This is a genomic window from Gemmobacter lutimaris (assembly GCF_003570715.1).
Taxonomy (GTDB): Bacteria; Pseudomonadota; Alphaproteobacteria; order Rhodobacterales; family Rhodobacteraceae; genus Gemmobacter; species Gemmobacter lutimaris.
Window position 1 is genome coordinate 1 of record NZ_QXXQ01000016.1, and the last position, 56,944, is coordinate 56,944.

At 61.5% G+C, this 56,944-nt stretch carries 52 protein-coding genes and 1 pseudogene (1 of these 53 cut by a window edge); 20 read left to right on the forward strand and 33 right to left on the reverse strand.

Annotated features, from left to right (window positions below; genetic code table 11):
- The 14 genes from D2N39_RS19080 to D2N39_RS19145 all read right to left on the reverse strand — a co-directional run.
- A partial coding sequence (locus D2N39_RS19080; protein ID WP_119136455.1) for a DUF6915 family protein occupies positions 1 to 302 on the reverse strand: 302 nt, incomplete at its 3' end.
- A gap of 10 nt (positions 303 to 312) precedes the next feature.
- A complete protein-coding gene (locus tag D2N39_RS19085; protein ID WP_119136391.1) occupies positions 313 to 804 on the reverse strand; it encodes a DUF6878 family protein in 492 nt (163 codons plus the stop codon).
- The gene (locus tag D2N39_RS19090; protein ID WP_199725308.1) at positions 791 to 1,420 is read right to left on the reverse strand and encodes a DNA repair protein RadC; all 630 of its coding nucleotides are present in this window, start codon (positions 1,418 to 1,420) and stop codon (positions 791 to 793) included. The genes D2N39_RS19085 and D2N39_RS19090 overlap by 14 nt, the downstream gene beginning before the upstream one ends.
- Positions 1,421 to 1,533: 113 nt before the next feature.
- Positions 1,534 to 1,974 carry a JAB domain-containing protein gene (locus tag D2N39_RS19095; protein ID WP_119136392.1) on the reverse strand — a complete coding sequence of 147 codons (441 nt, stop codon included), beginning with the start codon at positions 1,972 to 1,974 and terminating at the stop codon, positions 1,534 to 1,536.
- 122 nt (positions 1,975 to 2,096) lie between these two features.
- Complete coding sequence (locus tag D2N39_RS19100; RefSeq protein ID WP_119136393.1) at positions 2,097 to 3,296, reverse strand: DUF932 domain-containing protein; 1,200 nt, start codon at positions 3,294 to 3,296, stop codon at positions 2,097 to 2,099.
- A 239-nt stretch (positions 3,297 to 3,535) separates the two neighbouring features.
- Positions 3,536 to 4,366, reverse strand: a complete 831-nt coding sequence (locus D2N39_RS19105) for a PfkB family carbohydrate kinase (RefSeq protein WP_119136394.1) — start codon at positions 4,364 to 4,366, stop codon at positions 3,536 to 3,538.
- A gap of 50 nt (positions 4,367 to 4,416) precedes the next feature.
- On the reverse strand, positions 4,417 to 5,406 hold the full coding sequence (locus tag D2N39_RS19110; RefSeq protein ID WP_119136395.1) for an SIS domain-containing protein: 990 nt from the start codon (positions 5,404 to 5,406) through the stop codon (positions 4,417 to 4,419).
- 80 nt (positions 5,407 to 5,486) lie between these two features.
- Positions 5,487 to 6,293 (reverse strand): PfkB family carbohydrate kinase, encoded by an 807-nt coding sequence (locus D2N39_RS19115; RefSeq protein ID WP_119136396.1) that lies wholly within the window; start codon positions 6,291 to 6,293, stop codon positions 5,487 to 5,489.
- Entirely contained in the window at positions 6,290 to 7,537 is a 1,248-nt protein-coding gene (locus D2N39_RS19120) for an NAD(P)/FAD-dependent oxidoreductase (protein WP_158589887.1), read from the reverse strand. Before D2N39_RS19120 ends, D2N39_RS19115 begins: the two co-directional genes overlap by 4 nt.
- Before the next feature lie 49 nt (positions 7,538 to 7,586).
- Positions 7,587 to 8,600, reverse strand: coding sequence for an SIS domain-containing protein (locus D2N39_RS19125; protein WP_119136398.1), 1,014 nt, complete (start codon positions 8,598 to 8,600; stop codon positions 7,587 to 7,589).
- Between the two features lie 31 nt (positions 8,601 to 8,631).
- The gene (locus D2N39_RS19130) at positions 8,632 to 9,696 is read right to left on the reverse strand and encodes an ABC transporter ATP-binding protein (protein ID WP_119136399.1); all 1,065 of its coding nucleotides are present in this window, start codon (positions 9,694 to 9,696) and stop codon (positions 8,632 to 8,634) included.
- 8 nt (positions 9,697 to 9,704) lie between these two features.
- On the reverse strand, positions 9,705 to 10,544 hold the full coding sequence (locus D2N39_RS19135) for a carbohydrate ABC transporter permease (protein WP_119136400.1): 840 nt from the start codon (positions 10,542 to 10,544) through the stop codon (positions 9,705 to 9,707).
- A 1-nt stretch (position 10,545) separates the two neighbouring features.
- Positions 10,546 to 11,448, reverse strand: a complete 903-nt coding sequence (locus D2N39_RS19140; RefSeq protein ID WP_119136401.1) for a carbohydrate ABC transporter permease — start codon at positions 11,446 to 11,448, stop codon at positions 10,546 to 10,548.
- Between the two features lie 77 nt (positions 11,449 to 11,525).
- Complete coding sequence (locus D2N39_RS19145) at positions 11,526 to 12,800, reverse strand: ABC transporter substrate-binding protein (protein ID WP_119136402.1); 1,275 nt, start codon at positions 12,798 to 12,800, stop codon at positions 11,526 to 11,528.
- 271 nt (positions 12,801 to 13,071) lie between these two features.
- Here D2N39_RS19145 and D2N39_RS19150 point away from each other — a divergent pair, with 271 nt between their 5' ends.
- The gene (locus D2N39_RS19150) at positions 13,072 to 13,872 is read left to right on the forward strand and encodes a GntR family transcriptional regulator (RefSeq protein ID WP_119136403.1); all 801 of its coding nucleotides are present in this window, start codon (positions 13,072 to 13,074) and stop codon (positions 13,870 to 13,872) included.
- 90 nt (positions 13,873 to 13,962) lie between these two features.
- Here the strand turns inward: D2N39_RS19150 and D2N39_RS19155 are convergent, their stop codons facing one another.
- Positions 13,963 to 14,367, reverse strand: a complete 405-nt coding sequence (locus D2N39_RS19155) for a single-stranded DNA-binding protein (protein WP_119136404.1) — start codon at positions 14,365 to 14,367, stop codon at positions 13,963 to 13,965.
- 429 nt (positions 14,368 to 14,796) lie between these two features.
- On the opposite strand from D2N39_RS19155, the gene D2N39_RS19160 reads away from it, so the two are divergent.
- Complete coding sequence (locus D2N39_RS19160) at positions 14,797 to 15,117, forward strand: H-NS histone family protein (protein ID WP_119136405.1); 321 nt, start codon at positions 14,797 to 14,799, stop codon at positions 15,115 to 15,117.
- A gap of 273 nt (positions 15,118 to 15,390) precedes the next feature.
- Here the strand turns inward: D2N39_RS19160 and D2N39_RS23155 are convergent, their stop codons facing one another.
- The 9 genes from D2N39_RS23155 to D2N39_RS19200 all read right to left on the reverse strand — a co-directional run bounded on the left by D2N39_RS23155 (position 15,391) and on the right by D2N39_RS19200 (position 24,510).
- The gene (locus tag D2N39_RS23155; RefSeq protein WP_165375273.1) at positions 15,391 to 15,555 is read right to left on the reverse strand and encodes a hypothetical protein; all 165 of its coding nucleotides are present in this window, start codon (positions 15,553 to 15,555) and stop codon (positions 15,391 to 15,393) included.
- 450 nt (positions 15,556 to 16,005) lie between these two features.
- On the reverse strand, positions 16,006 to 16,344 hold the full coding sequence (locus tag D2N39_RS19165; protein WP_119136406.1) for a type II toxin-antitoxin system RelE/ParE family toxin: 339 nt from the start codon (positions 16,342 to 16,344) through the stop codon (positions 16,006 to 16,008).
- A complete protein-coding gene (locus D2N39_RS19170) occupies positions 16,344 to 16,604 on the reverse strand; it encodes a type II toxin-antitoxin system ParD family antitoxin (RefSeq protein WP_119136407.1) in 261 nt (86 codons plus the stop codon). The genes D2N39_RS19165 and D2N39_RS19170 overlap by 1 nt, the downstream gene beginning before the upstream one ends.
- A 106-nt stretch (positions 16,605 to 16,710) precedes the next feature.
- Positions 16,711 to 17,184, reverse strand: coding sequence for a hypothetical protein (locus tag D2N39_RS19175; protein WP_119136408.1), 474 nt, complete (start codon positions 17,182 to 17,184; stop codon positions 16,711 to 16,713).
- Positions 17,185 to 17,283: 99 nt separating this feature from the next.
- Complete coding sequence (locus tag D2N39_RS19180; protein WP_119136409.1) at positions 17,284 to 19,476, reverse strand: ParB/RepB/Spo0J family partition protein; 2,193 nt, start codon at positions 19,474 to 19,476, stop codon at positions 17,284 to 17,286.
- 142 nt (positions 19,477 to 19,618) lie between these two features.
- Complete coding sequence (locus tag D2N39_RS19185) at positions 19,619 to 20,797, reverse strand: helix-turn-helix domain-containing protein (protein ID WP_233557286.1); 1,179 nt, start codon at positions 20,795 to 20,797, stop codon at positions 19,619 to 19,621.
- Positions 20,798 to 21,027: 230 nt separating this feature from the next.
- Positions 21,028 to 21,984, reverse strand: coding sequence for a plasmid partitioning protein RepB (gene repB / locus D2N39_RS19190; RefSeq protein WP_119136410.1), 957 nt, complete (start codon positions 21,982 to 21,984; stop codon positions 21,028 to 21,030).
- On the reverse strand, positions 21,974 to 23,182 hold the full coding sequence (gene repA, locus D2N39_RS19195) for a plasmid partitioning protein RepA (RefSeq protein ID WP_008030564.1): 1,209 nt from the start codon (positions 23,180 to 23,182) through the stop codon (positions 21,974 to 21,976). Before repA ends, repB begins: the two co-directional genes overlap by 11 nt.
- A 443-nt stretch (positions 23,183 to 23,625) precedes the next feature.
- A complete protein-coding gene (locus D2N39_RS19200) occupies positions 23,626 to 24,510 on the reverse strand; it encodes a recombinase family protein (protein ID WP_119136411.1) in 885 nt (294 codons plus the stop codon).
- Between the two features lie 230 nt (positions 24,511 to 24,740).
- Here D2N39_RS19200 and D2N39_RS23430 point away from each other — a divergent pair, with 230 nt between their 5' ends.
- Positions 24,741 to 25,808, forward strand: a complete 1,068-nt coding sequence (locus tag D2N39_RS23430; RefSeq protein WP_407645603.1) for a hypothetical protein — start codon at positions 24,741 to 24,743, stop codon at positions 25,806 to 25,808.
- 78 nt (positions 25,809 to 25,886) lie between these two features.
- On the opposite strand, the gene D2N39_RS19210 is transcribed toward D2N39_RS23430, so the two are convergent.
- The gene (locus D2N39_RS19210) at positions 25,887 to 26,123 is read right to left on the reverse strand and encodes an ATP-binding protein (protein ID WP_233557288.1); all 237 of its coding nucleotides are present in this window, start codon (positions 26,121 to 26,123) and stop codon (positions 25,887 to 25,889) included.
- A gap of 236 nt (positions 26,124 to 26,359) precedes the next feature.
- Between D2N39_RS19210 and D2N39_RS19215 the strand changes: the two genes are divergently transcribed.
- Together D2N39_RS19215 and D2N39_RS19220 are read left to right on the forward strand one after the other, a co-directional pair.
- Positions 26,360 to 26,746: a DUF302 domain-containing protein gene (locus D2N39_RS19215; RefSeq protein ID WP_119136412.1), complete on the forward strand. Its 387-nt coding sequence runs from the start codon at positions 26,360 to 26,362 to the stop codon at positions 26,744 to 26,746.
- Between the two features lie 162 nt (positions 26,747 to 26,908).
- Positions 26,909 to 29,233: a heavy metal translocating P-type ATPase gene (locus tag D2N39_RS19220; protein WP_119136413.1), complete on the forward strand. Its 2,325-nt coding sequence runs from the start codon at positions 26,909 to 26,911 to the stop codon at positions 29,231 to 29,233.
- A 206-nt stretch (positions 29,234 to 29,439) separates the two neighbouring features.
- On the opposite strand, the gene D2N39_RS19225 is transcribed toward D2N39_RS19220, so the two are convergent.
- A complete protein-coding gene (locus D2N39_RS19225) occupies positions 29,440 to 30,483 on the reverse strand; it encodes an AI-2E family transporter (protein ID WP_119136414.1) in 1,044 nt (347 codons plus the stop codon).
- A 4-nt stretch (positions 30,484 to 30,487) separates the two neighbouring features.
- Positions 30,488 to 31,660, reverse strand: a complete 1,173-nt coding sequence (locus D2N39_RS19230) for an APC family permease (protein WP_267899589.1) — start codon at positions 31,658 to 31,660, stop codon at positions 30,488 to 30,490.
- A gap of 255 nt (positions 31,661 to 31,915) precedes the next feature.
- Here D2N39_RS19230 and D2N39_RS19235 point away from each other — a divergent pair, with 255 nt between their 5' ends.
- Positions 31,916 to 33,178 (forward strand): MgtC/SapB family protein, encoded by a 1,263-nt coding sequence (locus D2N39_RS19235; protein WP_119136416.1) that lies wholly within the window; start codon positions 31,916 to 31,918, stop codon positions 33,176 to 33,178.
- Between the two features lie 47 nt (positions 33,179 to 33,225).
- Here D2N39_RS19235 and D2N39_RS19240 read toward each other — a convergent pair whose 3' ends face one another.
- A complete protein-coding gene (locus tag D2N39_RS19240; RefSeq protein WP_199725311.1) occupies positions 33,226 to 33,738 on the reverse strand; it encodes a cytochrome b in 513 nt (170 codons plus the stop codon).
- 733 nt (positions 33,739 to 34,471) lie between these two features.
- Here D2N39_RS19240 and D2N39_RS19245 point away from each other — a divergent pair.
- The 3 genes from D2N39_RS19245 to D2N39_RS19255 all read left to right on the forward strand — a co-directional run bounded on the left by D2N39_RS19245 (position 34,472) and on the right by D2N39_RS19255 (position 36,953).
- The gene (locus D2N39_RS19245) at positions 34,472 to 35,620 is read left to right on the forward strand and encodes an alkene reductase (protein WP_119136417.1); all 1,149 of its coding nucleotides are present in this window, start codon (positions 34,472 to 34,474) and stop codon (positions 35,618 to 35,620) included.
- Positions 35,621 to 35,682: 62 nt separating this feature from the next.
- Positions 35,683 to 36,615 (forward strand): DnaJ C-terminal domain-containing protein, encoded by a 933-nt coding sequence (locus D2N39_RS19250; protein ID WP_233557290.1) that lies wholly within the window; start codon positions 35,683 to 35,685, stop codon positions 36,613 to 36,615.
- Positions 36,612 to 36,953 carry a chaperone modulator CbpM gene (locus tag D2N39_RS19255; RefSeq protein ID WP_119136418.1) on the forward strand — a complete coding sequence of 114 codons (342 nt, stop codon included), beginning with the start codon at positions 36,612 to 36,614 and terminating at the stop codon, positions 36,951 to 36,953. The genes D2N39_RS19250 and D2N39_RS19255 overlap by 4 nt, the downstream gene beginning before the upstream one ends.
- Before the next feature lie 215 nt (positions 36,954 to 37,168).
- Here D2N39_RS19255 and D2N39_RS19260 read toward each other — a convergent pair whose 3' ends face one another.
- The 3 genes and pseudogenes from D2N39_RS19260 to D2N39_RS19270 form a co-directional block, all read right to left on the reverse strand.
- A complete protein-coding gene (locus tag D2N39_RS19260; protein WP_082896229.1) occupies positions 37,169 to 38,530 on the reverse strand; it encodes an ISKra4 family transposase in 1,362 nt (453 codons plus the stop codon).
- A gap of 75 nt (positions 38,531 to 38,605) precedes the next feature.
- A pseudogene (locus D2N39_RS19265) lies at positions 38,606 to 38,950 on the reverse strand (IS110 family transposase); the annotation flags it as partial.
- 686 nt (positions 38,951 to 39,636) lie between these two features.
- Complete coding sequence (locus tag D2N39_RS19270; protein WP_119136419.1) at positions 39,637 to 40,263, reverse strand: TetR/AcrR family transcriptional regulator; 627 nt, start codon at positions 40,261 to 40,263, stop codon at positions 39,637 to 39,639.
- Positions 40,264 to 40,522: 259 nt separating this feature from the next.
- Here D2N39_RS19270 and D2N39_RS19275 point away from each other — a divergent pair, with 259 nt between their 5' ends.
- From D2N39_RS19275 to D2N39_RS19320, 10 genes are all read left to right on the forward strand, one after another.
- On the forward strand, positions 40,523 to 41,590 hold the full coding sequence (locus tag D2N39_RS19275) for an HlyD family secretion protein (protein WP_035745651.1): 1,068 nt from the start codon (positions 40,523 to 40,525) through the stop codon (positions 41,588 to 41,590).
- Positions 41,587 to 44,325, forward strand: coding sequence for a ribosome-associated ATPase/putative transporter RbbA (gene rbbA / locus D2N39_RS19280; protein ID WP_036707940.1), 2,739 nt, complete (start codon positions 41,587 to 41,589; stop codon positions 44,323 to 44,325). The genes D2N39_RS19275 and rbbA overlap by 4 nt, the downstream gene beginning before the upstream one ends.
- A 7-nt stretch (positions 44,326 to 44,332) precedes the next feature.
- A complete protein-coding gene (locus D2N39_RS19285) occupies positions 44,333 to 45,445 on the forward strand; it encodes an ABC transporter permease (protein WP_050527161.1) in 1,113 nt (370 codons plus the stop codon).
- Between the two features lie 5 nt (positions 45,446 to 45,450).
- Positions 45,451 to 46,530: an alpha/beta hydrolase gene (locus D2N39_RS19290; RefSeq protein ID WP_078542995.1), complete on the forward strand. Its 1,080-nt coding sequence runs from the start codon at positions 45,451 to 45,453 to the stop codon at positions 46,528 to 46,530.
- 318 nt (positions 46,531 to 46,848) lie between these two features.
- Positions 46,849 to 48,606, forward strand: a complete 1,758-nt coding sequence (locus D2N39_RS19295; protein ID WP_051693716.1) for a PHA/PHB synthase family protein — start codon at positions 46,849 to 46,851, stop codon at positions 48,604 to 48,606.
- A gap of 4 nt (positions 48,607 to 48,610) precedes the next feature.
- Positions 48,611 to 50,005, forward strand: coding sequence for a bifunctional enoyl-CoA hydratase/phosphate acetyltransferase (locus D2N39_RS19300; protein ID WP_089258481.1), 1,395 nt, complete (start codon positions 48,611 to 48,613; stop codon positions 50,003 to 50,005).
- A complete protein-coding gene (locus D2N39_RS19305) occupies positions 50,002 to 51,171 on the forward strand; it encodes an acetate/propionate family kinase (protein ID WP_119136420.1) in 1,170 nt (389 codons plus the stop codon). The genes D2N39_RS19300 and D2N39_RS19305 overlap by 4 nt, the downstream gene beginning before the upstream one ends.
- The gene (fabI, locus tag D2N39_RS19310) at positions 51,168 to 51,932 is read left to right on the forward strand and encodes an enoyl-ACP reductase FabI (RefSeq protein ID WP_035745640.1); all 765 of its coding nucleotides are present in this window, start codon (positions 51,168 to 51,170) and stop codon (positions 51,930 to 51,932) included. Before D2N39_RS19305 ends, fabI begins: the two co-directional genes overlap by 4 nt.
- A 370-nt stretch (positions 51,933 to 52,302) precedes the next feature.
- Positions 52,303 to 53,328, forward strand: a complete 1,026-nt coding sequence (locus D2N39_RS19315) for an IS110 family RNA-guided transposase (RefSeq protein ID WP_119136421.1) — start codon at positions 52,303 to 52,305, stop codon at positions 53,326 to 53,328.
- Positions 53,329 to 53,607: 279 nt separating this feature from the next.
- Positions 53,608 to 54,858 carry an IS256 family transposase gene (locus tag D2N39_RS19320; protein ID WP_017469024.1) on the forward strand — a complete coding sequence of 417 codons (1,251 nt, stop codon included), beginning with the start codon at positions 53,608 to 53,610 and terminating at the stop codon, positions 54,856 to 54,858.
- 335 nt (positions 54,859 to 55,193) lie between these two features.
- On the opposite strand, the gene lspA is transcribed toward D2N39_RS19320, so the two are convergent.
- On the reverse strand, positions 55,194 to 55,688 hold the full coding sequence (gene lspA / locus D2N39_RS19325; protein WP_108130633.1) for a signal peptidase II: 495 nt from the start codon (positions 55,686 to 55,688) through the stop codon (positions 55,194 to 55,196).
- Positions 55,685 to 56,554 (reverse strand): cation transporter, encoded by an 870-nt coding sequence (locus tag D2N39_RS19330; RefSeq protein ID WP_233557292.1) that lies wholly within the window; start codon positions 56,552 to 56,554, stop codon positions 55,685 to 55,687. The genes lspA and D2N39_RS19330 overlap by 4 nt, the downstream gene beginning before the upstream one ends.
- Before the next feature lie 69 nt (positions 56,555 to 56,623).
- On the opposite strand from D2N39_RS19330, the gene D2N39_RS19335 reads away from it, so the two are divergent.
- Positions 56,624 to 56,944, forward strand: the 5' portion of a protein-coding gene (locus D2N39_RS19335) for a MerR family transcriptional regulator (protein WP_119136422.1). Its footprint extends 66 nt past the window's final position; only the first 321 of its 387 coding nucleotides appear in the window; its start codon is at positions 56,624 to 56,626; its stop codon lies beyond the right edge, outside the window.

Below are 56,944 nucleotides of genomic sequence, written 5' to 3' on the forward strand. Positions count from 1 at the left end.
GGTTCTGGCCGGATCGCCTTGACCCAGTCGGTGAAGCTCGGAATGAACCCCAGATCCTCGCGGACGTGCTGCTCGCCCACCCAGCGGGTCGGAATGATCCTGCCGGTCGACAGCGTGATCGTCGGCCTGAAGACAGTCTCGGAAAGCCAGATTCCAGCCGCATGATGAAACATCGCGCGATGGCGGAAATCCGCAGAGTGGGCCTTCGAGCTATCGTACCAGGCGTGGATGGGCTGGTAATCGTCGACCGTGCCGCCCCATTTTTTCACCGAAGACAGGGCGTGGTGGTAAGGATGTGCCATCGCTGCCCCCTCAAAATTCATGGGTGAAGAGTTCGGACGACGTGAACCGTTCGTTGAACTCGAGGTGGATGCAGCGGGCGCTGGCGTCGAAGCAGAACTCGCCATAAGCGCCGTCGTTGTTTTCCCAACCGCCATGGGTGTCGCTGAGGAAATCATAGGCGAGCTGCTCGACAACATCTTCGAGCGAAAGCTGCCGCATCTCGACCTCGGGGCTGTCCCAGGTGATCGCGGCATAGGGAATTTCCACGGCAGGGAAAGCGACAGCTGTCTCCCCCGCCCATGCCGCGATGCTTTCAATCTGGCCGCTGTCGCCCTCGCCATCGAAGGTGACCGTGACATGAGAAATGCCGGCGGCGGTCAGGGCATCGAACAGGCGATCCTTGTTGGCCGGACGCAGTTCGGCCTCGCGGGCGGCTTGCTCGGCCTGCGCCGCGAACACTGCGGCGAAGTCGACCGTGGACGGCGGCATCGGCGCCGGGAGGGTGGGTTCAACGTGGGTCATGGGGGTCTCCGAAGAAGGTGAAAGGGTCGGAGCCGCCGGGAACTCTCTTGCCCCGGCGAAGCTCACAAAAGCCCCCTGCCCTCCTCTGCCTCTCTGGGGTCATGCCGCGATCTGCAGGGCGCGTGGCAAAGGCGCGCCAGAGTGGATCCACGAGGCGAGCCTCCAAGAGATCGGCACGCTGCCGCAGGCGGGTTGCGAGATCGCTCTCCAGCCAGTCCGCCGCACGGCTTGCCTGCGCCCGAAGCTGGCTTGCTTCCATAACCACGACCCGGGCCTCAGTCGCGGTCATGACCGGAGCGCACCAAGCGATAGCGCCATTCGCTGCGGCACCGGCAAGGACAAGACGCTCGTCGCGGTCAAGGATCGCCAGCATGCGCGGTGCAGCATCAGGCTCCATTTCGTCCACCATTTTGATCGCGCCCCGCATGGCTTCGGCCAGCGTCGAAAAATGGCCGATGATCCGGGGACGCTCCTCTCCCGACATCGCAGCCGCGGGATTGCGATCAGCCAGCGTCAGGGCAAAAGGCAGCGTGGGATCAAGAGTGCCGTGCAGCGTGTCCGGCACGAAGCCAGCCGGAAACGGCGCAGACAGTGCCGGAAAGGGAAGGTCGAACATGGGGAATATCTCCGACGGTGCGGGAAGCCTCTCTTCCCGCCTCAAGCGTCAAAGACCAAACCGCCGCCCTCTTCCTCGAAGGGGCGACGGAAGGTGTTGATCCGATGGACGGGTCACATCTTACCCAAACCCCGCAGCGAAAGTTCCTGGCCCCCACCCACGATGATGTGGTCATGCAAGGTCAGCCCAAGGTATTTGCAGCCCTTCTGGATTTCCTTCGTCATGGTGATATCCGCCTCCGATGGCGTTGGATCACCCGAGGGGTGGTTATGCACCACGATGAGGGCGCTTGCGTTCAACATCAGCGCCCGCTTGATGATCTCGCGGGGATAGACCGGGACATGGTCCACGGTTCCGACCGAAAGCTGCTCGTCCGAGATGACGCGATTGCGCCGGTCGAGGTAGAGGACGTGGAAACGCTCCACCTCACCGCGCACGGCCACCGCACAGTAATCGCGAACAGCCTGCCAATTGCCGAGGACCGGGTTCTGGTTCAGATAGCGCCCGAGGATTTCGCGGGCCTCGAGGATGACGGTTTCTTCTTGCGGGGTCACGGTGGGTCTCCGGAAAATGAAAACACCGACGCCCCTGCCCTGTCGAAGGGCGGGCCGTCGGCGCAATTATGAAAAGCTGACCGCCCAACGGACTTGGGCAGTCAAGCGGATGACGCGCTGCCTCAGCCGACCCGGTCGAGAAGCTTCTTGGCGCGCCCCTCCATGTCGAGGCGGGCATCCTGCTGGGTCTTGTCACGCGCAAGCCGCGTGATGCCCTGCACGAAGTCGAAGATGCTTTCAGGCGGGCGGCCCTCTTCCATCAGCACCTTCTCGATGATCTTGCCCGACTCCGCCTTCGAGAAACCACGCTTGCGCAGGAAGTCGTCCCGGTCCTCGTCCGTTCGCGCGACGATCTGCTGCCGCGCGGCCTTGATGCCGTTCACGAAGCCCTGCGGCGAGGAATTGGCAAACCGTGTCAGTGCAGGTGCCGCCTCTTGGGCGAAGCGGGAGGCGGCGTATTTCGAATGGCGGATGGTGATCTCCTGAAAATCCTCGACGCCCCAGAGGTTGCGGTTCTGGCACACCGCCCGCAGGTAGAAACTCGCCATGCCGAGGGTCTTGGCCCCCACCTCGGAATTCCAGCAGTAAAAGCCCCGGAAGTAGAGATCGGGGGAGCCATCAGGCAACCGGCCCGCCTCGATCGGGTTGTGATCGTCGACGAGGAACAGGAAGACATCGCGGTCCGAGGCATAAAGCGTGGTCGTATCGCGGCTGATTTCGACATCGGGGTTGTAGACCCCGGTCGACCAGTCGAGCACGCCCGGCACCTTCCAGCGCGTGTCACCGGTGCCGTTACCCGCGATACGTTGCACCGCTTCAACCAGTTCGTGGTCATGGATGCGGCCATAGTCGGGGCCGGTCACCGCGCGCAGTTCGGTGCGGCCATCCTCGGTCTCGAAGGTCTTCACCTGCTCGGCGCGGTGGTTGGTCAGGCCGTACTGCAGGTTGATGCCCGCCAGTGGTGCGGGCAACTGGCGCAGGTAAGAGGCAGGCGCGCCGACGATGCTGGCAAGCTGGCCAAAGGCCCAATGCGTGGGCGCCACCGGTTCATGCGCCTTCGGCAGGATCAGGTGCAACCGCTCAGCGCTGTCGCGCGCAGCCTCGACTCGGATATCCGCCGTCTGCACCACCCGGCTGCGGCTGCGCTCGGACCGGCCCTTCACATTCGCCCAGAGATCATCGAGCGACAGATACCGCTCATCATCGGGCCGGTTGAACCATTCGGACGACACCCGCCCATTCCGTTCACCCCGGCTGACATCCACCTTCCAGCCACCAGCCCGCGCCGGTGCGACCGGATCCAGAACTTCCACAACGCCCATCGGCTATCTCCCGCGACGGGCGCCGGGAGCCACTCTCCCAACCTTCAACCCATCACCGGGAAACCGGCACTCCTCTCACTCTTTGGGGCGAAAACGGTCGGAGAGCGGTCCTTCGCACCTAGAATACGTAGGCGTTCAAAAGTATCTTCGCCCAGCGTCGGTGGGTCCAACTCGCTGTGGGCCCGAACCGCCGAACGGCTGTAGGGCGGCATAGCAGTGTCAACGACTTCGGCCGCGGGCTATGGATTGTCTGCGAGGGGATAGCCCCATGCGCCTTCCCATCCACAGGCTTTCGCTGCGCAGAATGCAGCATATTGGAGAACCTGTTCTGGAGTATCTCCGCGAAATCTCGCCACAAGGTAGCCAGCGATGAAGGCATCGCCTGCGCCCATAGTGTCGACCACCGTGGCGGGCACAATTGGCTGTTCGATGCGGGTCTGACCATTGGCCCAGATTGCCCCCTTGTCTCCGCGCGTCACGCAAACGGTGTCCGGTCCAAGGTCGAGGACCCGCGCGATCAGCTCTGACACTGCCACGTCGGCCAGCCCTGCTCCTGACAGAAAAGCCGTCGAGACATGCGGGCAAACCTGCGCCAGATAGGCCGGGTCGTGCAGAGTGGAGAAGTCGAACGACACCCCGCGCGCGGCGGCACGGATGCGGGGCAGTTCCGGTTCCAGATAGCTGAAGCAGCTGGAATGGACATGGCCCGTGGCGGCGATCAGCGCGAGGTCATCCTCGTCCATCCTGAGCATCAGCTTGCGCCGGATGCCGCCCCGGTTTGACGCGACGAAGACCCGGTCTCCGTCGGCAGCATGGGTGACCTGCGCCTTGCCATTAGGCCCTTCTACCCGGCGCAGATGGGCGATCGATAGGCCTTCGGCAGCCATGCAGGTGCGGACGTGATCGCCTTCACGGTCATTCCCGACGATGCCCATATAGACCACATCGGCAAGCCCGAAACGGCGGGCCAGAACGGCCACGTTCAACGCGTTGCCGCCGGGGAAGAACACTCCCCGGTCAAGGTAAAGGTCAACGACATTGTCGCCGATGCAGAGAAGTCCGTTTGTCATGCTGGCCTCGCCGGAATGGGGGGCAGGACTGGCCCGCCCCCGACCTTGGGTCAATACTCCATCTTCCACATGTAGCGCCGCACCGTCAGCGGGTGGCCGCGACTATCGGCCAGCTTGTCGCAATAGACCCGCAGCAGGGTGCCGAAAGCCATGTGTTCGACATGTTCCACCACTTCGGCGTCAAGAACCCCAAGGCCCAGTTCCTCGGCGCACAGGGTGGTGACGCGCTGGCTGTATTTCGTTACGAAGGCAAGGCCCCGGTCATCGATCTTGCGGCTTGCACCAAGGCCGCGCAGCACGATGAAGGGCACGTCGAAATCGGTGATCTCGAAGGGTCCGTGGAAGTATTCGCCCGCATGGATACCGGCGGAGTGTATCCACTGCATCTCTTGGAAGATGCAGATCGCGTAGGAATAGGCCGTGGCATAGTTGGCACCGGCACCCATCGTGTAGATGACCGGCTCGCGTTTCATGGCTTCGGCGAAGGTGGCGATGCGGTCAGTATGGGCGGCGATGGCGGTGTCGATTAGAGCCGGAAGGGCGGTCAACGCCTTCTCTACCTTCTGCGCGAGAGGGTTGCCTTCGCGCACGCCCATGATGCCGAAGGTCAGCCGGGCCATGACGGCGGCGGAATGGTCGAGCGCGAAAGTCTTGGGCGCGTGGGTGTAGTAGACCGGGAACTCCACCGCCTGATCCAGCGGACTGCCGGGCAGGTTGGTCAGCGCGATGGTCAGTGCGCCCTTCGAGCGGGCAAAGCGGGCGGCCTCGACCGTTTCCGGCGTGGTGCCGGAGTGCGAACACAGGATCACAGCCGAGCTGGGCCCCAACCGTGCCGGGTTGCGGGCCAGGAATTCGGCTGCGTTTAGCGCGTGGCCGGCGATGGTTTTCGCATGGCGGTCTACGGCATACTGGTTCGGCAGCATCAGCGCATAGGATCCGCCACAGGCGACGAAGTAGATTTCGGTCAGCTCAGGCCGCGCCTTCGCGGCGGCAAGCGCGGCGGCGATCTGCGCCTCGGTCGGGAATGGTTTATCGGTCATCTGGTCCTCTCGTCAGGCAAGGTTGGGCCGGTCCCGGAAACGGCGTTCCGGGAGGCGGCAGGTTGGCAATGGGTCAGGCACTACTGGGGAAAGCCCCCCGGATGGCCGCAGCAGGCGGCAGCGCAGGTGTGGCCCGCTGCCATGGCCATGGGCACATCGGCCCCCTTCAGCCGCGCGGCCAGAAAGCCCGCGATGTAGGCGTCGCCCGCGCCGGTGGTGTCGACTGGGGTAATCGCCGGGGCCATGGCGCGGAAGGTCTGACTGCCGATCAGGGCTAGACTGCCCTTCGCGCCCAGCGTGATGACGGCCCCCTTCGCGCCTTGTGCCACCAGATCTGCCGCGCGCGCTTCGGCCCGGTCGGCCTGCACTTCAGGCAGCGAGGCGAAGGCGATGGCCAGGCCTTCGACGCCCAGATCTTCGGGGGCCGCGTTCACGGACACATCCTGCGACAGGCTGACCCCGTCGCGCGCCAGAACACGGCGCGCATGGCCGCCATCCTGCAACCAGCCGATATGGACATGCCGGGCCGCAGACAGCGCGCTGAGGCGAGAGCCGTCCGGCCCCCAGCTCGCACAGGCGCCGAAATCCTCGGTCAAGATGGTGCGATTGCCGTCAGGGGCCACGTTCAGATGCGTGACCGAGGTTGCGGGTCCCAGTCTTTCGATCAGCGAGACATCGACACCCTTTTCTGCCAGTGCCGCCAGAACCCGGTCGCCATCTGCCTCCCCGGCTGGCCCAACGGCCCCGCAATAGGCCGCGCTCAGGCCCAGCATCGCCACCTGCACCGCCACGTTGACCGCATTGCCGCCGACAAGGTCAGCCGTGACCGCGCCGGTCAGCCGGTCGATGCAGTTGTCGCCAAGGGCTATCAGGTCGAAAGCAATCATCCGATGGTTGCTCCGCGCGATGCCATGTTGTCCTTCAGATCATGCAAGGCAAGGACAGGACGGCGATACCATGTCTGGCCGTGGAAGAAGGGGCGCGTCTCCAGCTCCAGCCCGTCCAGTGCGGTCTCGCCGCCCCTACCCAGCATCTTTTGCGCCAGCTTCATCCCGAGGTAGGACGACATGGCGACGCCGGTGCCGTTGTAACCGATGGCATAGCCCATGCGCCCATGCAGGCCCACATGCGGCAGATGGCTGAAGGTGGCCCCGACAAACCCGGTCCAGACATGGGCGATCTTCACGCCCTCCAGCTGTGGGAAGAGCCGCAGGATGTTGCGGCGCACGCGCGGCAGGCAGGCGGCAACGTTGGTCACGTTCACCGGAACCACGGTGCCGATCACCACCCGGTCGCCATCGGGCGAGGGCCGGTGATAGGTCACATTCATCCGCGTGTCATAGACCATCGAAGCGCGCGGATACATCGCCCGCACCGCGGCCGGGTCCATCGCTTCGGTCGCTGTCACCACCGAGGCCAGTGACACCACCCGCCGCCGCATCCACTTTGACGCGCCGTCGGTATAGCCGTCGGTCGCCATTACCAGATGTGCAGCGCGCACGGTGCGGTCGGCCGCAAGGCAGGTGATGTGATCGACCCTATCCTCGATCCGCGACACGCGGGTCAATGGCGCAAAGCGCACGCCCGCGGCAAGGCACAGCCGCACCAGCTCGGCCACCAGCCGCCCGGGGTGCAGGCTGGCCCAGTCGGCCAGATGCACTCCGCCGTGAAATTGCGGCGAGGCGACGAAGTCGGACACCCGGCCTTTCTGGACTTCCTCACCCTCGACCCCCAGCCTTGCATTCTGGCGCAGGAAGTGGCGCAGGCCCTCCATCCGGTCGGGCCGGTGCGCGCCGATGAAATGGCCGCAGACGCTGTAGTTGCAGGCGATGCCCTCTTCGGCGATGAAGGACCGCAAGTGGCGATGCGCTTCGATCCCAGTCGACAGGATGGCCCGCGCGCGATCCTCACCGTATTTCGCGATGAAATCATCCAGGTCGGGCTTCATCTCGGACGACACCTGCCCGCCGTTGCGCGTGGAGCAGCCCCAGCCGATCTCGCCCGCGTCGCAGACTACGACCTGCCGCCCGCCCCGCGCCAGATGCAGCGCGGTGTAGAGGCCGGTGAACCCTGACCCCACCACCAGCACATCCTCGCGCGGCTCGACCGTCGCGGCGGGGACCTGTGGCAAGGCCATCTCGGCCCGCCACAAGGGGGTGTCGCTGAACCCGGCGAACATCTCAGTAGGCCACGCGCTTGTAGTAGCGCCGCGTCACAAGCGGGTGATTGCGCATCACCTCAAGATGCGCCGAAAGCCGCTCCAGCACGGTTGCCAGAAGCGCCGGGGCCAACATCGCCCGCAGATCGGACGACAGGCCGGTGGTCGCAAGATCGCGGGTATCCAGCACGGTCAGCTTGTCGGTGTAGCCCTTGGCAAAGGCGATCACGCGGTCGGTCAGCGGGCGGGTTTCATCCTCGCCTGCAAAGACCACGACCGAGACGCCCTTCTCCACCAGTTCCAGCGTGCCGTGGAAGAAGTCCGAGGCATGGACCGGTCGGGTGCGGATCCACTGCATCTCTTCGAGGATGCACATGCCGTAGTAATAGGCCTCGGGCCAGGCCGCGCCGGACCCGGTCAGGATGTGCCAGCCATCACCGGCAATCGCCTGCGCCAGCACATCGGCGCGCGGCTCGAACGCCTGTTTCACCGCCAGAAGCTGCTGCGGAAGACCCGCAAGCTCGGCGATGATCCGATCGTAGTCAGACCGCTCGCCCCGCGCCCGCATCGCCGCGAGCGCCGCCACCAGCGACGTGACGTAAAACATCTCGCACGAGGTGTCATCCTCGGCAAAGTTGACAAAGCTGTGGTCGGCCCCCTTGGCCAGCGGCGTCTCGGCATGGCCGGTGATCGAGATCACGGTGGCCCCGCGCGCCTTCACATAGTCCATCGCCGCGATGCTTTCCTTCGTGGTGCCCGACAGCGACGGCATGATGACTACCGACTTCGGTCCCAGCGCCACATGCCCAGTCAGCACGATCTCGGCGCAAAGGACGTTGTGGCAGGGCAGGTTCGAGGCCCGGCGCATCAGATCGGTCGCGGGCTGCATCAGGATACCCGCCCCGCCCGACCCCATGAAGAAGAGGCTGTCGGCCCCCTCGACCACCAGACGCCCGACCAGCGTGCCAAGGTCACGGGCGATGGTCACGGTTCCGGTCTGGATGCGCAGGAAGCGGGCAGGATCGAAGTTCAGCATGGTCTTTCCTTTCGTAAACCAATGAGGCGGATCAGAGCCGAAGGCCGCTGTCGCCGGAAAAGAGATGCGCGCGGCCCGGCTGGGGCTGTACGGTCAGGCCGCCGTCCGCGGCAAAGTCATGCTCGCCATCAAGCTGCACGGTTACGGGCTGGCCATCGGCAAGGCGGCCATAGGCGTAGGTCATGCCGCCCAGCCGCTCACTGGCCTGCACCTCCACCGACGCACCGGGTCCGGCGACAAGGTGCTCGGGCCGGATGCCCAGCGTGACCTCGGCGCCGACGGCGGGCAAATGATCCACGGCCACGTCGCAGACTAGTCCGGCGGCATCGACGCGGGCCGTCCCGGACTCGGTCGCCGTGACCCGCGCCTTCAGGAGGTTCATTTTCGGGCTGCCGATAAAGCCCGCAACGAAGGTGTTGGCCGGGTGGCGGTAGATCTCCAGCGGCGCGCCGATCTGCTCCACCAGCCCGTCGCGCAGCACGACGATCTTGTCGGCCAACGTCATCGCTTCGATCTGGTCATGGGTGACGTAGACCATGGTCGCCTGCAACTCGCGGTGGAGCTGCGCCAGTTCGATCCGCATTTGCAGGCGAAGCGAGGCATCGAGGTTCGACAATGGCTCGTCGAACAGAAAGACCTTTGGGTTGCGCACGATGGCCCGGCCAATGGCAACACGCTGGCGCTGGCCGCCGGACAGTTCCTTGGGCAGCCGCTTCATCAGGGGCCCCAGTTGCAGGATCTCCGCCGCCCGGGCGATCTTGCGCGCAGCCTCGTCTTTCGGCGTTTTGGCCACCTTCAACGCGAAACCCATGTTCTGTTCCACGGTCTTGTGCGGGTAAAGCGCATAGGACTGGAACACCATCGCGATGCCCCGGTCGGCCGGGCGCACGTCGTTCATGCGCTGCCCGTCGATCAGCAGTTCGCCCCGGCTGATGCTTTCCAGCCCCGCGATCATCCGCAGCAAGGTGGACTTGCCGCAGCCCGACGGGCCGACGATCACGACGAATTCGCGCTCGGCAATGTCGATGTCGATGCCGCGCACGGCCTCATAGGTTCCGTATTGCTTGGCGATCGCCTTGATCTGCATATAGGCCATGGGGGCACTCATTTGACGGCGCCGCTGGTCAGGCCGCCAACGAACTGGCGCTGCATGATCAGGAAGGTCGCAAGGATGGGAAGGATCGACAGGGCCAGCCCGGCCATCAGCACGCCCCAGTCGGCGCGCAGGGCGACGGCAAAGCTCATCACGCCGATGGTCACGGTTTTGACGGTTTCGCTTTCCACGAAGGTCAGGGCAAAGATGAACTCGTTCCAGACCCGCATCGCCGAGATCAGGCCGGCCGATGCCAGGATCGGGCGGCAGAGCGGCAGGTAGACCTCGCGGAAGATACGCGCCTCGCCCGCGCCGTCCATCAGGGCGGCCTCGCGCAGCTCGCCCGGAATGCCGGTCATGTAGGCGCGGATCAGGAAGGTGGTGAAGGGCAGCCCGAAAGCCACGTTCGGCAGTATCAGCGCGAAGTAAGTGTTGTAGAGACCGGTCTCGGCCATGACGCGGAACAGCGGGATCAGGCTGACCTCGGGTGGCAGGATCGCGCCGCCAAGGATCAGGGTATAGATCGCCGCCTTAGCGCGGAAGTTCAGCACCACTAGGGCATAGGCGGCCATGGTCGCCAGGGTAAGTTCGATCAGGACAGTGGCGGTCGTCACGATCAGCGAGTTCAGCAGGTAACGCGAGATGCCATAGTTCCAGGCGGTCGAGAAGTTTTCCCAATGCCAGACCTTTGGCAGGCCCCAGGTGGCGGCGAACATGTCGTTCGTGGTCTTGAAGGCGTTCAGGAACAGCCAGATCATCGGGTAGACGCAGATCACCGCCAGCGTCAGGAACACGGCCCACAACAGGATGCGGTTTGCAACTGCAAGGGCGGTAAGGGAACGCGCGGTCATCCTAGCGATCCTTCTGCAGCTTGATCTGCATCAGACCGATGGTCAGCGCGATGAAGAAGATTACCGTGGCGATCGTGGACGAATATCCGATCATGTCGTCGCGGAACGCGGCGCGATACATCAGGGTGCCCAGCACCTCGGACGAATGGTTCGGTCCGCCCGCCGTCATCACCCAGACGATGTCGAACACCTTGAGCGAGCCGAGGATGGTGATGATGGTGACGATCAGGATCGTCTCGCGCACGCCGGGCACGGTGATATGCCAGAACTGCTGGATGCCCGAGGCGCCGTCGATTTCCATCGCCTCATACAGGTCGCGCGGCACGGCGCGGATGGCGACCATGAACAGCGCCATGATGTATCCCGTCCACTGCCACTGGCTGACGAAGATCACCGCGAAAATGGCGGTATCCGGCTCTCCCAGCCAGGCTTTCGACCAGGACGACAGGCCGGTTTCCCACAGGAGCTGGTCGATCAGGCCGGTGGTCGGCGTCATGAGCAGTTGCCAGACCAGCCCCACAACAACCACCGGCAGGATCGACGGCAGGAACAGCGCGGTGCGGAAAAGGTTGGCCGAGAGGTCGGGAAAAACCCTCGCCTCTAGCACGGCCGCCAGCGTCAGCGCGACACCCACCTGACAGGCAACCGAAATGACCGCATAGATGGCGTTATTGGTCAGTGCTGTGGTGAACTTCGGATCGTTCCACAGCCGCAGATAGTTGTCGAAGCCGACGAAATCCCAGTCCAGTGACATGGCCGAGAACGAGAACAGGCTGAAGCGGATGTTCGTCAGCGCCGGCCCGTAGACGAAGACCACCAGGAACAGCAGCGCCGGGGCGACCCAGAGCCAGCCCTGCAAGCTTTGTCGCCACGTCGCGCGGGTATGATCGGACCTGTCGGTCATCGGTCTGTCAGTCCTGTCCGGAGGGGGAAATGGCCGGGCGACCTTCAGGCCGCCCGGCGTTGGTCCAGCGGGGGAGCTTACCGCTGGGCCAGTGTTTCCTTGGCGGCGGCACGGACCTTTTCCATGACCGCCTCGGGCGTCTCATCGCCCGACAACAGGCCTTGCCCGGCGGCCAGGATCACGTTGGCCGAAGCCGTGTCCATGTCAGTATCCAGCCACAGCGCCATGCCTGCAGCATCTTCCAGCGCCTTCAGCCCGGCCAGCGTTTCGGGCGTGGTGGTCTCTTCGGTAACCGAACCGATCACCGCCGAGGTCATGCCGGTTGTCGAGACATACTTGGCCGCTTGTTCGGGTGACGTGATGAAGTTCAGGAACGCCAGCGCCTCTTGCGGGTGTTCCGTCTTGGCCGAGATCAGGAACCCGTCCGGCGCGCCCGTCAGCAGGTCGTTGCGGCCAGCGGCGCCTTCCATCGGCGGCAGCGGGAAGAAGCCCCAGCCCTGTTCGGCCACCGGCGTGTCGGCCAGCATGTAGAACTCGACCAGTTCCAGGTAGACCATCGCCGACCGGCCGGCGATGAACGCGCCCCGCGCTTGCTGATGCGAGATCGCGTTGGCTCCGTTGTTGAAATAACCCTTGTCGCCGAAGGATTTGTACAGCGCCAAAGCCTCGACATAGCCCGGGTGGGTATATAGCTGGTCGGCCGGAGCGAGCAGTTGATAGTCGGCCTGACGCACGTCATCAGGGACCATCTTGGCGAAAAGGTCGCCGATGTAGTGCGTCGCGGCCCAGGGTGACTGGTTGCCATAGGCGATCGGAACCTCACCCGCAGCCAAGAGTGCGTCGTTCAGCGCGATGAAATCGGCGAAGGTCGTCGGCACAGCCAGCCCGTGCTTTTCGAAGATCGCCTTGTTGTAGATCATGTATTTGCTGTCGACGTTCACCGGAATGCCGAACTGCTTGCCCTCGAACTGGAACGGTTCCAGCGAGGCGGCAGCGAACCGGCCTTGCCATTCCGGCCCGGCCAGTGCCTCGGTCAGGTCCAGCGTGCGGCCTTCGCGGGCGAACTTGCGGCCAAACTCGCCCGACCACGAGAAATAGATGTCCGGCACCTGGTCCGAGGCCATCAGGACGCGGATCTTGTCCTTGTAGGGCTCATCCGCAACCGACTCCATCACGATGTCGATGGCGGGGTTGGCGGCCTCGAACTCGGCCACGGCGGCGTCGAAGTAGGCCATGTTCTCGGGCTCGGGGAACTTGTGCAGGAAACTGACCACGGTCTTGTCCTGCGCCAGCCCCGGCAGCGATGCCAGGATACCGGTCGCCAGAGCGGTCATGGCAAGAAGATGCTTCATCGAACTCTCCCTTGTTGGTTGGCCGAACTATACCAATTTGCCCGGCTTGGTTAGCATTGGTATATTGGTATCCATACCAAGCGGACCAAAGCAACGGTTTTCTTTCTTGAATCTGCGATTTTTAATGCTGCACAGCGGCATAGCAGCGCTGCAATCGGCTTTTCAGTTGCTTCTTTCGTGTTGTTGGTATAGGCATTGGGACTGATGGCCCCTGCTACTTCTGGAAAATCGGGGCGATTTCAACGCGTGTCCTGCTGTCGGTGTATACCAAATGCCCATCCCATCTTTCATCAGTCAGGATCATCGCCCCGGGTCGGCCCTGGCCCGGGTGCATCTGCTCTTGCGCAATCTCATGCTGGAAACCGGCATGTCGCATGGCGACCGCATTCCGTCAGAACGTGAACTGGCAGAGCGATTCGGGATTTCGCGCATGACCGTGCGCAAGGCTCTGAACCAGCTTGTTGACGCGGGACATCTGGAACGACGGGGCACAGCGGGCACGTTCCTGCCCGAACCCGCCGTCGTGAGGCCCTTGTCCAAGCGGGTATCGACCGCGATTTCGGAAGTGGTGGGACAGGCCGGTCACAAACCCGGCGCGCGCCTTCTGTTCTTTGAACAGGCGCAGGCCGATGCCAATATCGCGCGGCGGCTGCATCTGGAAGAAGGCGCCCCGGTCATCGTGATCAAACGTCTTCGCTTGTCGGACGCGGTGCCCTTCTGCGTCGAAACCAGCTACCTGCCGCACCACCGAGTTCCCGGACTGGTCGCCGCCGATGTATTCGCCGCGCCATCGCTTTACGCCCTTTTGCGCGAACGCTTCGGCATGACCTTCGCAACATCGGACTTCCATGTCAGCGTGGACATCGCCCCGGACACTGAAGCCGACCTGCTTGGCCTTGCCCCGGGGGCAGGTGCGCTGGCTATGCGCTCAACGGTCTATGATCGTGACGGAAGACCGGCCGAGTTCCTGATTTCGTGGAACCATCCTGACCGCGTCGCTTTCGAATCCCTGCGCGACGACACGGGCCCAGTGAAAAGCGTGTTCACCGACTGGGCAAGTCCAAGGCCATGAAGGCGCAATCGGGGACGTCCGCTTCGGGCCGACATCGACGGAACCCGGCGGGTTTCCCCGCCGAGCCCTTTCGGAGAGACCCAGTTCCTTTCAGAACGGGATCTCATCGTCGCGGTCGACCAACTCGGGGTTTTCATTCTCGGTCGCCTTCGGGCGGCTGAGGAAATCAACCTTCTCAGCGATGATCTCACAGCCGTAGCGGTCGGTGCCGGTTGCGTCGGTCCACTTGGTGTAGTGGATGCGGCCGTGGACCAGGACCTTCATGCCCTTTTCGCAGTGCTCTGCCACAGTCTTGCCGAGACCGTTGAAGCAGGTGATGCGGTGCCATTCGGTGTCCATGACCCGGTAGCCGTTTTCGTCGCGGATCGCGCGACCTTCCGAAAGGCGGGGGCGCGAGGTGGCGAGGGTGAAGTTGGTGATCTTGGTGCCGCTCTGGGTGGCGCGGACTTCGGGCTTCTGACCGATGTTGCCGGCGAGGATGACGATGTTCTGCATGTTAAGCTCCTGTGTTTCCTGTCCTTGGGACCGTCCCTTCGACAAGACCCGAAAGAAGCCTGTCGGGTGAGGCGTGCACGGCTGGGCCATCAGAACAGACGGAAACCCCCAAAGGTCCGGGGTGGAGCGGGCAGGACGCAAACGGCGGCCAACACGGCTCGGACTGACGCGGGGTTGCACGATTGAACCCGAACAGGCTTAGGGGATTGTCAGTCGAAGGGATGGCGCCGAGGACAGGAGAGATTGGGGGCTCTTGCAGAACATGTCTTTCCTCGCCCTGCTAAGACGGCAAACCCAAAGTCCTTACCCCCATAGCGGCTGATCACCTCTGAGCCCCTTTGCTTGCCATTCGCGCCCCAGCCTGATCGGAGTTGCGAGCCCGCGCCGTGACGGCTATCCCGAGGGCATCATTTTGGACACGAGGCACCCATGGCTGAATTCAACATCGAGGCAATGTCACTCAAGGAGCTCAAAAGCCTGCAGAAGGATCTGGCCAAGGCCATTTCCAACTTTGAAGACCGGAAGAAAAGCGATGCCCGCAGCAAGCTCGAGATCATTGCCAAAGAGATGGGCTATTCCCTTGCCGACCTGATTGGCGCCGAGGTGAAACCCAGCCGTGCGCCCGCCGCCGCGAAATACCGCCACCCAGAAAACGCGGCTCTCACTTGGTCAGGCCGGGGGCGCAAACCGCTGTGGTTTGTCGCAGCCCTAGAAGCAGGCAAATCGCCCGAGGACATGGCAGTCAACTGACCGCCTGTGCGTGACCGAGCAGTAGGACGTTCGCGTTATAGAAATCCACTTTTGTGAGCACGTCGCCTCGGTCATGTTTACAGAGCGTAGTTCTCCCAAAATGAGAAAGCCCCCTGCCCTATCTGCTTCAGTTTCTTGCCACCGCCTTCTTTGGATTTCGGAATGCCGACAAGACGTCGGCGCAATGGGCCTGTCAGGCTCTTGGGGGCAGACAGGCGAAAAGCCCGGAGGCGCGTTCGCGCCGTGCCCGGGCCTTCTTAACGACCGTGGGCTTTACGCCCACGGGTCGATCTCAACAAGCACCTGAACCTCGTCGCCGTCGATTTCATCGGCGGGGACGGCACCAAAGGTTCCATCCCCTGCCTGAAAGACGACGATCGAAACCATGAGCGTGGCGGCGAGGGAGGCGGCGAAGGCGTGTGCATCTTTGCGGGACATCTGTTTTGGCTCCTGCTGGGAGGCGAGGGACCATCCCCCGCGCTGACAGGAACCCGCAGGCCCAAAGACGGTCTGACATCACCGGGTGCGTTCGGGCTTGCCCCGAATCCGGCCGGCGGCACGGGCTCGCCCCGTAGTCCGAGCCCTTGTGGCTTGATCTCGAAGACTGGATTTGGGCCAAGGAAGGGACTGGCAAGCGGGGGATGGTACTTTGACACAAGGAGCCGAATTGTCCCGCTGATGCTCACCCCGCCAGCCTTGCAGACATGCATTTGGTTGACTGAGGCATTACTGGGGATGGAGCCTTTGGTGCCCCGCGCAAATGCGAGGGACAGGTTGATGCTGGATGAGAGGCCCGCGTGCGGCGGGCCCCCTTGGTCAATGAGAAGGCTCAGGCGGCGATGTCCGCCTTCTGTGCCCTCTACCGTGCGTTTTGAAATTGAGAGTTGGCTATTCGCCGCTGTCGCCTTCGCCCAAGGCGGCAAGCCGAGCAGGCAGGTCCATCCTGACATGCAGGAAGTCAACGACGATCATCCGGTCTGGCGCGGCAATAAAGACCACATAATGCTGTCCGGACCGGGCATAACGCAGGTTCTCGGGCAGCGCAGGATCAACCAGTCGACGGCAGTCTTTGGAAGGTGCAGCACCGTCCGCCAGTGCCTGGCACTTTTCGATGAGGTCTTCAGCGTAAGCGTCTGCCTGCCGCCGGCCAAAAGTCTCAACTGTCCAAACCGCGATATCTTTCAGTGCGGCCTCTGCTTGCCGCGTCAACACCCATGGTTTTGGCATCAGGATGCGGACTTTTGCGCCGTTGCAAAGACCCGCCGGATTGCTTCTTCACCCGATCCACGCGCGAAAGCCCCCTCCCGGACTTCAAGCACGCCACGTGTCAGCCGTGAGCGCAGGTCACGGAACTCGGCCTCTTCGCGCTCCAGCAAGCGCAAACCGGCCCGCAGCGCCTCGGAGGCGTTCTGGTAGCGACCCGAGGCAACCAGATCGTCGATCAGCCTTGACTGGGGTTCGGTCAGAACAACGTTGCGGGTGGCCATGCCGTGATCTCCATTTGATTGGCAATATATGCCAATGGCGCCTATCTGTCGAGAGAGGCTCGACCAAACCGCAAGACGGCAGTGGCCGAGCCAGAAATTAATCCCCTCAGGCGGCGATAGCCGCCTCCCCTGCCCCATCGTCGTTTTCAGCTCCGACGATCTCGAACCGCGCGCTGCGATAGCCCTCCTTGGCAATCCAAAGCTCCGCCGCATTGACCGATACCGCCAGATGCAGCAGCTCAGTGTTGCCACCGAAGTCCAGTAGCACGCGGACCTGCCCCACCTTGGGCTCCTCGATGACTTCGAAGACCAACCGGCTATCCGCCGAGTGGCTGCGCATGATGGTCACGAGGATCACCCCGTCTGAGGAGAAGTTCCCCTCATGCAGCGTGAAGGAGGCCGGAGCCGTCCAGGTCGGATAAGGCCGCTGCGGCTCTTTCTTCACCAGGCGACCAACACCGTTGGACCTTTCCCAAGATGCCAGCTTTTTGGTGAAGCGTGCGGGCGGTTTGGGACTGCCATCAGTGTAGCGAATGAGCGCGCCCAAGGGAGCTTTGTCGATGATTGTGTTTGCGGACATGATTCCTCATCCTGAATGCGAGCATTCGCACTCATCATATTGATATTGTTGTAATTTGTGGTGATTAAGGGCGGGTTTCCCCGCCCTCGGAGGCTCAGATCACTCAGCAGCCATCATCGCGGTGCTTTCCACGGGCAAATCGGCCATCAGGAACGCGGGCAAGTCGATTTCCTCGCCGTTGTCCTGATCGCCCAAGACTTCTTCGCTCAAAGCCCCCTGCCCTTCTGCAGCGACATCACCGTCCAGAGCGGCAAGATCACTGCGCCGCAGAACCTCTGGCAACCAGCCGCTACCCTTGAGCAAGCGCTCGGCTTCCGTCGCCATCTCGCCCTTCTTCAGATGGTCGAGCAACTGCGCAGTGCCCTCCCCTTTCGCCTCACGAACGGCGTCGAGAATGCGCGCCTTGGGAACCCGTTTCAGGTAATTGTCCGCCGTCGGCTCCCAGCCAACAGCGACCATGTCGAGATCGACTGCTTGGGCCACGATCTCGGACTGCGCCATGCGCCGGGTCAACCCGCTGGCCGAGATGCCCGCACCGTAAGGGTTGACCTTCTCATGCAGCGCGTTGATCCCGAAGCTCAGGCAATGCGCCAGCAGAGCTAGACGGCTGGCCTGATCGAGGGCCGAGAGATAATCCCAGAGCACGGCATCGTCGCCAAGCGGCAGATCGGCCTCCCAGGCAGCATGACGATCGTCCACGGCCTTGGCCACCGGACTGTCCTTCAGATCGGGGGCCTGTGCCGACATGTACACGGTGCGCACAGAAGCCTCCAAGCAACTGCCCGTAGCCCCGGAACTGCGGAAGGTGTCATTGACCAGCTTCATCAGCAGCAGCGTCAAGGCCACGTCGGGCGAACGCCCAATCGCCTCGCGCAAGGCGAGGGTGCGATGTGCGGTCAGCTCCATGACCAGACGCTCCGGCAAAGGCTTCAACGCACCATCATCCTCATCGTCTGGCAGACCGGCACTGAACGGTTCACCCCCGGAAGTGATGACGGTGGCCGCAGAAGTGCCAGCCGGAAGCTGATAGGCGGAAACAATGCCATCAGCCCCCTGCCCTTCCGCATCCAGATCATCGCCAAAGTTGGCCACGGTCTCTTCGCGAGGCTCATCCTCCGGCCGGACATAGCCGCGATGGGCAGCCAGGTTGCCATCCCGATCCAACGTCACGAAGACGCCTGCGCGGACAACTTCGGTTACATCGAAGATCAGCGGGCGCTGCTCCAAGGCTTCCATCGCACCTTCCAGCTCGCCAAGCCGCGTGTCGATCTCTTCAGGGTATTCGTCCTGGCCAGAGTATTCCTCTTCAAGCGTGCGATACTCCGCAAGCAGCTTGGCATGCTCTGCAGCTTCATCCGCGCTGAGCGGCGATGGATCGCCAACCAGACGCCGCAGACCGTGGCTATAGCCATAGGGCAGATCAGTTGACACCTCGATCCACTTCCAACCTTCCGCGGCGATTGCCTGCGCCTCGACTCGCAGCTTGTCCGCGACCAAACGGTCAAGCAGGGCAGGGTCATCCAACCAGCCGCCATCATCGCCTTGGAAGAGGTCGCGCAGGACAACGCCACCCGCCGCCTCATAGACGTCAACACCGACAAACACCGCGCGCCGGTCCGAGGCCCGCACAGAGGTTTCCGTGAGCATGCGCCGGATCGAATAGGGCTCCTTGTTCCAGGAGTTCTTCACCGCATCCCAGATCTGCGCCTGACGCTCGTGATCGGGGTTCACTGTGAAGGCCATGAGCTGTTCCAGCGTCATGCCATCCTCAGCATAGACCTCGAGCAGGGCAGGGGCCACGGACGCGAGTTTCAACCGCTGCTTCACGATCTGCGGGGTGACAAAGAAGGCCGCAGCGATCGCCTCCTCGCCCTGACCCTTCTCCCGCAAGGCAGCAAAGGCACGGAACTGATCGAGCGGATGCAAGGCAACGCGCTGCATGTTCTCAGCCAAGGAGTCGTCCTCGGCCAGAATATCTGATGTCACATCACGCAACACACAAGGCACAGGCGCGGTCTTCGCGAGCCGTTTCTGCTTCACCAGCAGCGACAGCGCCTGAAAGCGTCGACCGCCAGCCGGGATCTCGAATTTGCCGGTCTCGACGCCATCTGCATCCAGCACTGGCCGCACGCTCAGGCCTTGCAACAGGCCACGGCGGGCGATGTCCTCGGCCAACTCTTCAACTGACACACCGGCCTTGATGCGCCGGACGTTGGACTGGCTCAGCACCAGCTTGTCAAAGGGGATGTCCCGCGAGGACGACAGGGTAATCTTCTGGGCAGCTTGGGCCATCAGGTCTTCTCCACGACGGGCGCCGGGAGCCACTCTCCCGATCTCACTTCCCGCCACCCTCAAACCAACCATTCTCTCACTTTCGTACTGGACATGGGTGCGAACGAGAGCCCGGCAGGGCGGCGCGTTTCATTTGGATAATCTACGTACCAACGCAAAGTTGGCCATGGCCAACTCTTGTCTTGGCGCAACCGGCTAAGATTCTCGTTAGGTAGTTGTCAGGGCTTTTGAGCTGGTCGATCTTGCAGGCCATTTGATCTGCCACTTGAATTGCTTCTGCTAGGCCAAGCACAGACACCGCCCTACCCAACAGAGCGCTGTCTATTCTGAGCATCTTACCAAACTCAAATAACAGCTGTAGGAGGCCGTGTTCTGTGGTGGGGTAGTCTGGATAAAAGGCCGGGATTTCGGTCAAGCAAGCCCACAGCTCGGTCATCGTGCGCGGGAAGGTTTTTTTTGTATATGATTTTTGAGTCTCTTTGTGCCGGACATTTTGTCCGTCTGAGGCGGTCGGTTTGCTCGAGTTAGAAGACGGTGCTTGTTCTTGGCGTTGTTCGTGTTCTGGATTGTTGGCCGCGGCCAACTCTTCGAGATGCCGTACGCTTGGAGTGACTACCTTACTTTGCAGGATGCGTTTAAGTCTGCTGATAACGCTGCTTGCTTGAAGTACAGTGACTCCGGTTCGACGCATAAAGTTGCGGGCGGCTTCGACGAACTCAAGGGCCTCGCCTTGCAGGCAGAGGGAGAGGCATTCACCACGCAGTTTTTGGATGTAGGCTTTCATGCCTCGAAGTTCGTCGGCTTCCTGACGATGTTTCTGAGACAGTGCAAGGATTTCGTCAGACCGTGCGAGCAGGGGCGACAAGTCGATGCCGAACGCGCCGATGACTTTACCGTTGCGCATAATTGGGAATCGTTTGCCGTTGGCGCTGTCACGCCGTTGGATTAGATTCGCGGCTTCAAGTTTCTCAAGGTGTCGCCGAAGTTGCCTGTCCGTTATGCCTTTCGCGCGGAAACATAAAGTGTCGTTGCAAGCGAACACGGTCAGCAGGGTGAGTGGCGTGATTGGGCTGTCATTCCCTGTTTTCGGATCGTTGCAGGGAAGGCAGCTCAAGAGTGCGTCAAGCACAACGACTGAAGGCGGCCGCAGGCCCAGTGCGCGACTTGTGGTGTTGACCGCCGCCATAAGCGCGCGCCGCGTTACAGGTACGAAGTGTGGCTGGTGTTCGATCGTGCCAATACCGGCGAAAGAATCGAAGATTGAAGGCGCACAACTCAACTGTGCCTCGACCTCGATGGTCGTGACTGCTTCTTGTTCCATCTGTTTTCAGACAGCAAAAGGATACCCGTCACCGAAATCGGTGTTGCAGTGATTCGATTTTTTGGGTACCAATAGATTGCGAGTAAATCGGGACCCTCTGGAGTGCTTCACCGCCTTCGGGGGGTTTCTTTTTGCGCTACGTCTGCCTCCTTTTTGATTGTTTCTTGCCTGTTTGATCAGGGTTGACCATGGCCAACCCTATAAAGATCAATCACTTAACCGTTTCGGCGTCATGATTTTTCTTTCCACTCCTTGTAGAGGCGCTCAAGCTGCGTCTCCACGAAGTTGATGAACCCTCGCTCCTTTCTGTCGGAAACCTCGATCAAAAGACGCTGGCCTTTGGACCTGAAAGCCACCGAAGTTGCGGGCATTTGTTTGAGGGGGGCAGGAGAGGGGCCCTTGGCGGCGGACTCCGCTGCGTTCTGCTGTGCATCCGCGACCTTCTGCAGCGCATCGATGACAGCGCTGAGCTTCTCGGCCGCAGTGCCTTCTTCAGGAACAAGCAAGAGGACAGACCTGTCGGAAGGGGCGTTTTCCGTTTTGACCAGACGACGCAGTTCCAGCCATGGGCGACGGCCTGCTTCATGCGCGGCGCCAATTTTGTAGATCACTGCGTCGGGCACGTCTCGGGCAACGCCAATCAGCTTGCTTAGCGTTCCCTTGTCGACAGCTAGCACATCGCCGATCTCGGCCCGGGTGAAGCCCTGGTCCTCCAGCTTGGTGGCAAAAATGGCTTGTTCGATGAAGCTGCGCTCTAGGCGCGCAGAGTTTTCCAGGGCCTGCGAGACAAGAGCCTCGCGGTGGTCCATTTCCTTGACATAAGCCTTGACCTTGATTCCAAGCACTCGGCACGCGGCAATTCTGCGGCGTCCGTAAACCACCTCATAGCGAGGGCCAGGTCCGCGGCGATAGCGGAGTAGGGCAGGGAGCTGTTGTCCTGATGTCCTGATGGACTCGATCAGATCATCGAGCCCTTCTGATACGTCAAAACGATCCGCGATTTCAGAATCGCCGATCTCATTGACATCCACGTCCTGGGCCGCCTGTGCCGAGACCTGAGAAAGGACGTCTGACATGCTCTTCAGGGAACGAGGCGAGTTTTCGTCCACCTTCGACCCTGCCTCGGCAGCAATCAAAGGCTTTGAGCCCATTTGTGCTAGGCTCTTGGCAAGAAGATCACGCTTCATTTGTGCCCCCTCGACCCCATGCTGACTGGATCATCTTTTCAATGTCATTTGAAAAGCTCATCACCGACTCTAGGGCTCGCTCATAAGTCTTTCGGTTCTTGGTCGTAGCGAGGTCCACTTCGAAGATTGTCTTCTGCGAAAGGCCGGCCTCGCTAACCGCCGAAGACTTCACGAAGGGCGTCTTGATCACACTGTCGCCTAGCAATTGTCTGAGCCATTCAGACAAGTCCTGCTGCGTGCTGATAGCGGTGTCGAAGCGCGTCAGGAGGTAGGCGAAATTGTCATACGCGCCGATGCCACCGTTCGAGTACAGGACTTCCAACACGCCCGACGCCATCGTCAGGAACTGGCTGGCCGAGGCAAGGTCGACACGCTCAGGGATGATGGTCATGAGAAGCGACGTCGATGCACAGACCGCCGCCATCGTCAGATAGCCAAGCTGAGGCGGGCAGTCGATTAAAACGATGTCATAATCGTCTTCAACCTGTCGTAGCGAGTCGCGGATCCGATTGAAGAAGACGGGTTGTTCGCCACGGCTCAGCGCGGTTGGAGTTTCGGTTTCGAATTCCGAGAGCATGATCCCACCGGGCACTAGATCCAGGTTCGGGAAGTAGGTCTTGCGCAAAACGTCCACGATTGGCACCCGGGACGTTTCGCCATCGTTGTAGCGAATTGCATCATACAGCGTACCGCCGTGGCGGAAGTCGATCTCTGGCTGGTATCCAAAGAAGGTCGTCAGTGAGGCCTGAGGGTCTGCATCCACCAAACACACACGGTATCCACGCAGGGCGAGCCGCATCCCGAGAGTCACGGTGGTCGTAGTTTTGCTGGATCCGCCCTTGAAGTTGACGGTTGACCAGATTTGAAGCTTGTCACCTTGTCGCCGACCGGGAAGGAACTGAAACGGATCCTTTGCATTCTGAGCCAGAATATTGCGGATCTGGAGGATGTTCTCGGCGGAATAAAGGCGCTTGTTACCCGGTCCCTGTTCGACTTCTGGAATTCTGCCGTCGAAATGCGCCTTGCGCAGATAGCCGTCGCTCACCCGCAACAACTCTCCGACTTCTGCACTTGTGAAGGCGCGGAGTGTCTTTTCTTCCTTCGGTGCCAGAAAAAGCTTCGACATATGTTCAAGGGCTTCAGAAAGCCGCTCTGCGTCTGCCTTGAGCTTGTCATGCAGCACTTGGTGCATCATCATTCGCCTGTCTCGAGACATCTCTTAAGCGTTACCCGTGATCTGCAGTCTATCGGTGCCAGCAGGAACGCAGTGGACGTCGTTTTCTTAGTTTTCGCGTTACAGATATGACGCCCGTCGGGAAGAAACTCAAGGCAAATCTTGTGCAGCTATCTTGTGCTTTCTGCCGGCCATGGCACCATATGATGCGAAAAGGCTAAAGTGACCTGTTAAAGGTTGGGTGTAGGGTATTGTAAGGATTACAGAAAATGTTGCGAGACTTATCCACAGGACCCGACGCCCTTGAACCCACGCGTGATGCTTGGAAAATCTTTGACAAGGCTCAGTAACGCTGTAGCAGACCTGACCACGGCAATCGTGTTCGAGTGAGCATCGCAAGCGATTCTTCGTCTGAGCCTGTCAGTAGAATGCCTTTTGGCCTAATGGGCACCGAAAAGCGTTACCTACTACAACAGTCCCAACTTCTTCGCCCGCTCCAAGATCATCTTGACCGATGACGGCTCCCACTTGCTGCGGCCCCTAGGTGTCCGTTCGCGCATGGTCTCTAGCCGGTCGCAGATGCCTTGAAGAGTCATCTTGGGATCTGCGCCTTTGATGCCCGCGACGATGGCGGGCAGGCGATCATCCTTGTCGGATGCGGTGGCACGGGAAAGGATAGTGACTGGCAGCAGGCCTTCGCGAACGAAGGTTTTGGCAGCACGGATCAGGCGGGGCAGGGACCAAGGCTGCGCCTCGCTCGGCAGACCTGAATTGACGATGCGCAGCACGTCTTCCCAAGGCAGGCCCGGCCTCAGACGGCGCACCTCCGGCACCCACTGGTCGGCATTGGCGTTCAGTTTATGGAAATGGCTTTCCACTCGCGCGGCCCTTGCCTTGCGGATTGCCACGGGGTCGCCAGCCTTTAGGCCTGGGTTGCCGCCAACCCGCCCTTCTGCCTTGGCAGATCGCAACCCGGCCTTGGTGCGCTCGCGTATCAAGGCCCGTTCAAACTCGGCGGCTGCGCCCAGAACCTGCAAGGTGAACTTGCCCTGAGGCGACGCCGTGTCGATTGGATCCTGCAAGGACCGGAAATGTGCGCCTTTCGCCTCCAGCCGCTCGATGATTTCCAAGAGGTGAGAAAGCGAGCGGGCAAGGCGGTCGATCCGAACCACGACGAGCGTATCGCCGATGCGCAGCTGATCCAGCACGCGCGCCAGAACTGGCCGCGTGCGACTGCCGCCAGATGCTTGTTCCTCCACGATTTCCACGCAGCCTGCGGAGCGCAGCTCCTGAACTTGGGGCAGGGCGGTTTGGTCTTCGGTGGAAACACGCGCGTATCCGATGAGTGGCACGGGGCAGGGGGCCTCTTTTGCAATTGCGGATGTCAGGAGTAAACGACCGTTTGTAAACGAATGCAAGGGTGCTCTCTATGGCGGTGATCGCAAGAAACCCCTTGGTTCCCATGCACTGAGCGCAACCAGAGCGCTCTCCACGGACGCCGCGCGCGCGTACTATATAAGGAGCAAATGCAGCCCCGCAGAAAACCCTTGGGTAGTTTGCATAATAGGCGTATTTTGCGCATATGAAGCCCTACCACTCTGTTCTGACTGATTTTCCTGACGAAACCCTCGGCGATCCCGAGGCAAGAGAACAGGCGTCCGAAGACGACCTGTGGTTCCTGCCAGGACCGATGGATGAGGAACCTGATTATCTGCTTCCAGGCCCAAGATCTGAACCCAGCGAAACATCAGTCGTTGCGGATTGGGTCCGGGCGGAAGCGGGTTGTGCGGCCCGCCTCGCACGCGTAGCCGGTAGGCTGGGCGCGCTTGACGAGCGTCTGCGCCGCAGCCCATCAGGTTGGCGGCACCGATTGGCTTTGATCGAGGCTGCAGAGCTAAGCTGGTTCGCTGGAGACCGAGTCAGCCCTGACCGTCTTGCGCTTTGGATCGCTCTTCGTCTGTCTGGCGCGCAGGACGACTCTGGAGCACTAGCTCGCGTTGGATGGGCCGTTCGGCGTCTTATTGGGGGCCCGGACCCAGAACTGGGGCTAGCCGATTTTCTCGACCGGCGGGACCCTGAAAACTTAGCCGATGACGCCGAGCATTTCACTGATCGCGCCGATGGCTGGCTCGCTTTGATAGGCGCCGCCAGACATTTGCACCCGATCACTCGGGCTTGTCTGGGCTTCCACCTTTGGGGCCTTGCAGGTCTCGGTCAGCATGGCGACCGGATGGAAGCTGCGGTCACGGCAGGCCGGATTGCTGCGGCCGAAGGGAAGGGTGCTATTTTCGCACCGGTAGCAATGGGTGGGGCAGGTGGGCTTCGTACCGGCGGACCTCCGGCAGAGCGGTTGACCCGATGGCTGGACGGGATGAACAACGCATGCCTCGCAGCGATGCGGCACCTCGACGATCTCGAAATATGGTCCACTCAAGCGGAAACTGTAATGTCCGTATTGTCTGGCCGTACGCCGCCGGCTTTGCGCGCTGTATTGACCGAATGGCCCCTGGTCTCTGCGCCGATGGCCGAGACTTTGATCGGCGCCAGCCGTGCGGCTGTCCAGCGAAACCTGGCTTGGATGGAGGCGCGTGGGCTGATCTGCGAGGTGACTGGCCAAGGTCGCTTCAGGATGTGGCGTGCAGCGGTTTAGCGGCCAGATTGTACCAGAGCCTTTTCTGAGGGTAAGCTTCGATAGTCCAAGTATGCTGGACGCTCTTGTGAGGAGAGATCACGCATCACCGAGCGGCAAACATACAACTGCTTCCAGGCCACCTGCCGCCACATTGCGGAGCACGACTGTACCACCGTGCGCCTGAATGATTGTGCGAGCGATTGCCAGCCTGAGGCCGACGCCGCCGGTATCTCGGCTGCGAGACCCTTCCAACCGCACAAACGGTTTAAAGACCGCTTCAAGCTGTTCTTCTGGCAGTCCCTGGCCTTTGTCCGCGATAGTGATGACGGCCATGGGTCATGGGATGATGGACAACGACTGCCGAGCCTTTTTTCTCCCGCTAACTGGGCAAAGCTCCGGTTAGCGGGAGAAATCCCAACACAGATCAGGAGGCCATGAAGATGAACGGCTACGGTATGGGATTTGGAATGGGCTTCGGCTGGCTCTGGATGATCGTCACCCTTGTGCTGGTCGGCCTCGCGATCGCGGCGCTGGTCAAATACTTGCGCAAATAGTCGAAAGGAAACCTGATGGAATATACGATCAATCGGCTGATCACCGGCGCGGATTTTGACGTCGTCGATGCCCGGACCCGTGCCGCGCTGGCGGACAACGGATTTGGCGTGCTGACAGAGATCGACGTCAAGGCAACGATGAAGAAGAAGCTGAACGTGGATATGCCATCCTACCGCATTCTGGGCGCCTGCAACCCGAAGATGGCACTGGAAGCCATCGGGATGGAGCCGCGCGTCGGTGCCATGCTGCCCTGCAACGTTATCCTGCGCGAGGTCGACGGTGGGGTCGAAGTAAGTGCGATCAATCCGGTGGCGTCAATGCAGGCCATCGAAAACGCCGCGTTGGACAGCGTCGCGGGGCAGGTGCGCGATCTGTTGGCCAAGGCGGTCGCAGGGATCTGATCCGGAGTCCGGCAGCAATCCGCACCGCGGCCTCAGGCACGGAAATCCAGCATTCTGAAACAGGGAGCCTCCTGCATTGGAAACCATGCGGCTGGTCCGCGAAAGGAAAACGGCATGCCCACATCTGTAAACCACGACGGCCCAGCCCCGGCAGACACTGACATGCCTGAAAGCCAAGGCGTTCCAGAAAGTGGCACCGGGCTAACGTCCATCGACCCAGTCTGCGGCATGACCGTCACGTTGAAACCCGACACGCGGACCGAGGCGTTTGGCGGCGAGGACTTCCATTTTTGCTCCGGCAAGTGCCAGACGAAGTTTCAGGCCGATCCGTGGTTCTACGCCTCAGGCCGTGCGGCGGGTCGCAAGAAAGCTGCCCCAGCCAATGTCCAGTATACCTGCCCGATGCACCCCGAGATCATCCGTGATGCGCCCGGCTCGTGTCCGATCTGCGGCATGGCGCTGGAGCCGATGCTACCCTCGGACGAGCCCAGCCATGAGTTAACCGATTTCACCCGCCGCATGTGGATTTCGGCGGCGGCAGCGGTACCGTTGATTGTGTTGACGATGGGCGAGTTCGTGGCTCTGCCGGTGCGCGACTGGATCGGGCATCAGGTGGCCAGTTACCTGGAGTTCGCGCTGGCAACTCCGATCATCCTTTGGGCGGCCCTTCCCTTCTTCAAACGCGGCTGGGATTCGCTGGTGAACCGGTCGCCCAACATGTGGACGCTGATCAGCCTTGGGGTGGCGGCGGCCTACCTCTATTCGCTCGTCGCGACGTTTCTGCCTGGCGTGTTCCCTGAAGTCTACCGGATGGGCCATGGCGTCGGCACATATTTCGAGGCGTCGGTGGTGATAGTGGCACTGGTGTTTTTTGGTCAGGTGCTGGAACTGCAGGCGCATGAACGCACCGGGGATGCAATCCGGGCGCTGCTGGATCTTGCGCCCAAGACCGCGCGGCGCATTTTGCCGGATGGCACCGAATATGATGCGCCTTTGGAAAACATCATGGAGGGCGACCGTCTGCGTGTGCGCCCAGGTGACGCCGTGCCAGTCGACGGCGTGGTGATCGAAGGTCATTCATCCTTGGACGAAAGCATGTTGACCGGCGAGTCGATGCCGGTCGAAAAAGGACCGGGCGATGTGGTGACTGGGGCCACCATCAACAAGAACGGAAGTCTTGTAATCGAGGCTCGCAAGGTTGGTGCAGACACCGTCTTGGCGCAGATCGTGGCCATGGTTTCGAACGCGCGTCGGTCGCGTGCACCAATCCAAGGGTTGGCCGATCGGGTGTCCGCGATCTTTGTACCGACCGTGGTCGGCATCGCAATTCTGGCCTTCTCAGGCTGGATGATCTTTGGCCCCGAGCCGGCCCTGGTCTTTGCCATCGCCTCGGCGGTGTCGGTGCTGATCATCGCCTGCCCTTGTGCATTGGGTCTTGCCACCCCGATCTCGATTACGACGGCGGCTGGACGCGGCGCGCAGGCGGGCGTGCTGATCAAAGACGCTGAGGCGCTGGAGCGGATGGCAGGGGTTGATACGCTGATCGTCGACAAGACTGGCACGCTTACCATGGGCAAGCCCAAGCTCACCGATACGGTAATGCTTGGGGACTTGGCAGTCACAGACCTTTTGTCACTAGCGGCGGCGCTGGAACGTGGGTCCGAACACCCGCTGGCCGAAGCAATTGTCGAGGAGGCTGACGCGAAGGGCGCGTCCCGGCAAGAAGCAGCGGATTTCGAGGCGATCACCGGCAAGGGTGTTCGCGGCAAGGTCACAGGTCGCTCGGTTGCGCTTGGCAACGCGGCCATGATGCAGGAAATGGGCTTGGACATTGCGCGCGCGGAGACACAGGCGGACACTTTGCGCGCCGAAGGCAAGACCGCGATGTTCATCGCTGTCGACGGTATGCTCGCAGGCATCGTCGCTGTCGCAGATCCGATCAAAGAGTCGACCTCACAGGCGATCAAGGAACTGCATGCTCAGGGAATTCGCGTCATCATGGCGACCGGCGACAACGAACGCACGGCGCAAGCGGTAGCGGGCAAGCTCGGCATAGATGAGGTGCGCGCCGGAGTGTTGCCCGAGGCCAAGAAAGACCTGATCGACCAGTTGCGCAGCGAAGGTCACAAGATTGCCATGGCCGGCGACGGCGTGAATGACGCGCCTGCGCTTGCGGCAGCTGATGTGGGCATCGCCATGGGTACAGGAGCTGACGTCGCTATGGAAAGCGCGGGCATCACTCTTCTGGGTGGCGACTTGATGGGCATTGTCCGGGCGCGCAAGCTGGCACGCGCAACCTTACGCAACATCAAGCAGAACCTGTTCTTCGCCTTTGCCTATAACGCACTTGGCGTACCGATCGCAGCCGGACTGCTTTATCCGATTACCGGACTTCTTTTGTCGCCGATGATCGCGGCAGCCGCGATGAGCCTGTCGTCGGTCTCCGTCATCAGCAACGCGCTGCGTCTACGGCGGGTCGATCTGTGAACCACCAAGAATCACGGAAAAAACTAGCAGATCGAACAGGGTTGCCCAGCTCCACCGACCATACTAGCTTTTCGCTTGGACAAATCTGTTAGCGCTACTCTTCGTTCAGCTTCTCCTCATTCAACACGGTCTCTCGGAAACTCTGCGCTATCAGAGCCTGATCGATTCATTGTCGACCCGAGCCACCAGATGACGTGGCTGAACACCTACTTTTCGGCCTCGTGCCGCGTCCAGAACTCCACCAGCAGCATCGTCATCGTCGCAGCCAAGGGACCTAGTATGAAACCCGGAGCTCCAAATAGAAGCAGGCCGCCGATGATCGAAATGAACGCGGGGATGGTATGCAGGCGCAGACGGTTTCCGACGAACATCGGCCGCAAGACGTTGTCGATGCTGCCAACGACGATGCCGCCCCAAGCGGCAAGAATGAGCGCGCGTATCCAGCTTCCGTCCAAAAGAAGCAGGATCGCTGCCGGTATCCAGACGATGAAGGCTCCAAGGACCGGCACGATCGACAAGAGCCCCATTACCAACCCCCAAAGCAGAGGCGTGGGAAGACCGAGCACCCAGAACATAAGACCGCCCAAGGTGCCTTGAACCGCAGCGACAGCAAGTGTGCCGTAAACCGTCGCGTGAACCGTTTCCGCGACCCGGCGGAACACTTGTTCGATCTCGGGTGGTGTCAGCGGCAGCCATGTCTTGATCACCGTCTTGGCAGCCAGCCTGTCGCGCAGAAAATAGAATAGGAGGTAGAAGGTGATGAACACCTCGACCACTTGCAGGAACGACCCTTTGACGAAAACCGCCCCGAGATTGCTGAGCCAGGTCGCAATTGCCGACATCATCGACGGCAAATCGAACTGGCGGTCAATCCAGTCGCCAAAGGGTGCAAGGGCAGGATACCGGTCGAGCAGGGCCTGAAGCTCGCCGCCCTCGACGCGCGCCTGTAGTGACTGGATACCGGATGTGGCTTCCGTGATGAGGCGTTCGACCACGAAGGCCGCGGGAACGACCACGACGACGATAACAATTGCTGTCGACAGCAAAGCGGCGATGTTCGGATGCCTGACGTGCTTTTCGACCGCTCCGTGTAGGGGCGCGAATAGGATTGCCAGCGTCAGCGCCCAGGTGATGGCACCCAAGAAAGGCCAGGCGATAAGTGCGCAGAGGAGGATGCCGGCAACACTGGCGACTGCCAGAGCCAGGCGTCCGAAACGGCTACTGTGGGGTGATCTGGGGGCTGGTTTCATCGGTTCAACGCACAACCAGATCCAGCAAAAGCAACCCGATGCTGGAGACAAGGCCAGCAACGGGCACCCACGCCGGACAAACAAAGACTTGCACCGGCGGAGCGGTTTCCAGGGACTTGATCCGGATCAGGGTGATGTTGATGACCGCGAATATCACAAGAGTGAAACGGGCCGTCAGATCCGCCAACCCGGTCAGCGGGACTGCAAGCGCCAGTGCGAGGATCGCTGAAACGCCGATCGCGGTGGCCAGCAGCGGCGTGCCGGTTCTGGCGCTCAGATGCGTCAGAACCTGGGGAAGATTGCCTTGGTTTGCCAGCCCGTAAAGCACCCGAGAGATCATGATGACATGCACGATGATGCCGTTCAGTGTCGCTATGACGGCGATCAGGCTCATGGTTTTCAGCGACATCCCCGTCAGCCGTTCGAACACCAGTGCCAAGGGGGCGCTGGAGGTGGCAAGCTCAGCCGGTGGAACTGCGACGACAGCGACCCAGACCACCAGCGCATAGACGAGCGCTGTCAACCCAAGCGTCAGGAAAAGCGCCCATGGCAGGGTGCGCGAAGGGTTCTTCATCTCTTCGGCGACATTGACCAGATGCTCGAAGCCGATGAAAGCAAACACCGCGATCAGCGTCGTTCCTGAAAGCCCGACCCAAGCGGCGACGTCGCTGGGTGCCAGCAGGATTTCCGGCAGGCGGGTCACGACCCCGCTGCCTGTCCCAAACCCGGCAGCGATGATCAGCACAAGCCCGCCAAGCTCGATCAGCGTCATGATGCCTGCAAGGGTGACGGACTGGCGCGTGGAAAGACAGGCGACCAGCCCCATCGACAGCACGACAAGCGTGATGATCCACGAAGGCGGCAGATCGACAAACACACCCAGATAGCCCGCGCTGCCAACGCTGATCGTGGCCGCCGAGATTGTCGCAGTCAGCACGACCAGCAAGCCCATCGTCAGGCTGAGCCAAGGCCGGTTGAACGCCTTCTCGACATAGGCAGCTTCGCTGGCGCTGACGGGCATGCGTGTTCCGAGTTCGGCAAAGGACGCCGCGCTGAAAGACATGACCAAGGCTGCAAAAATAAAAGCCAGCGGCGCATGCATGCCGCTTCGCCCCGCAGCAATTCCAACCAGCACATAGATGCCTGCACCGATCGTCACGCCGAGCCCATAGAGCACGGCGAGCAAAAGCGTCAGTGAGCGTTTTAGCCTTTGGGGTGGGGCAGACTCTGACAATATGTTTTCCTGTCAACGATTGGTCGATGATAGCCCCACACCGGACCGGTCGAGTTGATGCAGGTTGCGGTCTCTCACACGCCTGTCGCGCGCATCGAGCCAATTTTGCCGACGGTGATGGTTAGGTGATCCACGTCAATACGCTCACAACACGGGCGGTCTATGCATTGATCCTGGACAAAGACCCGTTCGATTTAGATGGAGACCGCACTGTTTCTTGACCCCCCCATGCTGAACCTCGTTAGTGCCGTCGGACTCGGGGCTCTGATCGGCGCGGAAAGAGAGCGGCGCAAGGGGATTGGTCCGGCGCGGTCCCCGGCCGGCATCCGGACATTCACCATCACCTCGATTTCAGGGGCTGTCGCATTCGCCCTCGGGGGCGTAGGGCTGCTTGCCGTCGTGACCGGCAGTGTTGCGGTCATGGTCGCCGTATCCTATTGGCGCGCCCAGGATCAGGACCCGGGTCTGACCACGGAAATTGCTCTGGTCCTGACGGCCCTGCTGGGTGGCATGTGCATGGAAGCGCCCCAGACTGCTGCCGCAATCGCCGTGGCAGTGACGGTGCTTCTCTACGCGAAGTCCTGGCTGCACAACCTTGTCACCAGTGTCATCTCGAAAGACGAACTGGACGACGCGCTGATCTTTGCTGCGGCGACGCTTGTCGTTTTGCCTTTGGTACCGAACCGCCAGATGGGGCCATACTTGTCGCTCAATCCACACTCGATCTGGATCGTGATCGTGTTGGTCATGGCCATCAGTGCGGCGGGCTATGTCGCGGTGCGCCTGTTCGGTGCCCGGTTTGGATTGCCGCTCGCGGGGGCCATTTCCGGCTTCATTTCCAGCACGGCAACGATCGGCGCGATGGGATCGCGGGCCAAGAAATCCAAAGACCTTCTGGCGGCCTGTGTCGCTGGTGCCGTGTTGTCGACCGTCGCCACGATTGCACAGATGGCACTTGTCGTTGCGGCGACCAGCACGCCCACCATGTTCAGCTTGTCCGGGCCGCTGCTTCTTGCCGGGGGGGCTGCGATGGCCTACGGAGCGGTCTTCTCGCTTATGGTCGCGCGCAATGCGGGAAGTTATGCGACGCAGACCGGCGGCGTTTTCAGCCTGAAGACGGCGCTTGCCTTCGGCGTGATCCTTGCGGTCATCCTGGTGATCTCCGCCGGTCTGCAAGAGCGGTTCGGCGGCGCGGGCGTGCTGCTCGCAGCGGTGGTTGCGGGACTGGTCGACACTCATGCGGCGGCCATTTCGGTGGCAACACTTGTGGCATCAGGCAAGGTCGCGCCGCAGGATGCTGTCGTTCCGATCCTTGCGGCGCTCACGTCCAACACGCTGTCCAAGATCATCATGGCCGTGACCAGTGGCGGATGGGCATTTGCCCTTCGGGTCGTGCCCGGTCTGGTCTTTGTCGCGCTGGCGGCCTGGGTCGGCACGTTTGCAGCACTGCTCTGGAACTGATCCGAGAGGCAGGCTTCGCAAATGCCAAATCCCGTTTTCCGGCCACGCTACTCAGGCTTCAGCATGCGCATCAGCAAACCGTCCTTGCGCCAGAACTGGTGATACAGCGAAGCGGCGACATGCAAGGCGATGAGTCCGATGAACACAGGCTTGGCATAAGTGTGCCATTCGCCATAGGGATCGCCGTAATAGTAGCCAAGCAGACCGGTAACAGGCACGACGATGAGCAGCGCGTAAAACAACCAGTGCGAAACCTTTCCTGCCATTTCGATGGCACTACTTGTTTGTGGTGGCGGCGGTGGCGCACCATTCTTGAGGCGTAGGACCAGCCGGACTGCGACCAGCGCAAGGATTGCAATGCCGAAGTAGTAGTGCATGTCGGCAAGGTTGCCCGTCAGCGCGGAGATGGACTCCCCTTCCTCGGCCGCTTCAATGGCCTCGGTCATGCTTTCTCCGAAGATGAGCTGCGCGAAAACTAGCAACGCGATCACCCAGTGCAGGCCGATCTGATAGATTGTGTAGCCTCGGACGCTGCCGATCTGGTCTCTTGTCATGGTCATGGCATTTTCCTTTGCATCATCTTGGAGAGTTGCATGAAGCAAGAGGGATGGCATTGATCGACATCAGTCGCTGTTGGGATGGCACCAAAGAGCGTTCTGTAAGGGTTTGGGCCGCGCTCATGCCGCTACGCCAAAGACCCACCCGACTGCGGCCGCCGCGGCCATGGCAAGGGCACCCCAGAACGTCACATGGTCGGCTCCCCTACGAGGCCCGACCCTTCGGCCGTGGCGCCGAGCCTGCCAGGCACCATCAACCCGACCAGGCTCGTCGCCCGACAAAAGCCGATTTCTGCGCGGCAGCTGCCACCGACGCCACCAACAACGTGGCCGCAAAGGTCATCGCCGAGACCACTGTTGCATGGATCGGCGGGGCGTTACCTTCGCCGTTATGCCAAGGACGTCCCGTGCAAGAGCCGCCAGCGAGTCTTTCCGCGTCAACTGGACCTTAACCTACCGGGTCAGACGTTCATTCAGCCCGCGCCCGACATAAATGCGGGTCAGCTCGTCCAAATCCATATCAAGAGCATCTTTCAGCTCCGTCGTCTCGCGCGCAGGTTCGGCCCCCACTGTTAGACAGCGACACGGTCAAAAGGCATCTGGGCGTGAGTAGTTTCCGACCCTTCCGCCTGTTGAGGCTGATGTTAGAGTTAAGGTTGATGCAACCTTGGGGTGCAGCCTCCAGTCAACCGGTCGAACGTCACGGCCCTACAAACAATGTCAGGGGTGTTCTGCCATGAACAAGTCCGTCAGCTCGTCTTCGGTCAGCACGCTCTTTAACCCCTTGTCGGCAGGCGCGTTGACGCTTGCCAATCGCATCGTAATGGCACCACTGACCCGCAACCGGGCGGGGGCGGGCTTGGTTCCTGGCCCCTTTGCGGCAGAGTATTACTCCCAACGCGCCACGGCCGGGCTGATCATTGCAGAGGCGACGCAGATTTCTGCACAAGCCCAAGGCTATGCTGACACACCGGGGTGTTACACGGATGAACAGGTCGCTGGATGGAAGAAAGTGACCGACGCCGTTCACGGCAAGGGCGGCACAATAGTCGTGCAGCTTTGGCACACGGGCCGCGTCTCGCATACCAGTTTCCAGCAAGATGGCGCGGCACCTGTCGCGCCGTCTGCCATTCGCGCCAATACCAAGACATTTGTTGCCGGGCAGGGGTTTGTGGATGTCTCGACGCCGAGAGCACTCGATCTGGCTGAGATCCCGGGCATCATCGCGGATTTTCGCTATGCCTCCAAACGTGCCATTGAGGCTGGGTTTGATGGCGTGGAGTTGCATGGTGCACACGGATATTTGCTGGATGCGTTCCTGCGAGATGGTACGAACCACCGGACAGACCGCTACGGCGGATCGGTCGAAAACCGCGCGCGGCTTTTGACCGAGGTGACAGCGGCCTGTGCTGCCGAAATCGGAGCGGATCGTCTTGGCGTTCGCATTTCGCCCGTATCGACAGCCGGAGATTCCAAAGACAGTCAGCCACAGGCGCTGTTCAATCGTGTGGTGGACGATCTTAATCCCATCGGCCTAGCCTACCTGCATGTCGTTGAAGGTGACACAGGCGGCGCGCGGGACAATATTGCCTTTGATTACGAAGCCTTGCACGCCCGGTTTGACGGCGTGTGGATGGTGAACAATGGTTACACTCGTCAGATGTCGATGGATGCTGTGTCACATGGCCGTGCCGATCTGGTGTCGTTCGGGCGGTTGTTCATGGCCAACCCCGATCTCGTCCGCCGACTGACCGAAAGCGCCCCGCTGAACGCACTGATGGCTCCGGATACGTTCTATGGCGGCGGCGCGCATGGCTATACGGACTACCCCTTTCTGGATCTCCTACGCGCCGATGCTTTGACGGTCGCGCCGATCGGGGTCTGACTACCATTCGCGCACCCTCGTTCGGTCCTGCCGAAAGGGATTCCGCAGCAAGGAAATTGGCTTTGGCGAATTTGGACGACCCTTACCAGACACTTGGCGTCGCGCGCTCTGCCACGCCTGATGACATCCGCCGCGCTTATCGCAAGCTGGCCAAGCAGCACCACCCGGATCTCAACCCAGGCAACTTGAAGTCCGAGGAGGCTTTCAAGAAGGTCTCCGCGGCCAACGAATTGTTGTCAGATCCTGACAAGCGCGCCCGCTTTGATCGCGGCGAAATCGACGCTGGTGGGCAAGAGCAGGCGCAGGGGCCATCTTACCGCAACTATGCCGATAACGCGGCGGGCCGACGCTACAGTCGTGGCGGGCCAGAGGCGACCGAATGGAGTGCCGAGGATCTTGAGGGCATGTTCGGCTCGATGTTCGGGACGGGACGTCCGCGTGGTGATGGCCGCATTCGCGGGCAGGACGAGCATTACAGCCTGACGACGGATTTTCTGGATGCAATCAACGGCGCTGTCCGGCGGCTAACATTGCCGGATGGTCGGACCCTTGATGTCAAAATCCCTGTGGGCACGACGGAGCGCCAAGTGCTGCGCCTGCGCGGCCAAGGGGGCGCGGGGCAGGGCGGGGGACCATCCGGCGACGCGCTGATCACGGTTCAGGTCAACCCGCACACTCATTTTGAACGCAGCGGCAACGACATCCGCTTGATCCTACCGATCACCATTTCTGAGGCCGTGCTCGGAGGGCCGGTGCAGGTGCCGACGCCGCAAGGGCCGGTCAAGATGCAGATCCCACCCCATTCTGACAGCGGGACTGAACTGCGGTTGCGAGGGCGCGGGGTTGCCGCGCATGGTGGGCACGCTGCGGGCAACCTCTACGCCAAGCTCAGCGTTGTGATCGGCACTCCGGATGCCGCGTTGGAGGAGTTCCTCACGCAATGGAAGCCGCAGGTGCCGGCAAATCCCAGAAAATCCATGGAGGAAAGGCAATGATCAGCATTGAAATTCTGATCGCGCAAAACTCTGGTCTGGACCGGCGGGATCTAGAGCGCTGGATTTTGAATGACTGGGTCAGGCCTGGGCGACAATCAGGGGTGTTCGTATTTCAGGAGATTGATGTTGCGCGGGTGAAGTTGATCCGGGAACTTCGCCAAGATATGGACATCGACGAGGAGGCGCTGCCGGTCATTCTGTCTTTGGTTGATCAGCTTTACGAAATGCGGCGCCGTTATCATGCGCTTGGCGATGCGATCGCGGAGACAGCGCCGGATGATCTTCAGCGCAAACTCGCGGCGCACCTGGTGATGCGCGCACGCGGCGGATTGCACTGAAACCCCGGCAAAATTGGCCGGTGGCATTCCTGTGTGAGTAGATTCCGTCCCTACCTGTCATGCACCCACCTCAATAAGCTGCGGGTGAAGGTGGACTGCGAGAGCAATCACTGGTTTGCAACTTCGTCAGCCGACTGCCGGGCGCGCACAGCCATCCCAAAGGACTGCCCAATCCCATGACCAGCAAATCCCAGGGAGTGGACAGAACATGGGGGTCATGCGGGGCGTTTTCTGTTTGCGACGGTCAGCCGACCATCGAGAACTGCGGCCCTTGTGACGGCTACTCGGTGAGCCCCTTTGGGCGACCAACGCATCCTTCTGCGCTTTCCCATGCGGGCATTGGCAATGTCATCAACTGATCCTTCGGCACGAGAAGACGAGATGGGCAGCCCGTTACGGTACCGTCGGCCATAGTCGACAAGGGCTTCCATGTTGTTCGCGAGATAGGTGTACAGTGTCTCGCAGCGGGCCTGCACACGAGCGGCAGCGGTGCGGACAGCCAGAGGTTCTTCCCCGAGGCCGACGCAATCATGCATCAGCGCCTTCAGATATGTTTCCGCCACCCGTGCTCTGCCATGCCAAAGCCGCCAACGGAGGCTTTTCGCGGGGCGCTGGAACAGCACTGGAACTCCAGTGAACCCCGGTGTCTGGACCAGACCCTGAACGGCGGCCTCGATATGTTGAATGCGCATCGAGATGTGCCACCAGTCGAGGATATGTTTCACCTGACCGTCGCCACCCACGGCATTCCGTATGAGGTTCGGGAGAGCAAGCTCGCCATCAGAGATTACCGTCAACAGACGGCCTGGCTTCCATCCATAGTCGGACAGCTCTTCTCGCATGCGGCTGCTTGGCGATGCCGTCGCATTGGCGACCAAGCCAAATCGTCGGCACATATTGCGACTTTCAATCTTGCCGACCACAAGATCCAGGTGTCGCTGCTGATACTCCGGTCGACAGCGGATATGCGCACCGTCCAGAAAAACCGTCAAACCACCTTTGGGCGGGGCTTCAACGGGATCGCCTGATGCCCTTCGACTTTTCTCGAGCCCAGTGGCTACTCTTCCCAACCGGTCACGCACCGTGGTGTGATGGGGCGGATGGCAGGGGAGGAAGCTTTTCATCAGCCGCGCCGCTTCGCGAAAGGTATGCCGGGAACCAAGGTCCGCATGTAGCCGTTGCAGCTCCGGGGTAGCCCGGTCTGGAAAGAAATAGGCCAGCGGAGAAATAGGTCCACCGGGCATCGCCGCTGACCTGGCATCACACGAACAGCGGCGCATGCGCGCGGCTTTGACCCGAACCCGCCCAAAGAGCGTGTCGAGATCGCGCGTGCGATAGTCATGAATGGCACGAACCGAGGCGCAATCCGGGCATACGCGGCTTTCTCGAATGATCTCATCGACCTGATCGTAAAGGATTACCCTCTGGATCTGTTCGAGGATCCTTTTCCCATCCTCGAGGCGCAGCCCGATCCCGTCTGGGCAGGTCACCCGGTATGGTCGAGAAATGCCGTCAAGCTGATGAGTGCGCTTCTCCCCGTTGTCGAAGGTCGTTTCGATTGTAATCCGTACGTCCATGGCAGCCCCCCATACAAAGAGCTTACCTTAGCACAGGCCAGATCACCGACGACGACCCCCATGTTCTGTCCACTCCCGCTGGTCCCGCGATTTCACCGGCACGAAACGCATGTCAGGGCGCCCAACCGCTTCGCAGATCGCCGCAGCATCAGCAGCATCGTTCTTCTGCCGCTTCAGATAGGCCTTCACATATTTTGGTGGCATCAGCCGGACTTCATGGCCAAGCGCAGCTATTTCTCGGGCCCAGTAGTGCGCAGTGGCGCATGCTTCCATGCCGACAAGGCAAGGTTCAAGCTTTCCAAAGAAGGCCAAAACCTGGGACCTGCGCAGCTTGCGCGATATGAGCTGCCTTTCGGCGGGGCAGACGCCATGGACGTGGAACACGTTTTTTGCGATGTCGATTCCGATCCTCGCGATCATTCTCTCAGCCTCCTGGTTGGACAGGCCTGCTGCAATTTTTACGATTTCGCGCCGTCTGCGGCGCGCGCCCACTTCCCTGAAGCAGCCCCCGTCAGCGCGGCAGCGCAGGGACGGAGATGGTCAGCACCATCACCGGCCGCGCCACGAACCCCACCATCTGCGGCGCCGGACCCACCGCTTATAGGGTGGGTACTCGTTTCGATCGAGCAGGACCGCGAGGCATTCTCGCACGGTGCTCGCCTCCTCCGGTTCGAGGACAGGAGCGAGCCTTAGGTCGCAATAGCTTGCAACCCTGTGCGGGATCAGGGACGAACGAGTTGATTTCATTGCCTGTCTTCCGATAGTCGCGGGGCGGCTGAGCTAGCGGAAGTATCGGCGCAACGGAAGAGCGTCGCTGCATCTTCTGATTGCGGGTTCAGTGAGAGCAATCAGGCTCTAGCGTAGTGCTGCGTCGTTGCAGATCGTACTCTGTCGTAGAATATCGTGCAAAATCGTAGAAATGGTTGCGGGGGCGCGCAACCTACGAGACCGACACTCGATCCAAGCGGCCATCTGACCGACCGTATATAGCCGCCTGAAAGCACCTGAGGCGTCCGATCAATCGTGTTGAAATCTCCGCACGAAACGCGGAAATCCCAACATAACTTATACAGGATCGCAGTTGGCAAGCTGACTTGGATAGTGGTCTAGATGGGACGCCAGCCGAATACCCCATCTGAACAACCAGGCAGCATTGCGTTCATCAGGGCGGATTGCAGCATCTGTCGCTGATCCGCCTCGGGGATAGCCAGCAAATCCGCAGGCCCGAAAATCGCACGATGGGTCACGAAACCGCTGAGAAGGCTAAGCGCGAAATGCGCCCGTCCCGGATCCGCATGGCCAAACGCCCTGCTTAGAGGCAGGGCTAGTGACGTGCCAAAGAATTGCGCAATGATCGCCCGCGCCTCGCTGCAGAGGCTGGACTGTGTCAGTAAATGAAGCGGCCTGACATCTTCTACCTTGCGCGGATCACGCAGGAAGGCCAGATCGCAGATCCGGTTGATCATGGTCGCGCCATCGGGGTCCCCTGCGGCGATGTCATCGAGGGGCGCAAGCGCCAGCAAGGCCTGACGGAATATCTCGGCCTTCGACCCGAAGGCGCGATGGACATAGGCCACATCGACCCCAGCCGCGGCGGCGATGTCGCGCAGGCTGGTGTCGGAATAGGGCATCCGCGCGAAAAGCAGCATCGCCGATGCAAGAATGCGTTCTTTCCCGGTTGCCTGCCCCGGCATGCGGTCGGTCGAGTTGGCTGAGTTGAGCGTCCTTGGCATGGGTGGCTTGTGTTCGTCCGGTGGCTTCGACGCGAAGAAACTGAAAATGCTGCCCCGGAGCAGAGGTGCGGCAAGGTGCAGCCCAGACCTGGTCGTGTTGTTTAGCTGGTTTTTCAACAGCAAACAACCAGCAGCCGCTTTTGCGCGACAATACAGGTTTTTACCCTGTCATCGAGCGTTGACAACAGGGGAGCGTAGGGCGAAAACCGCATCGGGACATGCGCGAAGCATCCATCAGCACAGCAATCAGAGGCAGATCATGGCAAAGCCCGGCAGAAACACCATTATTCTGGGCGGCCTGGCCGTTGTCGCCGTGCTTGGCTGGCTGGCCTGGGACCGGCTGCAACCCGCCGGTCTGCCGGCGGGTTTTGCCAGCGCCAATGGCCGGATCGAGGCGACCGAGGTGGATATCGCGGCGCTCACCGGCGGCCGAATCGCCGAAATCACCGCTGCCGAAGGTGACATGGTCAGCGCAGGCGATGTGCTGGTGCAGATGGACGTGGTGCAGCTGAACGCACAAAAACGTCAGGCCGAAGCGCAGCTTGCCCGCGCCGAAATCGGCGTCGAGACAGCAAGGGCGCTGGTCGCTCAGGCCGAGGCACAAGAGCGCGCGGCCCGGGCCGCGGTTGATCAGGCAGGCTCGGTTGCCGATGCCGCGTCGCGCAGGCTTGAACGCTCTGAGCAGCTTGCAAAGACCAGTGCGATCTCACAGCAGGTGCTGGATGATGACCGCGCCCGGGACGCCCAGGCCCGCGCCGGTGTGGCCTCGGCCGAAGCCAGCCATGCGGCAGCGCTGGCGGGGGTCAGCAGCGCGCAGGCGCAGGTGGTCGATGCAAGTGCGGCCGTCGAGGCGGCAAAGGCGTCGATTGATGCGATCCAGGCCTCTCTGGACGACGCCACGCTGAAAGCGCCGCGCACGGGCCGGATCCAGTATCGCATCGCACAAGAGGGCGAGATTGTCGGCTCTGGCGGGCGGATCCTCAGCCTTGTCGATCTGGGCGATGTCTATATGACGGTTTTTCTGCCGACATCGCAGGTCGGCCGGGTGCAGGTCGGATCAGAGGTGCGCCTTGTCATGGATGCGGCGCGGGAATTCGTGATCCCGGCCACGGTTTCCTATGTTGCCGATGTGGCGCAGTTCACGCCAAAGACGGTCGAGACCGCCGATGAGCGCGAAAAGCTGATGTTCCGCGTCCGTGCCCGCATCGACCCCGAGCTGCTGTCGCGGCATATCGAATATGTCAAAACCGGCCTGCCGGGCATGGCCTATCTGCGGCTTGATCCGGATGCCGCCTGGCCTGACTTTCTTTCCAATGTCGTGAAATGACCGGCTCAGTTGCCGGGGTCTCCGGCCTGACGCTGCGCTATGGCAAGGTCACGGCGCTTGACAATGTGACGCTGGAGATCCCTGAGGGGCGCATGGTCGGGCTGATCGGGCCAGACGGGGTCGGAAAGTCCAGCCTTCTGTCGCTGCTGGCCGGGGCACGTGTGATCCAGCAGGGCAAGGTCGAGGTTCTGGGCGGCGATATGCGCGATGTGGCGCATCGCAACCGCGTCTGCCCCCGCACCGCCTATATGCCGCAGGGTCTGGGCAAGAACCTCTACCCGACGCTTTCGGTCGAAGAGAACCTTGATTTCTTCGGCTCGCTTTTCGGTCATGACAAGGCCGAACGCGAGCGGCGGATCACCGATCTGCTGGCTGCGACCGGCATGACGCCGTTCCGGTCGCGCCCGGCGTCAAAGCTGTCGGGCGGCATGAAGCAAAAGCTGGGTCTGTGCTGCGCGCTGATCCATGATCCCGATTTCCTGATTCTTGACGAGCCGACCACCGGCGTCGATCCGCTGTCGCGCCGCCAGTTCTGGGATCTGATCGACCGCATCCGCGCGACACGGCCGGGGATGAGCGTGATCACCGCCACCGCCTATATGGAAGAGGCCGCGCGCTTCGACTGGCTGGTTGCGATGAATGCGGGCCGGGTGCTGGCCACCGGCACCACCAACGATCTGCTGTCGCGGACCGGGGCCGACACGCTTGATGCAGCCTTCATCGCGCTTTTGCCCGAAGAAGACCGGGGCGAAGACAGTGCCGTGGTGATCCCGCCGCGGACCACCGATGACAGCGATATCGCCATCGAGGCCGAGGGGCTGACGCAGCGCTTTGGCGATTTCGTGGCGGTCGACAATGTTTCCTTCCGCATCCCCAGGGGTGAGATTTTCGGCTTTCTGGGTTCGAACGGCTGCGGCAAGACGACGACGATGAAGATGCTCACCGGGCTTCTGGAGCCGAGTGAGGGCCGGGCAAAGCTTTTCGGCCATGAGGTCGATGCAAGCGATCTGTCGGTGCGCCGCCGGGTCGGGTTCATGTCGCAGGCCTTCTCGCTCTATTCCGAGCTGACGGTGCGTCAGAACCTTGATCTGCACGCGCGGCTTTTCGATATGGCGGCCGAGAAGATCCCCGCCAGGGTTGACGAGATGATCGCCCGGTTCGATCTGGGCGACGTGACCGACAGCCTGCCCGAGGCGTTGCCGCTGGGTATCCGCCAGCGGCTTTCGCTGGCGGTGGCGATGATCCATGCGCCCGAGATCCTGATCCTTGACGAGCCGACCTCGGGGGTGGACCCGGTGGCGCGCAACGGCTTCTGGCGTATTCTGGCGGAACTTTCGCGCAAGGATGGCGTGACGATCTTTGTCTCGACCCATTTCATGAACGAGGCGGAATGGTGCGACCGCATCAGCCTGATGCATGCGGGCAAGGTGCTGGTCTCGGACACCGCCGAGGGGATCACGAAAGCCAAAGGTTGCGCCACGCTGGAAGACGCGTTCATCGCCTATCTTGAAGAGGCGATTGGCGAGACGGCACCCGCCCCCGCCGCTGCGCCCGAGGCCGCGCCCGAGGCCCCCGCAGCCGGGGTGACCCATCACGCGCAGCAATCCGGCTTCAGCCTGCGGCGACTGCTTAGCTATTCGCAGCTGGAAAGCCTGCAATTGCAGCGCGATCCGATCCGGCTGACCATGGCGTTGGTCGGCAGCCTTCTTCTGATGATCGTGGTGGGGCTGGGCATCAACATGGATGTCGAGGATCTGACCTTCGCCGCCCTTGACCGCGACCAGACCACCACCAGCCGCAATTATATCGCCGATATTGCGGGATCGCGCTATTTCATCGAACAGCCGGCCCTGACAAGTTACGACGAGATCGACGCAAGAATGCGCTCGGGCGAGCTGGCGCTGGCGATCGAGATCCCGCCCGGCTTTGCCGCCGATATCGCGGCAGGCAGGGATGTGCAGGTCGGGGCCTGGTTCGACGGCGCCAACCCCAGCCGCGCCAATACGGTGCAGGGCTATGTGCAGGGCATGCATGCCGACTGGATCACACGTCAGGCGCGTCAGCTTTACGGTGACAAGGCGAGCGGCGGCAGTTTCGAACTGGTGACCCGATACCGCTACAACCCCGACGTGCGCAGCCTGAATGCGATGGTCCCGGCGATCATCCCGCTGCTTTTGCTGATGATCCCGGCGATCCTGACCACGCTTTCGGTCGCGCGTGAACGCGAACTGGGCTCGATCATCAATTTCTACGTCACGCCGGTGACGCGGCTGGAATTTCTGCTTGGCAAACAGCTGCCCTATATCGCGCTGGCCATGCTGAATTTCTTCCTGATGATGGCCATGGCGGTCACATTCTTCGCAGTGCCCTTCAACGGCAGTTTTCTGGGCTTTACCCTTTCGGCGCTGATCTATGTCACCGCGACCACGGCGCTTGGTTTTCTGGTGTCGGTCTTCATCGCAAGTCAGGTCGCGGCGCTGTTCGCGACCGCCATGCTGACGATGATCCCGGCGGTCAGCTATTCGGGTTTGATCTACCCGGTCTCTTCGCTGTCGGGTTTTGGCCGGGTTCTGGGCGAGATCTACCCCTCGACCTGGTTTATCACCGCCGCGCGGGGGGCTTTCTCCAAGGCCTTCGGAATGGCGGAACTGGCCGGGCCGATGCTGGCCATGGGCATCGCCATTCCGGTGATTATCGGGCTGGCGGCGGCCTTCCTGGAAAAACAGGCGAAGTGAGGGGCGGATGAACCTGCGCAACACCTTCAATCTGGGCGTCAAGGAATTGCGCGGGCTCTGGCGCGATCCGGTGATGCTGGTGCTGATCGTCTATTCCTTTTCGCTCTCGATCTGGACCTCTGCGAACGTCTCGCCCGAGGCGCTGACGAATGCCGCGATCTCGATCGTGGATGAGGATCAGTCGCATCTCTCCGCCCGCATCACCTCGGCCTTTTATCCGCCCTATTTTGTCGAGCCGCAGATGACCACGACGGCCGAGATGGATCGGCGGATGGATCAGGGGCTGGATACTTTTGCGCTGAACATCCCACCGGATTTCGCGCGCGATGTGCTGGCCGGAAAAAACCCGGCGATCCAGCTGAATATCGACGCGACAAGGATGAGCCAGGCCTTCACCGGCGGCGGCTATATCCAGCAGATCGTGTCCTCCGAGGTTTCGGAATATGTGGCGGGCTACCGGGCCGAGACCGCGCTGCCGGTCGATCTGGCGCTCCGCGCGCGGTATAATCCCTCGCTGGATCCGAAGTGGTTCGGCGCGATTTCCGCCGTGATCCGGTCGATCACCATGCTGTCGCTGGTGCTGACCGGCGCGGCGCTGATCCGCGAAAAGGAACATGGCACGGTCGAGCACCTGCTGGTCATGCCCGTCACCCCGACCGAGATCATGTTTTCCAAGATCTGGTCGATGGGGCTGGTGGTGCTGCTGGGGTCGATCTTTTCGCTAAGTGTTGTGGTGCAGGCGCTGATGGCGGTTCCGGTGCAGGGCTCGGTCGTGCTGTTTCTTGCGGGCGCGGTGCTGATGGTTTTCGCCATGACGGGGCTTGGAATTTTCCTTGCCACCATCGCCGGGTCGATGCCGCAATTCGCGCTTTTGCTGATGATGGCGCTTTTGCCGCTGCAGGTGCTGTCAGGCGCGATGACGCCGCGGGAATCCATGCCAGAGATCATCCAGACCATCATGCTTGCAGCCCCCAACACGCATTTCATCATCCTCTCGCAGGGCATCTTGTTCCGAGGTGCGGGGCTTGACGTGGTCTGGCCCCAGTTCGCGGCGCTGGCGGCGATCGGGGTGGCGCTGTTCTGGCTGGCACTGATACGATTCAAGAAATTCCTGCGGTAAGGCATATGTTGGGCCGCCTGCTTCTGATCCTGACGCTTGCGCTTGCAGGCTGCGCTGCGCGTCCGGGGCCGGAAGTTCTGGCCCCCGATGCCGGTGCCCTGCCCGAGGGCGCCCGCCTTGTCCGGGTGCTGACCATGACCACCCGCGCGCCCGAGGCAAATCTGCCGGGGGCCTTTGGCGACTCTCGCTCCATCCGGCCAAGCTGGCTGGAATACGAGGTCTCGGTGCCGCCTGGCCATCGGCCGGGAAAGATTGAATGGCCGGATCGCAATGGCAGCAGCGCCGACCGGAATTTCGTGATGCGCAGCCGGCAGACGCTTAGCCGTGACGCCTTTGCAAAGCGTCTCTCGCGCGAGGGGGTCGGGCTTTATGTCCACGGCTTCAACACCCGCTTTCATGAGGCCTTGTTCCGTACCGCGCAGCTTTCGGTCGATGCGCATATCGAGGAAAAGCCCGTCCTTTTTACATGGCCCTCGGCAGGCTATCCGGGCGCCTATCTGGCTGATCGTGACGCGTCTGACTTTTCCCGCGCGGCGCTTGCCGATCTGCTGCGGCTTTTGACAAAGGGTCGGTCCGCTTCCGACGCGGTGCCGGTGCTGGCTCACAGCATGGGCGCGCGGCTGACGATGGAGACGCTGGTGCAACTGCGTCTTGCCGGGCGGGACGATGTGCTGGACCGGATCGAGGTCATCCTTGCCGCCCCGGATATTGATATCGATCTTTTCCGCGCCCAGATGGTCAGCCTTGGGCCGATGAAGCATCCCATCACGGTGCTCGTCTCCTCGGACGATCTGGCGCTGAAACTGTCGTCGCAGCTTTCGGTACGTCGGATACGGCTTGGGCTTGTCGATGTGCGTGATCCGGCGGTCCAGCGCCTGGCGGTCGCGACCGGAATACGGATCGTGGATATTACCGATATTCCGACCGATGATCCCGCCCACAGCCGCTATGTCGGCCTGCTTTCCGGCGAGGCCGGGGCTGTGGTTGAAAACACCCTTTTCGGTGAGGTACGCTTGGCTGGGGCCTTTGTCTTCAATCAGGTCGGTGGTGTCTTCACTGGCATCGGTGATGTGCTGGCGGATTGAGGCCGCGGCCTTGGCCCGGCGTTGGTGCCAGCGGCATTGGCCGGGTCATGGCCTCGACGTCGCGCCGTTTTGCCGGTAATCGTCCATGATGATCAGGGCAGGGACAGGGGATTCCGTGTCCGCCGCCGGACGCCGATGCTTTGCCTGTTCAGTCCGGGGGCGGCTGTTTCGGCGGTTTGACGGCGCTTTACGACATGTCGTCGGCATCGGGCCTTGGGCGCAATGCCTATGTTCAAGAAAAATCTTGAACTCTTTGATTTCGATCAACACTCGTTGATAGTTCTGTGCTAACTTCCGCCGGTAAATTGGAGACGCGACATGGCCCTTACTCCCAAATCAGATGGCTCGGGTGCAACCGGCGATGAAAGCCTTGGCATCGAGGCTTTTCAGGCCGTTGACCGCATACGAGAGGCGCTCTCGGGACAGCTCAGCGGCGGGGTCTCGCCCGGCTCGCTGATGATGGCCTATGTCGACTGGGCCTTTCATCTGGCGCAGGCACCGGGCAAGCAGATGGAACTGGGCGTCAAGGCGGGCCGCAAATGGCAGCGTCTCATGGCGCATCTGATGGCCTCGGCGATGGATCCGCAGGCCGCGCCGGTCATCACGCCCTTGCCGGGCGACCGCCGTTTCGCCGGTGAAGCCTGGGCGAAACCGCCCTTCAGCTGGATGTCGCAGGCTTTCCTGCTGCAGCAGCAATGGCTGCATAACGTCACCCATGAGGTTCCGGGCGTGACGAAGCACCACGAGGATGTGGTGTCTTTTGCCGCGAAACAGATCCTTGATGTCTGTGCGCCTTCGAACAACCCTTTTACCAATCCCGAGGTTGTGGCACGGACCTGGGCTACCGGAGGCATGAACCTTGTGAAGGGCTGGCAGAACTGGCTGCAGGACGTCGTCCGCCAGATCCGGCAGGAGCCGCCAGAGGGTGTCGAGGCCTTTACACCGGGTCGCGATGTGGCGGTGACGCCGGGCAAGGTAATCTTCCGCAACCACCTGATCGAACTGATCCAGTATACGCCCACGACAGAAACCGTGCACCCCGAGCCGGTGCTGATCGTTCCGGCCTGGATCATGAAATACTATATCCTCGACCTCAGCCCGGAGAATTCCCTGATCCGCTGGCTGGTGGCGCAGGGCCACACGGTTTTCGCCATTTCCTGGCGCAATCCGGGTGCAGAGGATCGTGATCTGACGCTGGAGGATTATCGCCGGCTGGGCGTGATGGCCGCGTTGGATGAGATCACCCGTCTAATGCCCGATCAGAAAATCCACGCCACCGGCTATTGTCTGGGTGGCACTTTGCTGTCGATCGCGGCGGCTGCCATGGCGGGGAAGGGGGACGCGCGTCTCGCCTCGCTGACGCTGCTTGCCGCGCAGGTCGATTTCGCCGAACCGGGCGAGCTTGCGTTGTTCATCGACCCAAGCCAGCTGCATCTTCTTGAAAGCATGATGTGGAACCGCGGCTATCTCTCTGCCGATCAGATGGCGGGGGCGTTTCAGCTTTTGCGCTCGAATGACCTCATCTGGTCCCGGATGGTGCGCGATTACATGATGGGCGAGCGGACGGCGATGAATGATCTCATGGCCTGGAATGCCGACAGCACCCGGATGCCCTATCGGATGCATGCCGAATATCTGCGCAGGCTTTATCTGAATAATGAGCTTTCTTCGGGACGCTTCACCGCCGGGGGCAAGACAGTTCTGTTGCAGAACATCCGGGTGCCGATCTTTGCCGTCGGGACCGAGCGCGATCATGTCGCACCCTGGAAGTCGGTCTACAAAATCCACCAGTTCACCGATTGCGAGGTGACTTTCGCGCTGACGTCGGGCGGGCATAATGCGGGGATCGTCTCTCCTCCCGGTCACCCGCGCCGCCGCTACCGGCTGGCGACCCGCGCCCATGACGACGCGCTTTTGCCGCCCGAGACCTGGGTCGAGGCCAATCCTGCAACCGAGGGTTCGTGGTGGACGCCCTGGCAGGCCTGGCTTGCCGCGCGTTCGGGTGCCCCCGCCGCGCCGCCCGCAATGGGCAACGCGCTGGCAGATGCGCCCGGCACATATGTTTTCCAGAGGTGACAAGATGACCGGCACTCTGACCAACTATCTGTTTCACCAGATGAAAATCGGCGACCGCGCCAGTCTTGTCCGCCACGTCGGTCCCAAGGATATTGAATTGTTCGCCGCTGTTTCCGGCGACGCCAACCCCGCGCATCTGGATGCCGGTTTCGCCGCCCATGGGCCGTTTGGCCATGTCGTGGTGCACGGCATGTGGACTGCGGCGCTGATTTCGGCGGTGCTGGGCACCCGCCTGCCGGGGCCGGGGACGATCTATCTCGACCAGCAGATCCGCTTTAACAAGCCGGTTTCGCCAGGCGATACCATCACCGCCGAAGTTGAAGTGGCCGAGCTGATCGAGGGCAAGAACCGTGTCCGCCTGACGACCACCGCCCGCAATCAGCGGGGCGAGGTGGTGCTTTCGGGCGAGGCGCTGGTGCTGGCCCCGGTCGAGCAGGTGACCTGGGTGCCGGGTGACCTTCCCGAGGCGGTGGTCTTGCCGAAGGGGCGCTGGCAGGGCTTTGTCGAAGAGGCCCGCGCATTGCCCCCGGTGCGGGCGGCGGTGGTGCATCCCTGTTCGAAATCCGCGATCCTTGGCGCGATCGAGGTGCGCGACGAAGGCCTGCTTGACCCGATCCTGATCGGTCCCGGCGCAAAGATTCGCGCGGCGGCCGCCGAGGCCGGGGTCTCGCTTGACGGCTTCCGGATCGAGGAGACAGAGCACAGCCATGCAGCGGCGGCGCGGGCGGTGGAACTGGCGGCCTGTGGCAAGGTCCAGGTGCTGGTCAAGGGCAGCCTGCATTCCGATGAACTGCTTGCGGCGGTGGTTTCGAAAAGCGGCGGCCTGCGCACCGAACGCCGGATCAGCCATGTCTATGCGATGGATGTGCCCGCCTATCGCAAGCCGGTGATCGTCACCGATGCCGCGATCAATATCGCACCGACATTAGAGCATAAGCGCGACATCTGCCAGAATGCCGTCGATCTGATGCGGCTTCTGGGGCGCGATCAGCCGAAGGTCGCGGTGCTGGCGGCGGTCGAGACGGTGAACGCGACGATGCCCGCCACGCTGGATGCCGCCGCGCTGACGGTGATGGCGGCTCGAGGCCAGATCACGGGCGCGCTGGTTGACGGGCCGCTGGCCTTCGACAATGCGATCAGCCCCGAGGCGGTGGCGACGAAGGGCATCGTCTCGCAGGTGGCGGGCGAGGCCGATATTCTTCTGGTGCCGGATCTCGAGGCCGGGAACATGCTTGCCAAACAGCTGATCTATTTCGCGGGCGCCACGGCCGCGGGGCTGGTTCTGGGCGCACGGGTGCCAATCGTTCTGACAAGCCGGGCGGATCCTTTATCGGCCCGCATCGCCTCGGCTGCGCTGGCCAAGCTGGTCGCGGTCCGCAAAGCGGAGGGGAAGGCGTGACCCGCGATCTGATCCTGACATTCAACACCGGATCCTCGACTATCAAGCTGGGGTTTTACGCACTGGAGGCCGCCGCGCCGCGCCCGCTGGCCTCGGGCGTGATCGATTTCCGCGATGAGCCTTTCGAAGTGCGCCTGACGCGCGAGGGCAAGACCTTTTCAGGCCCGATCACAGCGGATCCCGGCGATCTGACAGCCGTGCTGAACCAGGCTTTTGCCTGGCTGGCCGGGCATTTCAATCTTTCGCGCCTTGCGGTGATCGGCCATCGGGTTGTGCATGGCGGCGATGTCTTCACAGGACCAGCCCGGATCACCGATCAGGTGATCGCGCAGATCGACGCGCTGGCGCGGCTTGCGCCGCTGCATCAGCCGCAAAGCCTTGCGCTGATCCGGGCGATGCGGGGGCTTTACCCCGATGTGCCACAGACAGCCTCTTTCGACACGGCGTTTCATGCCACCAACCCGCCCCTGATCCGCCGCTTTGCCCTGCCGCGCGCGCTTTATGATCAGGGGATCAAGCGCTATGGCTTTCATGGTCTCTCCTACCGCTATATCGCCGGGCAACTGGGCGATCTGGCCACCGATGCAAAGGTGGTCGCCGCACATCTGGGCAGCGGCGCAAGCCTTTGTGCGATCCGGGGCGGCAAGAGCATCGACAGCTCGATGGGGTTTTCGACGCTGGACGGCATCCCGATGGCGACGCGTTCGGGTGCGCTGGACCCCGGCGTGATCCTGCATCTGATGGGCGAAATGGGGCAAAGCCTGAAACAGGTCGAGACCATGCTCTATCGTGAAAGCGGCCTTCTGGGCGTGTCGGGTTTCGAGGCTGACAGCCGCGAGCTGATGGCCAGCACGCGCCCAGAGGCTGCCGAGGCGCTCGACCTCTTTTGCCTGCGCATCGCGGGCGAGGTGGCACGGTTGGCGACCAGCATGGGCGGGATCGATGCGCTGGTCTTCACGGCAGGAATCGGCGAGCATCAGCCCGGTATCCGCGCCCGTGTCGCCGCGCGGCTGGCCTGGCTTGGGGCAGAGCTTGACCCCGATGCCAATGAAGCAGGGTCGCGCAGGATCAGCACCGCCGCCAGCCGGGTGCAGCTTCTTGTCATTCCGACCGATGAGGAAAGCATCATCGCCCAGGAGGCCGTCAGCGAAGAGGCAGCGACATGATTGATCTGAAAGGCAAACGCGGCCTCGTGGTTGGCGTGGCGAATGAGGCCAGCATCGCCGCCGGTTGCGCCAGGGCCTTTCGCGCGGCGGGGGCAGAGCTGGCGCTGACCTTTCTTAATGAAAAGGCCCGGCCATGGGTCGAACCCGTGGCGCAGGAAGTGGGTGCGCCGCTGTTCCTTCCTTGCGATGTGCGTGAACCCGGCCAGTTGGAAGCCGTGTTTGACCGCATTACCGCTGAATGGGGGCGGCTTGATTTTCTGCTTCATGCCATCGCCTTCGCCCCGCGCGAGGATCTGCACACCAGCGTTGTCAACGCTTCGGCCGAAGGTTTTGCGACGGCGATGGATATCTCTTGCCACTCCTTCCTGCGCATGGCGCGGCTGGCGCGGCCTTTGATGCAGGCGGGTGGTTCGCTGATCACGGTCAGCTTTTACGGCGCGGATCGGGTGGTCGAGAATTACAACCTCATGGGTCCGGTAAAGGCCGCGCTGGAGGCTTCGGTCCGCTATGCGGCGGCCGATCTGGCGGGCGAAGGGATTCGTGCCTTTTCGCTTTCAACCGGTCCGGTCAAGACCCGCGCCGCCTCGGGGATCGACCGGTTCGATGCGCTGATGGATAAGATTCGCGCCCGTACGCCTGCGGGAAAACTGGTAAGCATCGAAGAGATCGGTACGCTGGCGGCCTTTCTGGCAACCGAGGCCGCAAGTCCCATGAGCGGATCGGTGGTCTATGCCGATAACGGATTTCACACCACCGCCTGAGGCAGGCGCGGGGCCCCGCCCTTGACCGGAAGGCGGATCCGGGGCAAAGCGGAATCAACATCAGTTGACAGCATTCTGACAGGCGCCGCCGCGTGACCTTCTTTACGGTTCATCCCTTCCATTCCTTCAATCTTGCCGTGGTCTTGCTGATCGCGGGCAAGATCGGCGTTGTTGCAGAACTCCCGCTTCGGGAGTGAGGAGTAACGCGCGAAAGTTGGTGATGCCCTGAGGGGCGGCATATCATGGCGGTGTTCAGACGCCGTCAATTCTCAGCCGAGAAAGGGATATGATGGTGTGGATGCCGCCGCCCGGCGTCATCGCAACATATCGTCATGCTGATGGCAGCGTGGCAAAGGAATGAGGCACCCACATGACTACAGCAACCATCATCGGCCTTGATCTGGCAAAGAACGTTTTCCACGCGCATGGTGCCTCCGAAGCCGGTGCCGTCGTGTTTCGCAAAAAGCTTTCTCGAAGCCAGGTTCTGCCGTTTCTCTCGGAGCAACCCAAATGCATCGTCGCCATGGAAGCCTGTGCGACCGCCCACGGTTGGGCGCGGGAGATTGAACGCCTCGGCCACAGTCCACGCTTGATCCCACCGCAATATGTGAAGCCATATGTCAAACGCCAGAAAAATGATATGGCAGACGCGGAAGCCATTGCCGAGGCGGGCTCACGTCCGACCATGAGGTTTGTCGAGCCCAAACCCGAGGATCAGCAGATCAGCGCGATGGCCTATCGGACGCGGCAGATGTTCATTGGCCAACGCACCCAAACGATCAACGCCTTGCGTTCGCATCTGGCGGAACACGGTGTGATTGCCGCGACCAATATGTGTGGCCTGAAGAAACTGTCTGCGATGATTGAAGACGAAACGGTGTCCATGCCATGCAAAGTCCGCGAATTGGCGCATGTCTATGTCGACCATATCGCGCAGCTGACAGCGCAGATCGCAGAGATGACGGGTGAGATGCGGGAAATGGCCAAGAAATCCGCGGTGGTGAAGCGCTTGCAGACTGTCCCCGGGGTTGGACTGCAAACCGCAATGGCAGTCGAAACATTCGCGCCGGATCCGGGATGTTTTTCCCGCGGGCGGGATTTCTCGGCTTGGCTGGGACTGGTGCCCAGACAGAATTCCACAGGCGGGAAAAGCCGCTTGGGGAAGGTCTCGGAGATGGGGCAGGTAGACATTCGCAGCCATCTCATCAGAGGCGCCATGTCGGTTATTTCAGCAGCGACCCGTTTTGGCATCAAGAAGGGCTCGTGGCTTGAACGGCTTCTGGCTCGGAAACCAAAACTCGTGGCGGCGGTCACCCTGGCAAATAGAATGGCCCGTGCGATCTGGGCGATGCTGACGAAGAACGAGGATTACAAGAACCCCGAGGCGGTCGCGTAACAGCGAGACGCGCCAATCTCTGCCTCGGTCGATGTGTGAGGAGGTCACCGAAGCTTTTATGGGAAACTGATCGGCCAGATCCGGACCGGGAAAACCATCTATGTGGCATTGGGCGTCCAAGCCCTCGGATATGATTTGGACCCGGTACGCGCATCACCATATCGGCCCGCGGCCATGAACAGTGCCGCAACGACAAGGCCTAATACATGACCGCACCCGATCGCACCCAAAGAGGTTCAAAATACCCCTTGCACCAAAGGCGGCATCCATACATGCCACATGTCGGAGACTACCATCAGCACGCTGCCCGATCCATCGGGGTTTTCGCCGGATCCGCTGACGGACCTCATCCGGGAGGGTGCGCGCAAGCTTATCGAACAAGCGGTTGAGGCCGAGCTGGCAACGCTCCTCGCCGCGTTCGCTGAGGAAAGGCTCGATGACGGCCGGGCCAGGCTGGTGCGGCACGGACATTTGCCGGAGCGCGAAATCCTGACCGGGATCGGTCCGGTCGCCGTGAAGGTGCCGCGGGTGCGGGATCGCAAGCCGGGAGCGGAGAGGATCTCCTTCACGCCCAGCATCCTGCCGCGCTACCTGCGCAAGGCCAAATCGGTCGAGGAACTGCTGCCCTGGCTCTACCTCAAGGGGGTCTCCACCGGCGATTTCGGCGAGGCGCTGGCCGCCCTTCTGGGGCCGGACGCCAAGGGCCTGTCGGCCAAGACCGTCACCCGCCTGAAAGCCAACTGGTGGTCCGAATACGAGGCTTGGGAGAAGCGCGACCTCGGAACCCGGCGGTTCCTCTACATCTGGGCCGACGGTGTCTACTTCAAGCCGCGCATGGCCGAGGAAAAGCAATGCGTTCTGGTCATCGTCGGGGCGGATGAATACGGCCGGAAGGAACTGCTGGCCATGACCGACGGCTTCCGCGAGAGCACCCAGAGCTGGCGCGAGGTGCTGCTCGATCTCAAGCGGCGCGGCCTCACGCAGGATCCCAAGCTCGCGATCGGCGACGGTGCCCTCGGCTTCTGGACGGCCCTGCGCGAAGTCTTCCCCACGACGCAGGAGCAGCGGTGCTGGCTGCACAAGACCATGAACGTGCTGAACGCGCTGCCGAAATCGGCGCAGGCCAGGGCCAAAGGACACCTGCACGACATCTGGCAGGCCGGGACAAAGGCCGAAGCCAACGTCGCCTTCAACTTCTTCGTCGAAACCTACGGCGTGAAATGGGACAAGGCGGTGGCCAAGCTGGTCAAGGACCGGGACGCGCTGCTGACCCTCTACGACTATCCGGCCGAGCACTGGAAACATATCCGGACGTCAAATCCGATCGAGAGCACCTTCGCCACCGTCCGGCACCGCACCCGGCGAACCAAGGGCTGCCTGAGCCGAAAGACCGGGCTCGCCATGGCCTTCCGGCTGATGATGTCGGCGCAGAAGAAATGGCGGAGGCTCGACGGCCGGAACCGCCTGCCAGAGGTCATCAGCGGGGTTGAGTTCCGCGACGGCGTCCGCCACATTCAAGCTGCCGCCTGATCAAGCGTCACCAACTTTCGAGCATATCTCGCGCCGCGGCATGACACACGCCTTTCAGCAAGGCTAACTCAAATTGATGGGAATCCTGATCAGTCTGAGCGAACGGCGACACATGGAGCAAGCGCTGTGATCACCCCTCTTGCATTGCTACTGCTGATGATATTCGCGGCCCGGACCAAAGCTCAGACGCTTGTCTACGTTCCCCTGAGGAGCATGAGTCTATTCCGCAGCACTGGTAGACTGCATATGATGGAACATCTTGCTAGCCGACGTCCCGCATAAGCGCACGAATGGGAGTTGGAGCGGGTCGCACGGCGAGAGCATTAAGGCCACGATTACGTGGTTTTAGATGAGTTCCTCACGGCAACGTTGCTTTGCTTCCGGCTGAATTGGCAGAAGACCAGCAAGATAGCCCCGGCCGTGATCCATACATCTGCAAGGTTGAACACAAAAGGGTGCCATGCCCCGAAGTGCAGATCGAGATAGTCGGTCACTGTTCCATACACCGCACGGTCAATGACATTGGCGAGCGCCCCTGCCACGATGGAAGAGGCGGCGATACGTTCCAAGCCTTGCGATCTAAAAGCCCAGAGCGCGAAACTTGCTGTTAATGCGGCCGTAGCAAGCAGCAGCGTGAGCCGTGCAATCTCACCCTCGAATGAAAGCAGGCTGAACGAAACCCCATGATTGAAGGTCAGACGCAGCGCGACAAAGGGCAGAAATTCGGTTGCTGCGCCATAGGGTTCGAGGGAGGCGCGCGCCCATAGCTTTGCTGCAAGATCGAGCGCAGCTCCAAAGGCGATGATGAGTATAGGCCAAGCCATTTTCATGCACGGCCCGCCTGTTTGAGGTCGGAACGCGCATCTCGGATGATCGACCACGCCGATTGCAGGAACAGGCCCGCCACGGCGAACGCCACCAGAAGATCAGGCCAGGGCGAGCCGAGCGCCCAGACGAGGACGGCCGCGACGACCACAGCAAGATTGCCAATCGCATCGTTGCGCGAGAACAGCCAGACAGCGCGCATATTGGCATCCCCTTTGCGGTGCGGCAGCAGCACCAGGGCGGCAGCCACATTGACGATGAAGGCCACGACCGCGAAGCTGCCCATGAGGAAGGTTTCCGGCTGATGCTCGACAAAGACGCGGTAGAGCGTCGAGCCAATCACGCCAAGCCCGAGGAGGCCCAGGAACACACCTTGCAGCAGCGCCGCCTTGGCGCGAGCTGCGAGACCCCATCCCACTGCGATAAGGCCGAGGAAGGAAATCAGGCCGTCGCCTACAAAATCGAGCGCATCCGCCTGTAGGGCCTGCGAACCCGACAGAAAGCTGCCGATAATCTCGATCACGCCATAGCCGACATTAAGCAGGACGACGATCCAGAGTGCGCGCTTGTAGGCGGAGGTAACGTGCGACAGGTCAGGGATCTTGTCGTCATCCTCATCAGCCTCCACCCCGTCCACCTTGGGCTGGCCAATGCGGTCAAGCTGATAACCCAGGCTTGTTACCACTTGCTCAACAACAGGAAGCCGTGCCTGTGGATCATCGACATTGAGCGTCATGATCTGCGAGGCAATCGACACCTTCACATCGCCCACCCCTTCAACCTTGCGGGCCGCGCCCTCGATCTTGGCGGCGCAGGACGCGCAGTCCATGCCCGTGACGTGATAGCGGATTGTGTCGGTTGCAGCGGCCATTCGTTGGTCCTCGAAACTCTAGCCTTGCCCTGCTACAACCTGTAGCGACTACAGGAGCAAGGCAAAAAGATGCAGATCGGAGATTTATCCCGGCAGGCGGGCGTGAACATCGAGACGATCCGCTATTATGAGCGCATTGGGGTTTTGCCCAAGCCTGCCCGCCAGCTGAACGGACGACGCACCTACAGCCCCGTCGATGCTGAACGCTTGGGCTTCATCCGCCATGCGCGCGAGCTTGGCTTTGATCTGCCAAGCATCCGCATCCTGCTGGCCTTGCAAGAGAGGCCGGAAGCATCATGTGAGGATGCGAGCCGTATTGCCCAAGAGCAGCTTGAGGCAGTCGAAAGCCGTATTGCCCGTCTACTTCTTCTACAGGATGAACTGGCCCGC

Bases quoted from the DNA above. Each gene is read 5' to 3' on its own strand.
- D2N39_RS19085 (WP_119136391.1), bottom strand. From the start codon at position 804: ATGACCCACGTTGAACCCACCCTCCCGGCGCCGATGCCGCCGTCCACG.
- D2N39_RS19090 (WP_199725308.1), bottom strand. From the start codon at position 1,420: ATGTTCGACCTTCCCTTTCCGGCACTGTCTGCGCCGTTTCCGGCTGGC.
- D2N39_RS19100 (WP_119136393.1), bottom strand. From the start codon at position 3,296: ATGGGCGTTGTGGAAGTTCTGGATCCGGTCGCACCGGCGCGGGCTGGT.
- D2N39_RS19105 (WP_119136394.1), bottom strand. From the start codon at position 4,366: ATGACAAACGGACTTCTCTGCATCGGCGACAATGTCGTTGACCTTTAC.
- D2N39_RS19110 (WP_119136395.1), bottom strand. From the start codon at position 5,406: ATGACCGATAAACCATTCCCGACCGAGGCGCAGATCGCCGCCGCGCTT.
- D2N39_RS19115 (WP_119136396.1), bottom strand. From the start codon at position 6,293: ATGATTGCTTTCGACCTGATAGCCCTTGGCGACAACTGCATCGACCGG.
- D2N39_RS19125 (WP_119136398.1), bottom strand. From the start codon at position 8,600: ATGCTGAACTTCGATCCTGCCCGCTTCCTGCGCATCCAGACCGGAACC.
- D2N39_RS19130 (WP_119136399.1), bottom strand. From the start codon at position 9,696: ATGGCCTATATGCAGATCAAGGCGATCGCCAAGCAATACGGAACCTAT.
- D2N39_RS19135 (WP_119136400.1), bottom strand. From the start codon at position 10,544: ATGACCGCGCGTTCCCTTACCGCCCTTGCAGTTGCAAACCGCATCCTG.
- D2N39_RS19140 (WP_119136401.1), bottom strand. From the start codon at position 11,448: ATGACCGACAGGTCCGATCATACCCGCGCGACGTGGCGACAAAGCTTG.
- D2N39_RS19145 (WP_119136402.1), bottom strand. From the start codon at position 12,800: ATGAAGCATCTTCTTGCCATGACCGCTCTGGCGACCGGTATCCTGGCA.
- D2N39_RS19150 (WP_119136403.1), top strand. From the start codon at position 13,072: ATGCCCATCCCATCTTTCATCAGTCAGGATCATCGCCCCGGGTCGGCC.
- D2N39_RS19155 (WP_119136404.1), bottom strand. From the start codon at position 14,367: ATGCAGAACATCGTCATCCTCGCCGGCAACATCGGTCAGAAGCCCGAA.
- D2N39_RS19160 (WP_119136405.1), top strand. From the start codon at position 14,797: ATGGCTGAATTCAACATCGAGGCAATGTCACTCAAGGAGCTCAAAAGC.
- D2N39_RS23155 (WP_165375273.1), bottom strand. From the start codon at position 15,555: ATGTCCCGCAAAGATGCACACGCCTTCGCCGCCTCCCTCGCCGCCACG.
- D2N39_RS19165 (WP_119136406.1), bottom strand. From the start codon at position 16,344: ATGCCAAAACCATGGGTGTTGACGCGGCAAGCAGAGGCCGCACTGAAA.
- D2N39_RS19170 (WP_119136407.1), bottom strand. From the start codon at position 16,604: ATGGCCACCCGCAACGTTGTTCTGACCGAACCCCAGTCAAGGCTGATC.
- D2N39_RS19175 (WP_119136408.1), bottom strand. From the start codon at position 17,184: ATGTCCGCAAACACAATCATCGACAAAGCTCCCTTGGGCGCGCTCATT.
- D2N39_RS19180 (WP_119136409.1), bottom strand. From the start codon at position 19,476: ATGGCCCAAGCTGCCCAGAAGATTACCCTGTCGTCCTCGCGGGACATC.
- D2N39_RS19185 (WP_233557286.1), bottom strand. From the start codon at position 20,797: ATGGAACAAGAAGCAGTCACGACCATCGAGGTCGAGGCACAGTTGAGT.
- repB (WP_119136410.1), bottom strand. From the start codon at position 21,984: ATGAAGCGTGATCTTCTTGCCAAGAGCCTAGCACAAATGGGCTCAAAG.
- repA (WP_008030564.1), bottom strand. From the start codon at position 23,182: ATGATGATGCACCAAGTGCTGCATGACAAGCTCAAGGCAGACGCAGAG.
- D2N39_RS23430 (WP_407645603.1), top strand. From the start codon at position 24,741: ATGAAGCCCTACCACTCTGTTCTGACTGATTTTCCTGACGAAACCCTC.
- D2N39_RS19210 (WP_233557288.1), bottom strand. From the start codon at position 26,123: ATGGCCGTCATCACTATCGCGGACAAAGGCCAGGGACTGCCAGAAGAA.
- D2N39_RS19215 (WP_119136412.1), top strand. From the start codon at position 26,360: ATGGAATATACGATCAATCGGCTGATCACCGGCGCGGATTTTGACGTC.
- D2N39_RS19220 (WP_119136413.1), top strand. From the start codon at position 26,909: ATGCCTGAAAGCCAAGGCGTTCCAGAAAGTGGCACCGGGCTAACGTCC.
- D2N39_RS19225 (WP_119136414.1), bottom strand. From the start codon at position 30,483: ATGAAACCAGCCCCCAGATCACCCCACAGTAGCCGTTTCGGACGCCTG.
- D2N39_RS19235 (WP_119136416.1), top strand. From the start codon at position 31,916: ATGGAGACCGCACTGTTTCTTGACCCCCCCATGCTGAACCTCGTTAGT.
- D2N39_RS19240 (WP_199725311.1), bottom strand. From the start codon at position 33,738: ATGACCATGACAAGAGACCAGATCGGCAGCGTCCGAGGCTACACAATC.
- D2N39_RS19245 (WP_119136417.1), top strand. From the start codon at position 34,472: ATGAACAAGTCCGTCAGCTCGTCTTCGGTCAGCACGCTCTTTAACCCC.
- D2N39_RS19255 (WP_119136418.1), top strand. From the start codon at position 36,612: ATGATCAGCATTGAAATTCTGATCGCGCAAAACTCTGGTCTGGACCGG.
- D2N39_RS19260 (WP_082896229.1), bottom strand. From the start codon at position 38,530: ATGGACGTACGGATTACAATCGAAACGACCTTCGACAACGGGGAGAAG.
- D2N39_RS19270 (WP_119136419.1), bottom strand. From the start codon at position 40,263: ATGCCAAGGACGCTCAACTCAGCCAACTCGACCGACCGCATGCCGGGG.
- D2N39_RS19275 (WP_035745651.1), top strand. From the start codon at position 40,523: ATGGCAAAGCCCGGCAGAAACACCATTATTCTGGGCGGCCTGGCCGTT.
- rbbA (WP_036707940.1), top strand. From the start codon at position 41,587: ATGACCGGCTCAGTTGCCGGGGTCTCCGGCCTGACGCTGCGCTATGGC.
- D2N39_RS19285 (WP_050527161.1), top strand. From the start codon at position 44,333: ATGAACCTGCGCAACACCTTCAATCTGGGCGTCAAGGAATTGCGCGGG.
- D2N39_RS19290 (WP_078542995.1), top strand. From the start codon at position 45,451: ATGTTGGGCCGCCTGCTTCTGATCCTGACGCTTGCGCTTGCAGGCTGC.
- D2N39_RS19295 (WP_051693716.1), top strand. From the start codon at position 46,849: ATGGCCCTTACTCCCAAATCAGATGGCTCGGGTGCAACCGGCGATGAA.
- D2N39_RS19300 (WP_089258481.1), top strand. From the start codon at position 48,611: ATGACCGGCACTCTGACCAACTATCTGTTTCACCAGATGAAAATCGGC.
- fabI (WP_035745640.1), top strand. From the start codon at position 51,168: ATGATTGATCTGAAAGGCAAACGCGGCCTCGTGGTTGGCGTGGCGAAT.
- D2N39_RS19315 (WP_119136421.1), top strand. From the start codon at position 52,303: ATGACTACAGCAACCATCATCGGCCTTGATCTGGCAAAGAACGTTTTC.
- D2N39_RS19320 (WP_017469024.1), top strand. From the start codon at position 53,608: ATGTCGGAGACTACCATCAGCACGCTGCCCGATCCATCGGGGTTTTCG.
- lspA (WP_108130633.1), bottom strand. From the start codon at position 55,688: ATGAAAATGGCTTGGCCTATACTCATCATCGCCTTTGGAGCTGCGCTC.
- D2N39_RS19330 (WP_233557292.1), bottom strand. From the start codon at position 56,554: ATGGCCGCTGCAACCGACACAATCCGCTATCACGTCACGGGCATGGAC.